Here is a 54487-nt window from a genome sequence, read left to right on the forward strand (position 1 = left end):
ACCGGTGATTGAGCCAGTAACTTTAGTATTCTGAACATGGATACTACCTTTGCCATTATTAATAACCGTACCAGTAAGATTTTTGTTATTGGTAATATCAATATTATTAGCAGCAGTAGTGCTCGCATCACCAGAATTCGTAATGGTGCCGCCCAGAACATTATCATTAACAATCTTAATGGCACCGGCGGCAGAGTTGCTAATCGCACTATCAATCTCACCCGTACCATTGTTATTAATATTAATCAAACCATTTCCGGTATTGTTGATTTTATTAGATGATGATTTGCCATTGTTGTTGAGAGTAACTGTACCATTTTGTGCATTGTTAATATTATGAAAAATATTACCAGATTCACTATTATTAATTTCAATATTACCGCTATTATTATTGTTAATAGATCCATTTTTAGTATTATTTGTATTAGTAATAATAATAGCACCGGTACTATCATTATTTATATTACCGTTTAAATCTCCGGAATTATTAACGTTTAGTGTGCCACTAGATTTATTTCTTATAACAGATCCCGCATTACTATTTTCTGAAGATGGTGAACTAGATTCTAATACTCCTTTATTAGTTATATTTAATATTCCTTTTGAGTCGTGTAGAACTGTATCTGTATTACTAGTTGTATAACCATTCTCATTATTCTCAAAATTTGCTGTTTCTGTTTCTGAAAGTCTTGAGTCAGTAGCAATAACTGTATTCTGACCTTCATTTACTTTTAAGCTACCATTATTTATAAAATCTCCTTTATCACCTAATACAACACCTTTAATTTCAGTGTATAAATTATCTAGTTCATCTTTAATAGTAATATTAGCTCCTTTCGAAGCATTATATTTTCCATTGGATACAAAAATTGCAGAAAAATCTTGGCCAGGACGATCTTGCTTTTGTTCTTGAACTTGATCTCTATTTTTTATCATAGAAATAATTGTTTCACCACCAACATTTATTTGGCCAGATTCAACGCGGATAGCCTCATTTTCATCTAATATTTCACCAGCATTTATTTCAATATTATTATTCACATTTATTGATGGTGTTTTGGCGTTGTTATCAACAGATGTTTGTATAATCGCATTATTTCTATCTTTTTGATTAATAATGATATTATTTGCAGAAATTGTACCATTAACATTATTAATAGCTGTTGTGCCACCGGTGCTTCTTTGTGCATTAACAGTTATGTCACCTTGAGCAATAATTGTACTGTTATTATTTTCAATTCCATCAATAACAGTTCTGGCTGTATCAGTTACAGTTATATTTCCCCCTACATTTAATGTAGAACCGTTAGAATTTTTAATAACGGTTGTACTTGTGCCTGAAGAGTTTGCTTGCAAATTTTGCTCAATGTTAGCTACAGATTTATCCAGTGAAAGAGCGTTAGAGTCTGATGAACTTGATGCTTTGTTTACAGTTGTTACATTTTTTGCGGTTAATGATGATGAATTGTTTAATTCAATTGTTTTTTTAGATCCGGTAGCACGAGAAATTGTACCTGTAGCATTAATTGTCTCTCCTACTAGTTTTGCGCCATCAGTAGCAGAAATTGTATTATAACTACTCGCATCTAAATTACATTCACTTTCAGAACCCGAAGCTATTAAATTTGGATCGGCTCCGGTAGTTGGTACAGTGTCACAAGCCGCATAAGCACCGAAACTGGCTATGGATAATGCAACAGCCAAAATGATTTTAGTACAATTATTTTTTGTTTTGCCACGTGTCAGTTCCGAGCAGGCTACCCATGTATTGGTAGATTCACTCCATTTGGATTTGTAGATGATATTCATCAGTTTTCCTTGGTTTTGCAGATTCTATAAAATAAATCTTGACTCTTGATTAAAATTTAATTAATTAAGCTTATATATGTAATTGGATAATGAATTAATACTAAATAGTATTAATTCATTATAGAAGATATGTTATATCGTATCCAAATAAAGTTAACTTAATGCTAATTGTTTGTGTCAGTTAGTTTGTTAGCATTTTTTGTGTGAATCATTAAAAATTCTAATATATTCATATATATAATCATTTGACATACCTATGATGTTGAATAAAACATTCAAAATAAAAAAAGTGTGGTTAACTTTACTTTGTTATTTTAATACACCCTAAATGTTATGAACCTATTTATAAGTGTTAATAGAAAGTTTTGTTATTTATAGGGAATATTATTTTATGTTTTTTGAATGTGGTTGTTGCCAGAGCTTCTATTGGCGGGAAATTCAGGCTATAAAAAGAAAAATAAATAATATATAAATAAGTGTATGAATTTTGCAACTAATTTGTAGCAGAGAATGTTTTGCGTTAACTAAATTTGGATATCAAACTATATTAGTCATTATGTTCAGTTTTAATAATCAAAATATTATGGTTTAAAGATGGCTGAATTTAATCAAAAACATTCTTTTTATCGCTTAATTTTGTTTTTAAAAAGCAGTAAATGCTAAAGAGAGGAAAGGATATTTCAGAAAAATATAAAGTTAAATATCTATATTAAATATTCAATTTTAATTATTTTTGAATAACCTCGGTTGTGAAAAGTTGCATTTGTTTAAAAGCAGAATCGAAATAATTTTATTGTAGGTTTAAACCAAAAAGTGAAAAATTTTGATGTTGTTGAATTTATATCTTAGATTTTTTGGGTAAAAAAATCTCATGAGATGAAAATTCAAGCTTTGTGCTAATTTTTTATTGAGATTAAATAGTAATAGTAGATATAGATAAACTAAATCTCTGATAAATAGATAGCAGATAATTAAGAAATCAGCACTGTTAAATTAGATACCTAGCTGATACAAAATCATATGAGGTTTTTTGGTGGGTCCAGTGGGTTTCGAACCCACGACCAAGGGATTATGAGTCCCCTGCTCTAACCCCTGAGCTACAGACCCGAGAAAGGCGTATTTTAGCTAATACGTCAGACGATTGCAAGGTTTTACATAAAAAATCATCCGCAGAGTGCGGATGATTTTGGTTTTAAAAGTAAAAAATTTACTGTTTGTTTTCGTCACTGTCGAGAAAGCTCTTTAGCCGGTCAGAGCGGGTAGGGTGACGCAGTTTGCGTAATGCTTTGGCTTCAATTTGACGAATACGTTCGCGGGTAACATCAAACTGTTTGCCCACTTCTTCGAGTGTATGATCTGTATTCATGTCGATACCAAAGCGCATCCGCAAAACTTTGGCTTCGCGCGGTGTTAGGCTTTCGAGTACATCTTTGGTGACTTCCCGCAGACTGGAATACATGGCTGCGTCTGCCGGTGCAACGTTATTCGCATCTTCAATGAAATCGCCCAGATGTGAATCATCATCATCGCCAATTGGTGTTTCCATAGAAATCGGTTCTTTGGCAATTTTCATGATTTTTCGGATTTTATCTTCAGGCATTTCCATCAGTTCAGCCAGTTTGGCTGAGTCGGCCTCTTCTCCGTTTTCCTGCAAATACTGACGGGATATCCGATTCATTTTGTTGATGGTTTCAATCATATGTACCGGTATGCGAATAGTACGAGCCTGATCTGCAATTGAGCGGGTAATAGCCTGTCGTATCCACCAGGTGGCATAGGTGGAGAATTTATAGCCTCGACGATATTCAAATTTATCCACGGCTTTCATCAGGCCGATATTGCCTTCCTGAATTAAATCCAGAAATTGCAGACCACGATTGGTGTATTTTTTAGCAATAGAAATTACCAGACGCAAGTTGGCCTGAATCATTTCTTGCTTGGCAGCAGCGGTTTCCTGCTCACTTTTGACCATGTTTTTGTTAATCTGTTTCAGCTCATCCAGTGAAATCTGAGCGGCCTCTTCCAGATTAGCCAGTTCAGTTTGCTTTTCAATAATGGCATACTGGAAACGACGTAGTGCTTCTGTCCAGACGCGGTTTAGAGAAAGTTCTTCATCTACCCAGCCCAAATCGGTAGTGCGATTGGCAAAGCTTTTGATAAAGTAATCACGCTCCATATGCACACGATTCAGAGCTATATCGCGAATATCTCGTTCCAGCTGACGTACTTGATTGACGCGCATGCGCAGGTTTTCACATAGGCTTTCAATCTGGCGGGTAGCAAAGCGTACCTGTAATAATTGCTCTGCAATTTCCTCTTGTAGTTTGAGGTAGGTAGCGTCTTTGCTGCCTTTTTCCTGAAGTGCGGCAACCATGGCTTCATAGCGGCTCTGAATTCCATCGAAGTGTTCTAGCGTTTTTTGGCGCAGCTCTTCCAGATTAGCAGATGCTGCTAGCGCAGCGTTTTCTTCTTCGTTTTCTTCAGAATCATCGTCTACGTCAACACTCTCTTCATTGTCGTCCTCTACCTCAGTATCCTCATTTTTGCTGTCGATACCGATACCCAGTTCATCGAGAAGTTCTTCATGTGGGTCGACAATAGCCTCTACAACTTCATCAACTTTGATTTCTTCTTTGCGTACAGCATCAATCAAAGCCAGTATTTCAGCTACAGAACCTGGGCAGGCAGAGATGGCCTGAATCATGTTGCGCAGGGCATTCTCAATTTTTTTGGCAATGATGATTTCATCTTCACGCGTTAATAGGTCTACCTGACCCATTTCGCGCATGTACATACGTACGGGGTCGGTGGTTCGTCCAAATTCGTTATCTGCATTAGACAGAGCTGCTTCAGCTTCGGCTACCGCATCGTCGTCAGTCATGTTGGCGGTGTTATCGCCCATTAGCAGACTTTCGGCATCAGGTGCTTCTTCGGTAACCTGAATCCCAAGACCAGATATCATCGAAACAATGTTATCAATCTGGTCGGCATCCGACATTTCATCCGGCAAAGCATCATTTATTTCAGCATATGTAATGTAACCACGTTCCTTGCCCTGAATAATCAGCTGACGCAGTCGTGCACGTTGTTCCTCAGCGGTTAACGGACGGGTATCGTCTTGTTCCTTACTACTATCAATAGTGGTTTTTTTGGGTGTTGGATTTGCCATATTTTACTCAATATATTGCAGCAGCTATGGCGCTGCAAGGGGTTAAAATAGACGTCAGGCTAAGCTGACGGCATTTTGGGCGGGCTTAAGAGCAGCAGGAGTAACTGTTTTTCGTCGGCACTGAGACGTCCATGCTGGAGTTTGCGCTTCAACGCATCAATCTGCTGGGTCTTAAGACTATCCAGTAATTTTTGCATGCCCTGTTTGAACGTGGTGCAGTCATCTTCATTTCCTGGCTGCAAAATATCCGGTGAATCCAGATAATCATGGATAATCTGCCGAATGACGGGTTCAAATTCTGTATTACGCATCAGTTCCAACACAGCTCCGCTGTTTAACGGTGTTACGGAGGCTTGTATGCGTTCAGCCAGCGCAGCGAGGCATGCATAATCGCCGTGCAGGTCCAGATATTCTGGTAGTTCTATAAATGCGGCCCATTGCGGATTTATCAATAGTGCACGTATCTGTTTTTGTGCCAGTGACATGACAGGCGGTTGTCGGAAAGTGTTCTGTGGTAGACGGTAACTTTTCTGTCTGACAGGTGCTGATCTAGGTTGTTCTTGTCCCAATAGCTGAGCTAGATTATGTTCATCTATACCCACTTTCTGGCTGAGTTCTTGGCGCAGTAGGAAAGACAATGCTGGTGCCTTGATTTGAGCTAGCAAAGGGCTGGCAGTTTTAATCAATTCTGCTTTACCTTCCTGAGTGTTAAGGTCAATCTGTGCAGTTAGTGTTTGCCAGAAGTATGCTGAAAGTGGCAAGCTTTGGTTCAGTAGTGCATCTTCAAATGTGCTTATTCCATAGCTACGTACATAGCTGTCGGGGTCATGTTCAGCTGGTAAAAAAAGAAAGTGTAAAATTTTGTCATCTTTTAATTGTGGCAAAGCGTTTTCCAATGCTCGCCATGCAGCTTTTTTGCCGGCAGTGTCACCGTCAAAGCAGAAATAGATATGATCGCTTTGCCGCATCAGCAAATGTATGTGTTCTGCCGTGGTAGATGTGCCAAGTGCAGCTACAGCATATCCTAGACCATACTGTGCCAAGGCAACGACATCCATATAGCCTTCTACGACCAGTACTCGCTGTGCATCTTTGATTGCAGCGCGTGCTTCATATAGTCCGTACAGATTCCGCCCTTTATCAAATAGGGGCGTTTCAGGTGAGTTGAGATATTTAGGTTCACTTGCATCAATAACGCGAGCACCAAAACCGATAATTTGTCCACGGGTACTGCGTATGGGGAACATAATGCGATCGCGGAAGCGGTCATAATGGCGGCTGTCTTTTTCGATAACCATGCCACTGTTTACCAATGCATTGCTGGGATAGGGCTGAAAAACTTTGGCTAGAGCCTGCCAGTCGTCCGGTGCATAGCCAAGGCCATAATGGATGATGATTTCTTCACTGAGGCCGCGCTGCTGTAGATATTGCTGTGCACGCATTGAGGTTTTTAGCTGTTGTTGATAGTAGGTGGCAGCCGCAGCTGTAGTTTGCTCTAGTGTCTGCTGAATCTGTTTATGAACTTTCTGTACATGTGGATTGGGATTTCCAGACTGTTTTGGGACAGTCATGCCGATGCGGTCTGCCAGAAATTGTACGGCATCCTGAAAGCTCAATCCTTGATATTCCATGACGAAGCCAATGGCGGATCCATGTACACCACAACCAAAGCAATGATAAAACTGTTTGGCAGGACTAACTGAAAACGAGGGGGATTTTTCTTTGTGAAAGGGGCAGCAGGCCATGTAGTTGGCACCACTTTTTTTAAGTGGTACAAATTCTTCAATGACATCAACGATGTCTATTTTATTTAAAAGCTCGTCAATAAATTCGTTTGGAATCATGCCAACCATGCCCGTCAATTGCTGCACATAATTTCTAGACCTGATTATCCTGTCTCTTTTTTTTTGGATGTTGAATTAATTAGGCCAAAAGCTGTTTGATTTTCTTACTAACTTCACTCATATCGGCTTTGCCTGCCAGTGTTTTTTTCAATATGCCCATTACTTTTCCCATATCACTCGGTTGTGAAGCACCCACATTGGCAATAGCATCTTTAATGGCAGCTTCAATAGCGGTATCGTCTAGCATTTCGGGCAAGTAATTTTGGAGTAAGTTAATTTCTGCTTGCTCCTTTTCGGCAAGATCGTTTCTACCACCCTCGTTAAACATGCGTACCGATTCTTTCCGCTGTTTAACCATTTTGCTGATAACTGCAACGAAGCGGCTATCGTCTACCTCGATTCTTTCATCTACTTCAATCTGTTTGATAGCAGCTAATGCCATACGAATGGTAGACAGGGATGCTGCATCGTGATTGCGCATTGCTGATTTCATGTCTTCCTGTAATTTTTGTTTCAGGCTCATAATGGGGCTCGCAGTAAGTGAATTGGTTATTATAGAGATTTGCTGTAAAAATACGTTTTACTTCAGGTTTTACCTGTAAAAAGCAAATACCGCAAGCAATGCCTGCGGTATTCTGATTAATTGTAATTTCCCGGTTGTTAATGCAAAGCCGGAAATTCTAATTAATAATTTTTAGGTGGCAATTGCTGGCTGCGTAGGCGTTTCTGTAAGCGTTTAACGGCTGCTGCTTTTTTACGTTTACGCTCAGTTGTTGGTTTTTCATAAGCTTCGCGTGCGCGCAGTTCGGTCATCAAGCCTGTTTTTTCAACAGAGCGTTTGAAACGACGCATAGCAACTTCAAAAGGTTCATTTTCTTTTACACGAATAGAAGGCATGTTTTTTTCCTGAATAAATAATTATATTACTGATTGTATATCAGATAGATAAATACTAAATAAAGGCCACTAAAGGCAAAGGCGGTGTTTACGGTTCCGCATTACCGTTTACAACATCACCTCCCAAGGTGTAATTGAGGCTATATCTGTTAGAATTTAAAGTAAAACAGATATAGGGTTATTTTAAATAAATAAGGAGAAGATTATGGCTGATTAAATATGATTCGTCAAGCCAGCTGGAGAGGTACGTTTGTGACATCATTAAAGATGATGAGCGTTATATTCTGTTTACACGACGAATCTGAGGAACAGAATGTAAATCGCGGGTAATATGATTGAGCTGATTTAAATCTTTTACCTGTAACACAAAACGAAATTCAATAAATCCTTCCACACCTTCGAGTTTTTTTGAGGTGGTTTCTACAGATGTAATATCACCGCCATTTGAAGAAATAGCCTGAGCAATGGTGGCCAGTAATCCATGACTATCAATAGCATTGAGGCATAAAGTTGTCTGATAGTTATTTGCTTGTAGTAAATCCCAGTTTGCATCCAGCTGAAGTTCAGGGTCTGTTTTCAAAATCGTATTACAAGTATCACGATGAATAATAATGCCCTGATCTTTGATTAGCAAAGCTTTAATGGTGTCACCAGGAATAGGGTGGCAGCATTTGCCTAAATGAATATGAGTTGACTCATTGCCAGTCAAATTAATTGGTGCCAGTTTAATGGTGTCATTAAAATGCTCGCCAGCCAGTTCAGCTATATGCATGGCTACAGATACTGGCTGTAATAACCCCATACCTACTTCGCAGAGAACATTTTCAAAAGAAGTATTTTTTTGGCGTAAATCGGTCAGATATTTGTCTTTTAAAGAGTCTGACAGTAAAACGTTTTCTGGCAGTAGGCTGGATAAGGCTTTTTGTAATAATTTTTCGCCTAAACGTATGGCATCGGAACGATCCATTTTTTTTATTTGGCTGCGAATGGCACTACGGGCATGGCTTGAAACGGTAAAGCCGAGCCATGCCGGAGTAGGGTGGCCATTGCTGGAGGTAATTATTTCTACGGTATCACCTGTATGCAGACGGGTACGTAAGGGCATTAAATTGTGATTAATACGTGCAGAGACTGTTCGATTGCCGATATCGGTATGAACAGCATAGGCAAAATCTACAGGTGTGGCACCTTCTGGAAGAGTAATGATTTTACCTTTAGGGGTGAAGACATAAACTTCATTCGGAAATAAATCTGTTTTTACATGTTCCAGAAATTCAATGGCATTGGCACTATGTGCTTGAATGTCGAGAATACTTTGCAACCATTGATTGGTACGCATTTGTGCCTGATCAAAACTATTCTGCTCTCCATCTTTATGCATCCAGTAGCTAGCGATACCACGTTCGGCTATTGTATCCATTTCGTGTGTTCGTATCTGAACTTCAATAGGTAGCCCGTAGGGTCCAATTAAGATGGTATGCAGGCTCTGGTAACCATTGTTTTTGGGAATAGCAATGTAATCTTTAATTCGTCCAGGTTTGGGTTTGTACAAATTATGCAGAACACCCAGGGCGGTATAGCATGAAGGTATGTTATTTACAATAACCCTGAATGCATAAATATCCATTACATCGGCAAAATGGAGATTTTTACGACGCATTTTTTCATAAATGCTGTATAGGTTTTTTTCTCTACCTCTTACCTGTGCTTCAATATTGGCGCTCACAAGACGTTGACTGAAGGCTCGCAGTACTTTACCTACTATATCGCGCCTGTTTCGTCGTGAAGACTGAATGGCTTTGGCAAGTACTTCATAGCGGTGGGGGTACAGATGTCTAAATGCTAAGTCTTGCAATTCACGGTATACATGATTCAAACCAATACGATTGGCCAGTTGCGCATAGATTTCCATGGTTTCTTGTGCGATACGCCTGCGACTGGCCGGTTTTTTAGCAGACAGTGTGCGCATGTTGTGCAGCCTGTCTGAAAGTTTGACAATTATGACACGAACATCTTGTGTCATTGCCATAATTAATTTACGGAAGCTTTCTGCCTGTGCTTCCTGCTGGTTGTTATATTCAAGTTTTTCCAGTTTGGATAGCCCGTCAACCATGTTGGCAATGGTTTCACCGAATTCGGCAATAATTTCTTCTTTGGTAGTACCAGTGTCCTCTAGTACATCATGTAATACACCGGCACATAAAGCCTGAATGTCTACATGCCATTCTGCTAATTGAGTCGCCACGGCTAGAGGATGGGTGATATAAGGTAAGCCGCTGTTACGGAATTGTCCATGATGTGCATGGGCACCGAATTTGCAAGCTCGGGACAGCATTTGTAAATCTTCTTTGCTGAGGTAAGAGGCAGTGTGTAGAAGTTTATTTTCTGCTTCGTTAATAATGTCCTGATAGCTCGTTTCTATCTGTTGTTGACAGCATTGTAGCTGGTTGTTTGTGCCGGTGCATGATGAAGTATTAATTGCATCAAATATTTTCATTCCCACCGGGCCTATAGCTGAGCTGGGTAAATCACTGTCTGAAGAAGATAAATCTTCAAAGGCTATTTTGATCAGCACGGCTGCCAGTGCTTGTACTCGTTGCTGATTTTGTGCCAAAGATGTAGTAATGGCAAAACTGCGTTTAAGTAGAGCAGTTTTGCCATCTTTTTCGGCCAGAGTGTATATATAGGCACACGCTTGTTCCAGTAATTCCCAGCGTTCCTGTTTATTTAAATACTCTGTTTGTGCAAAAAGAGTGTTACGCCATTGTTTAACAGGTGGTTTGTAGGTCTGGCTGGGAGGGTACATGGCTATTTGCCTTATTATTTTTGTTGGTTGAGTAACTCTGCACCAATTTGTCCACTGGCTATCTCGCGCAAAGCAATGACTGTGGGTTTGTCATGATCTTCTTCTACCAGTGATGTTGCGCCATTAGCCAGCTGGCGTGCTCGCAGGGCAGCAATCATGGTCAGGTCAAAGTGATTAGGGATGCGTCCGATACAGTCTTCTACAGTAATGCGTGCCATAATATAAATTCCAATAGAAATAATTGTTTAACATTAAACTTGAAATATTTATTTTCCAGATAAAATCCGGGTAATGGTTTGTTGCTGCGCCTTCGCGCATAACCTAACCGAACGGATAATTGCTAATAAATCCTGCTCTGCCTGATTAAGATCTTGATTAACAATAACATAATCAAACAAAAGACTTTGTTCAATTTCTTCACGGGATTTTGCTAAACGATAGGCTATCACGTCTTCGCTATCAGTGCCTCTATTTTTAAGACGTTCAGTGAGTTCTGTCATCGAAGGAGGTAGTATGAAAATACTGGTAGCATTAGGCAGTAAACGGCGAATCTGTTCCGCACCCTGAACATCAATTTCTAAAATTACGTTGTAACCTTGCTGGGTTAATGATTCTACAGCCTGTAAACTGGTGCCATAATAATTGCCATAAACATTGGCATGCTCAATAAAAGCATTGCTGGCAATCATATCCTCAAATTCACTACGGCTGACAAAATGATAATGTACACCATTTTGTTCACCCTCACGCGGCATTCTGGTTGTATGGGAAATAGATATGCGAATATTCGGCTGACGCGCACTCAGGCGCGAAACAAGTGTGGTTTTGCCAGTACCTGAAGCAGCAGAAACAATGAAAATATGTCCAGATTGCAACATAATATAAATTTAAGGATTACGGTGACTAATTATGCCACAACCGTGATTATTACGCCAATCCGAGCAAGCAGATTATTGCATATACTTGCAGAGTTTGAAAAAGGGAATGTCTTTCTTTTGGTGTTATTTTCAGCTAAAATGCTAAATTCAATTTCCTGCTGATTGTCATGACCAAGTTTATTTTTGTAACTGGCGGTGTGGTCTCTTCACTGGGTAAAGGCATTGCCGCTGCGTCTACTGCTGCTATTTTGGAATCTCGTGGTCTGAAAGTGACCATGCTTAAACTGGATCCTTATATTAATGTGGATCCGGGTACAATGAGCCCTTTTCAGCACGGTGAAGTATTTGTCACTGATGACGGTGCTGAAACTGATCTAGATCTGGGTCATTATGAACGCTTTATTGATGCTACCATGCAGAAGCGTAATAACTTCACTTCTGGTCAGGTTTATGAAAGCGTAATTCATAAAGAGCGGCGTGGTGATTATCTAGGCGGTACTGTTCAGGTAATACCGCATATTACAGATGAAATTAAACGTAAAATACATGAAGGTGCTGCCGGCTATGATGTAGCAATTGTCGAAATCGGTGGAACTGTAGGTGATATTGAATCTTTGCCGTTTTTGGAAGCCATTCGGCAAATGCGTAGCCAGCAGGGCAGAGTAAATACTTTATTTGTTCATCTATCTTATGTTCCTTATATTGCTGCTGCTGGTGAAATCAAAACCAAGCCAACCCAGCATTCAGTCAAAGAATTACGTGAAATTGGTATCCAGCCGGATGTGCTTATTTGTCGTATGGACCGGCCGATGCCTGAAGAAGAAAAACGTAAAATTGCACTATTCTGCAATGTAGAAGAGCGTGCCGTTATAAGCTGCTATGATGCTGATAGTATTTATGAAGTACCAAGAATGCTGCATGATCAGGGTATTGACAATATCATCTGTGAACAATTGCAATTAAACGTTCAGCAGGCTGATCTGACTGCATGGAATAAAATTGTTTATTTGGTACAACATCCGAAACATAAAGTCAAAATCGCCATGGTTGGTAAATATGTGGATTTGACTGAGTCGTACAAATCTTTATCTGAAGCATTAAAACATGCAGGTATTCAAACCGAAACAGAGGTAGACATTCATTATATTGATAGTGAAATACTGGAAACAGATGGCACTGCATGTTTGCAAAATATGGATGCTATTTTGGTTCCGGGCGGTTTTGGTACTCGTGGTGTTGAAGGTAAAATTGCAGCTGTACGCTATGCACGTGAACACAAAATTCCCTACTTGGGTATTTGTCTGGGTATGCAGATTGCACTGATTGAATACGCACGTGACGTTGCCAATCTGGTTGGTGCTAATTCTACCGAATTTGATTTAAAAACACCGCATCCAGTTGTTGCTTTAATTAGTGAATGGCAAGACCGCGATGGACAGATTGAAAAACGTGATATCAATACTAACCTTGGCGGTACCATGCGTTTGGGTGCTCAGGAAGTTAAATTGGCTGATGGATCACTTGCCAAAACCATATATGGCAATGAGTTTATCCGTGAGCGCCATCGTCATCGTTATGAAGTGAATAATTATTATCTGCCACAGTTACAGCAGGCTGGCTTAGTAATTGGAGGTGTATCTACTGGACATGAACAACTTGTAGAGGCCATTGAACTACCTGAACATCCATGGTTTTTTGCTTGTCAGTTCCATCCGGAATTTACTTCAACGCCTAAAAATGGACATCCATTATTTACTGCTTTTATCAAAGCTGCATTAGCTCATAAAAAATAGTTTACTATTTTATTCAAATTAGTATCTCAGGCTGCTGGTGTTATCCGGTAGCCTTTTTTTTAAGATTAAACTATTAATATTTTGCTATCTTTGATTACATTTTGTATGATGGTTTCAGTGCTGATTCTGTAGATAGATTAATTACCTATTATGAAAAATATTATTTTTCTGGTTATCGTAGCACTGGGTTTCTGGTGGTGGCAGCATAGCTCTGTTGATGACCAGCAAAAAAGTCAGGCACATGAACAAATAATTGATTCATTTAAATCAATTCGCAGTAATTTTTCTAAAGAACCTTTGTCTGTATCTCAAATACGAGAAGCTATATCTTTACATCAGGCTCAGAATGAGAATTTAGACAAAGTGCAGGTTTACGGTGATGGCTATGTTATCAAAACCTTACCAGATGATAATAAAGGTAGCCGTCATCAGAGGTTTATTTTAAGCACAGGTAGTAGTACGGTTTTAGTGGTACATAATATAGATATCGCTCCGCGGTTAGAAAATTTACAGCGTGGTGACAAAGTAGCTTTTACTGGTGAATATATCAGTAATGAAAGGGGGGGGATGATACACTGGACACATCATGATCCTAGACACCACCATCCTGATGGCTGGCTGATGTATAAGAAGAAGCGATACCAATAGTTTGCTGAAATGGCATGTGTAATATTTATTATTTGCAGTTTACATTTATCTAAAGGAAATAATGTGAATACTCTTTCTTTTCGTAGACCATTAGCTGATTTGTTGTCTGAAAATTGGTGGATAGTATTAGTTCGTGGATTTGCAGCTTTAATTTTTGGTTTATTAACTTGGTTTTATCCATTTATTTCGATACTGGTTATGGTGATGTTTTTTGGCTTTTATGCGTTGGTTGATGGTGTAATGGGTATTGTTCTTTCCATCAATGGACGAAAAACACATCAGGATTGGTGGCTGATGCTAATTTGGGGCTTTATAAGTGTACTTGCCGGTTTCCTAACATTTTTTGTGCCAGGAATTACTTGGCTGGTACTGATTACTTTTATTGCGATTTGGGCGTTAGTAAGTGGTATTCTGCAAATTGTAGCAGCTATTCGTCTGCATAAATCTGTTGGTGGCGAAGGATGGATGATCACAGCGGGTGTATTATCCATGTTAGTTGGTATTATTTTGCTGGTAAATCCTATTCAGGGCGGAATAGCGCTGACTTGGGTAATAGGCATTTATGCTGCTTTGTTTGGTGTAGTTAATATCGCTTTGGCATTCCGTATGCGTAGACTGGGTAGGGAAAATGCTAATTGAGCTCTAATTATTGAGAAATAATAATTAATAGAATAAATGATAAAAACTGGTTGGCTAAATCTTGGCCAACCAGTTTTATTTTTAATTAGTCATATTTCTTATTTCAAGACCTCAGCCATGGCATTGGCAACATATTCTATATTGCTACTGTTTAAACCGGCCATGCACATCCTTCCATTTTCAACCATATATACACCATATTCACTTTTTAAACGGGCTACTTGCTGTGGATCTAAGCCTGTAAAACTGAACATGCCACGTTGTTTAATAAAATAGCTGAAATCACGATCAGGAATTTTCGTCTGCAATACTTCATACAATCGAGAACGCATTTTCCGAATGCGATCGCGCATGATATATACTTCTTGCTGCCAGTGTTCATAAGATTTAGTGTTGCTAAGTACTCGGCTTACGACGTGACCACCGTAGGCAGGTGGACTAGAATATAGACGCCGTACGGTGAATTTGAGCTGACTCTGAACTAATCGAGCTTCTTCGGAAGTTGGACATACAATACTCAGACCCCCTACACGTTCACCATAGAGCGACATGTTTTTGGAAAAAGAGTTACTGATATAAACACATAACCCAATTTCTACTGCTTTGCGGATAGCATAAGTATCGGTTTCTAAATCGTCCCCAAAACCTTGATAGGCTATATCCATAAATGGTATTAGCTGTTTATTTTTAATAATATCTAAAAGCTGATCCCACTGCTCATGACTGGGATCAACGCCAGTGGGATTGTGACAGCACGGATGTAGTAAAATAATACTGCCTACATCGAGTTGTGTCAGAAATTGTTTTAATTCTGTAAATTTAATTCCGATAGTTTTAGGGTCATAATAAGGATATTTATGAACCTCGATTCCAGCACCCTCAAATATGCTGATATGATTTCCCCATGTAGGATTGCTTACATAAGCTTTTGCCTGTGGAAACCATTGGTGAATAAATTCTGCTCCTATACGCAGCGCACCTGATCCGCCCAGACTAGCTATGGTAGCAACACGACCAGATGTAATGGCTTCATGGTTTTTACCTAATAACAATTTCTGGCATGCCTGCCGATAAGCAGGCAGACCATCCATAGGTAAATAGTCGTGTGGCTGATTTTCTTCTACTAATTGTGACTCTACTGTTTTAATACATTCGAGCACAGGTACATGGCCGTTATCATCATAATACACACCTACACCAAGATTTACTTTTGAGCTGCGTGCATCCTGTTTATATTCATCCATCAGACTCAGAATAGGGTCACCTGGATAGTATTTGACATTCTGAAACATTTCAGTTCCTTAGAAAACAGCAATATTATTTGACAGAAAATGATTGCTGTAATGCAATCTAAGGTGATTGTACTCTAAATGTCTTTACTTTTTATTAATTTGGTCTGTTATTTTTTTACAAAAACTAAATCCCATACACCATGACCTAATTTTTTGCCGCGTGCCTCAAATTTGGTTTCGGGACGGTAGTCAGGGACAGCTGCATAAGTTTCAGCAGTGTTGTGCAACTCAGTAAACCCGTTTAAAACTTCAAGCATTTGTTCTGCATATTCTTGCCAGTCAGTTGCAAGATGAACGTAGCCATTTGATTGAAGTTTTGGAAGTAGTCGTGCAATAAAAGATGCTTGAATCAGGCGCCGTTTATGATGTCGTTTTTTGTGCCAAGGATCAGGAAAAAAGACATGAATACCTTGCAGGCAATTATCTTCAAGCATGTGATCAACCACTTCAACTGCATCATGTCGCATCACTCTAATATTTTGTATATTCTGTTCTTGAATCAGCTTTAATAGATTTCCTACCCCAGGCCCATGAACATCAATAGCTAGAAAGTCGCAATCAGGAAGGTTTTGTGCAATTGCTGCTGTTGCAACGCCCATACCAAAACCAATTTCAAGTATCTTGGGTGCTGTTCGATTGAATATGGCATTTAAATCAATTTTATTGTTGACGAAATCAATGCCAAAATTTGGCCATTGGTTATCTATAGCACGTTGCTGGGCTTGTGTCATATGGCCTTGACGTAAAACAAAACTACGTATGCTACGCGGGTGATCTTTATTAATGTCCGATTTTGAATCAGAATATTGGGTCATGCTGTTCTGTGTTAACTTAAAGTTGATAAATTTTCTAACGTCAATTCTAACATGCTTCAACTTATATATTGGTTCAATGTTGCTGCTAGGTTTTGAGTTGTTACATTGTCAGTGATTGTTGCTTCACCCAATTGTTTCAACACCACAAAACGCATGTTACCATCGATAACCTTTTTATCATGGCTCATATGCATCAGCCAAGCTTCTAAAGACATTTTAGGCGGCGTAACAGGCAGGTTAACTTGTGATAATAATTTGATTAGACGCTGAGTATCATCCTGATGCAAATAACCAAGTTGTTCAGATAAACGGCAAGCAAGTACAGTACCTGCAGCAACAGCCTCACCATGAAGCCAGTTACCATAACCCATTTCAGCTTCAATGGCGTGGCCGAATGTATGGCCTAGATTCAAAAGAGCCCTGACACCACTTTCTTTTTCATCGGCCGCAACAATATCTGCTTTCATCTGACAGCAACGATGAACCGCATGTGCCAATACTTCAGGGTCTTGATTAATCAATGCTTCGATGTTGATTTCTAGCCATTCCAGAAATTCTATATCCCCCAGCACTGCGTATTTTATGACTTCTGCCATACCTGCTGAAAATTCACGTGGTGGCAAAGTATGTAAGCTATTTAAATCAATAAACACAGCCTGAGGTTGATAAAATGCACCAATCATATTTTTACCCAAAGGGTGGTTAATTCCTGTTTTTCCACCTACGGAGGAATCCACCTGGCTAAGTAGTGTTGTAGGAATCTGTATAAATGGAGCACCACGCTGATAAGTTGCAGCAGCAAACCCTGCCATATCCCCAATTACTCCGCCACCTAAAGCCATAATGGTGGTTTTGCGTTCGGCGCGATTGTGCATTAGACCATCGTAAATCAGATTAAGTGTTTGCCAGTTCTTATATTTTTCTCCATCAGGCAAAATAATATTGAAATATTCGCGTCCTGAATGATTTAGTATTTTTTCCCATTGCTGCAGGTATAAAGGCGCTACGGTTTCATTGCTGATAAGTGCAATTTTGTTTGTAAAATAGGGTGCCAAAAGATGATTTGCGGATTCAAGCAGGTTGCTTCCAATAAATATAGGATACTGATGTGATGTGGTAGCAACGTTAAGTGTGTACATGATGATTTAAAGTTGAGGTATTTGTTTAGAATGTTGACGTAGTAAACGAATTAAACGATTTAGTGAGTGGAAGCTGTAGGGGCTATTCACATCTAAAACAGTATGTGCCGTAGCTCGATAGATGGGATCACGCAAGCTATATAATTCCTGCAATTTTGCTAAAGGGTCTGAGACTTGCAAAAGAGGGCGATTTTTATCGTGCCGTATCCTGTTTAATAGAACTTCAGGTTGCGCATGAAGATAAATCACATGTCCATTCTGCTGCAAATTAAGCCGATTTTCAATTTGCAATATAGCACCACCACCTGTTGCTATAACAACATCTTTTTGTTGTGTCAGCTCACTAATAACAGCTGTTTCTCGACTGCGAAAACCTGCTTCTCCTTCGAGCTCAAAAATAGTAGGTATTGATACTCCGGTACGTTCACAAATTACCTGGTCACTATCATAAAAAATGCGTTTCAGTTTATTGGCAAGTTGTTTTCCAAGAGTAGTTTTACCTGCCCCCATTAGACCTATTAAAATCAGATTGCCTGCGATGTTATCCATGTTTGTAATTGTAACTTAGTATAAGAATTTACGCATTAATTGGCAGAAAAACCATTATCTGGAATTGCTTTGATTGAAACAGAAACGTTGGGTGTGAAAATTTTTTTAGCTATAGTTATAAAGTCACTATAGATATTATTTTAAGTCATTAGTAATTGTATTTCTCAAATAATTTTATTTTTAAGTATGTTTGAAAATTTCTGACTCTATAAATTGAAAAAAGTCAGCCTGTTATAAACAGGCTGACGAAGTTAAAAATGCTTACTTAATATTTTAATGGGGCACTGCTTGAATCGACTACACGAGGTGTGATAAATACGAGTAATTCATTACGTTGTTGGGTATTTTTTCTGTGTTTGAAAAGATTGCCAATACCTGGGATGTCGCCAAGTAAAGGTACTTTATCTATACTGTTTTCATTATTTTCATTGTAAATACCACCAATAATTAAAGTACCACCATTCTCAATCATTGTCTGAGTCACTACATTACGCTTTTGCATACAAATGTCGCCAGAACGGAGAACATCAGGTGCAACATTTGAGCATGCTATGGGCCTGTCATTCTGTACGTTCAATGTCATAATAATATTACCGTCAGGTGTAACCTGTGGGGTAACTTTTAAGCCAAGAACGGCATCTTTGAAACTGGTAGAAGTTGCACCGCTGGAAGTTGATTCCTGATAAGGTACTTCATAACCAGATTCAATTTTTGCTTCTTTTCTATCTTGTGTTAATACTCGTGGAGAAGAGATAATTTTGGTTTTGCCTTGAGCTTGTGAGGCTGAAAGCTCTAAAGCGAGAGCCCCAGATGCAAATTTATGCACCCATGATACTACTGATGTTGGATTGGATACGCCAAGGTTGACATTAGGAAAACCTAGTTCAAAATTAGGGTCACGTGTTGTACCTCGATCTTCATCTTTAAGGGATACACTACCACCAATACCATTTCGATAAGTTCCTCTATAGTAGCCAAATTTAGTTCCCAATTCACGGGCAAAACTGTCTGTAGTTTCAACGATTCGTGCTTCGATTAAAACTTGTTGAGATGAAACATCAATTTGAGCAACCAGTTTTTCAAATTTCTTAATTACACTACTAATATCGGTAATGATTAAAGTATTTGTTGCGGGATCCAATAATGCGCTGCCGCGTGGACTCAAAATACTTTTATCTGATGAACTGTTACCATCATCGGATAAATGCAAAATCTTTTTAAAATCTTCAACATTACGGTACTTAAGTTGGAAAGTCTGAGAAATCAGGGGACCTAAGTCATCTAATTTTTTTTGTTGTTCTAATGATGCTGTATCCCTGTTCATCAGTTCGTCACGTGGAGCAACATTGATAACATTTCCTTCGCGACGCATATCAAGATTTCGAGTTTCCATAACCAAATTTAAAGCTTGATCCCAAGGAACATCTTTTAATGATATTGTCATTTTGCCCTGTACACTGTCGCTCGCTATTATATTCATTCCTGATTCTTTAGCCAGAATCTGTAGGATTGTGCGAACATCAATGTCTTGAAAATCAAGTGAAACCCGTTTTCCTTTGAAGGATTTATTATTTGATTGTAAGCCTTTAGAGTCTAAATCAAATTTGCGGGTAACCTGAAGAACCAGATTAGTCCCACTTTTAATTTGGGAATAATCCCAGTCACCCTGCATCTGAATATTCACTTCGGTATCATTGCCAATCCTGCGCAGGCGAATAGTCCGTACAGGAGTGCTGAAATCGGTTACATCAAGATTACGTTGTTGTTCTGTTAACAAAGGTACATTTTTATAGGTTAAAACCAAATTAGATGCATTGCGTCTAATTGTTGGCTCTCCTTTGTCACTCAAACCACTAATGGAAATTACACCATTACCATTTTTCCCTTTTTGAAAATCTATATTTATTGGTACAGAAGCTGATTGATCAAATGCGTTACTATTTGAACTGGCAGGCTGACGGCTGACAACTTGTTCTGTAATGTTATTTGTTGCTGTATATGGTGTGTTGACTGTTGCCGGAGAAGTAGTAATTTTTTCTGATTTATTTTTTACTTTATTTTTGGACGGAATAGATTCCTGTACATATACCCAGACTTCATTGCCTTTAATTACAGCATTGTACTGGCCAGTTTTGGCTAAGGATAGCATTACACGAGATTTGTCTGTAGTTTGACCAGCTTCAATTTGCTGTAAAACTGTATCATCAAATTTGAGTAAATTCTGTGGTAAGGTTATTCCTGTCCCAGCAAAGTCCAGTGCAATTCGTGCAGGATTTTCGGTTGTGAAACCTTTAGGTAACGCGGGGTCTTTATCAAACTGAATTTTAATCAGACGTTGCTGGTTTGGTAACGCACCGACATTGATGGCTGTTATGTTGCCGGCAAAAAGACTCTGACTCAGTAAACCCAGACCCAGAGTGGACAAAATAGATATGGTTTTAATTTTCATATTGGTACCTTCTTAATTTTAAATGGGTTACTTTTTTCAGTTCTGACCGGATGTCTCTGAAGATGCTGCGTCAGCAGCCTGCAAGGGTAAACTAGCCTTTCTGCTAGTCCAATTGCCATATGAGTCTTCAACTAATTCTGATATAACAATTTCATCAGGTGTTATTGCAGTAATTCGTCCATAGCTCTGACCCAGATAATTACCCAGATTAACAGTGTATACATGTCCATTTACTGAAATGAATGCAGATGGTGCTTTTCCCGCTCCTTTAATTAAACCAACATAATGCAATTCATCTAATGAATAATTTTCCAAGATTTGTTTAGGTCGGTTTAGATCAGGTGCATTAGCACCTTGTAAACCTGCTTTGAGACGCGCAGGTTCAAATATATTCATTTGAGGCTGTGGAGGAGGGGTGTAAGAAGGCTGAATATTTATTGTAGTTTGCTTCTGTTTCATGGGTTTGATTTTTGCCTGTTGGCTGGTATTCCGCATCCATTCATGTAAATCTTCATTTGCTGCCGAACAGGCACTCAGTGTAAAAATACACAGGCAGATTAGATATTTATTCATATTTTTTCCGTTGCTTATATATTAAATTACCCTAGTTACAGCTATAGGCAGCCTATTTTTGGTCGTTTTTATTTTTATTTTGAGCTTTAATTTCTGCATCTGTTAAAGCTTTATATGTATTGGCAACTGCGTTTAAGGTAAGCGTATTATCTTTCTCATTTCGTTTTAGTACGATTGAGTTTAATGTGACTATTCGCGATAGCTTCCCTACATCACGAAGAAACTGACTTATCTGATTATAATTACCTGTCAATGTGATGTTGTAAGGTAAGGTTTGAATAACTTGTTGATCTGATTTATTTTGTGGCTGATCATCTGAGTTTGAATTAAGAACTTGTGCTGGAGTGATACTATCCATATTTAAACCATTTTTAGTAGCACATTCATGTAGTTCTTGAATAAGATTAGGGATTTCTGCTTGTGTTGGGAGCTGTTTTAATAATAAATGAAATGAACCATTAATATTATTAAGTTCTGCTTTCAATACATCAAGATTAGCTGCCTGTTTACTTTTTTCAGAATAGGTTTGCTTTAGAGATTCTTCTTCTTCCTTCAATCCACTAAGCCGTTCATTTAATCCGCTGTAAACAAAGAAATAGGCAATAAGAAGTACCAATACAATGATACCACCGGCTATGCCTAGCTGTACAGGTTTAGCTTGTTGGGAGAGGAAATTTAGATTTATTGATTTAAGATCTATATTTTTGGCCATTGTCAGTACTCCTTCAATTTGTTGGTTCAGATGCACTAGACTCATTTTCTTGATGAGGTGCTTCTGTATCCTGATTTAGTTCAGTTGATGAAGAGTTTGGGTTAATAGCCTGATTGGTTTCTCTCATATCTTCTTGCTGGCCAATAAGATTATTTAAACGTATACGAATACTGAATTCCTGAGTATTATTAACTCGTTTGATATTTAATAATTCAGGTGTTGTAAATAGTTGTCCTGGTAAAGCATTCATGAAAGCTGCAGTTTTAGCATCACTAAAAGCTTTACCATTAATGACATATGTATTGGCATCTTGAGCTTCTATACTGGTTATATACAATCCTAAAGGTGCTAATGTATTCAACGTATCCAGTATACGAGCTGCTTCAAAACGTTTATTTGATAACTCTTCTACTTTTTCTTGTCTGGCTGTGAAATTTTTGCGCTCATCTTGTAATTGAGCGATCTGTTTAATTTCTCCATCCAGTTTGTCTATTCCATCTTTTAATACTTGATTACGGGCTTCTTGACTGCTAACCCGACTATCTATAGCTAAGTAGCCTAATACTGCCAGACCTACACCGATTAAAGCAGCAACGGCCAGTAGAGTCTGAAATTGTTTCTTTTGTTTGGTTTGTAAGGCTTCTCGATAGGGCAGCAGATTAATTTTTAATAAAGGTAACATCTTATAATCCTCTTACGGCCAGGCCAAAGGCTACGGTTAATAAACTACTGTCCTGTTGCAATTTTGCCTGTTGAATTGCATCACCGGGCTGTGCTAACAGTATAGGGTTAATCTGTTGCGCAGGAATACTGGTTTGCTGGCTGATGCTGTCAGCAAGGCTATTGGCTGCCTGATTATTGCTGTAACCAAAAACAAGGATTTCTTCAATTTCATTTTCTTGACTAGCCGAAGTAAAATAAAATTGTAAAACTCTCTGTATTTCCTGAATAAATTGTTGCTGGAATGGCTGCGCTACAGTCTGATTGTAATCTTCTGGCTTGGTTTGACTATAGAGCATTTCCCACGCTTCTTCATCAGTCAGCTGGTAGTTTCGCCGCAAGGATTGCATCAGATGATCATAGCCAAGATTAATTTCTTGTTTATAAAGTAATTTGCCATGACGCATGATAATTGCTTGTGTTTCACCGTAATCAATATTGAAAACTGCGATACATTTTTCTGTTAATTCAGGCTGTCTGATATTTATCCATGTGATGGCGCTATTCATTATTGCCAGTATATCGACATCCATTTGTGTGGGTGTGATACCTGCATCGGTAAAAGCATCCATCAGAATATTGACGTCATCCCGTTTGCTGTTGACCAGTAGCAAACTTTCTTTTCCATTCTCATTGATACTGACATTCTGATAGTCGTAACTTACATCATCCATTGAGTCATATTGACTCAATTCAGCCATGATTTGTTCTTCTTCGGTATACTCTGTATCTTCATCTCTATCTAGAAACTGGATGGAGGTTTGCTTTTGTGAAATGGCTACGGTAATGTTGCGACAATTGCTTTGGAGCATTTGTTTAGCCTGTTGTAGATGAACAACAAGTTCATCATGATTTTCGATGTTGCCGTTACCAATAATATTTTTTGGCAAAGGCACAACAACGTATTTTTCGAGACGAAATTGATTTAAACTGCGTGCATTCAGGAGCACCATGTTAATGCTTTTATCAGTAAGACTGATACCAAGACACTGTCTCGATGAAGTTGTGGCCACCTTCTTATTCTTTGAATTTATTTTGAAATTATTCAGTTTCATGAAAGGGCTTTCTGTCTGTTTATCAAACGGGTGATGAAGTGCTTAAAACTCAAATTTGTATGTTGCTAACGAAATGAAGAACAAAGTTTACTTTATTTTGAATATGTTTCGCAGCCTTTAAATGAAAATTAGTTGATTATGATTAGAAAATTATTGCTATCTACCGTTGGTTTGTTTGTAGGACTGGCGCTATTTGCTGCTGGTCTGGTGGCGATTGCAATTATGGTAACTTATCCTAAATTGCCTTCTCTAGAAGCTGTAACTCATTATCAGCCGAAAATGCCACTTACCATTTATTCTGCTGATGGCAAGCTTATGGGGCAGTTTGGTGAAGAACGACGTGCTTTTACTCGTATCAATGATTTTCCACAAGTACTGAAAGATGCTGTTGTTGCAGCTGAGGATAAGCGGTTTTATGAACATGGTGGTGTTGACTTTATTGGCATTAGCCGTGCGCTTATTTCTAATCTAACTGGTGGTGTGCAATCTGGAGCCAGTACTATTACTCAGCAGGTGGCTCGCAATTTTTATCTTACTAATGAGCGTACCTATACGCGCAAGTTCAATGAGGCTTTGCTGGCCTATAAAATTGAACAAAAACTGACTAAAGATCAGATACTGGAACTTTACTTTAATCAGATTTATCTGGGGCAGCGTGCGTATGGTTTTGCAGCTGCTTCTTTGGTTTATTTTAATAAGCCTGTACAACAATTAGATTTGGCAGAGGCGACGATTCTGGCCGGTTTGCCTAAGGCTCCTTCTACTTTTAATCCTGTTGTAAATCCACAACGGGCTAAAATGCGTCAGCGATATATTCTGAATAATATGGTTGAACTGGGCAAAATTACTCAGGCTCAGGCTGATGCCGCTTATGCTGAACCATTAAAGTATGTGCATTATCAGCAGGCTATAGATCAGAATGCTCTTTATGTCGCTGAAATGGTACGTCAGCAGATGTATGAAAAATATGGTGACGCGGCGTATACCCAAGGATTCAAGGTTTATACCACAGTAAATTCTCAGGATCAGGCAGTAGCTACTCAGGCGCTGCGTAAGGTATTGAACAATTTTGATAGAGGTTCTGCTTATCGGGGTGCTGAAGGCTTTTTTGATTTAAGCAAAATTCCAGATGATATTCGCGATGAACAGATAGAGCAGTATTTGGCCAATCGCTCAGCGGTGGATGGGATGCTACCGGCTGTGGTGACAGCTCTGAATTCCAATTCAATAGTAGTTTATATCGCTGGTGTAGGGGAGATGCGCATTGGGGGTAATAGTTATAACTGGATAAAGCGTGCAATTAACAATGCTAAATTGGGTGAAGCATCTGTACGTGTTGGTTCGGTAGTGCATGTGCATAGAGAAGGTAATAGTTATCGTGTTGTGCAGCAGCCAGAACTTCAAGGTGCAATTGTTGCTTTAGATGCTCAGACAGGGGCAATTAAAGCACTTGTGGGTGGTTATGACTTTTACCGCCGCAGTTTTAATCGTGCCACTCAGGCAAAAAGGCAACCTGGGTCATCATTTAAACCGTTTATTTATTCTGCTGCTATTGCTAAAGGTTTTACGCCGGCTACGATGGTTAATGATGCGCCGATTGTTTTGCCAGGTATGGGTAATGGTGGACGTGCATGGGCACCAAAAAATTCGGATGGACGCTATGCTGGATTTATAACACTGCGACAAGCATTAACTGCCTCTAAAAATATGGTGTCTATTCGTATTTTGATGGCAATGGGAGTGGATTATGCCAGACAGTATGTGCAGCATTTCGGTTTTAGGCCAGACCAGATTCCCAACAGTTTGTCGATGGCATTGGGTAGTGGGCAGGTAACGCCAATGCAAATGGCTGAAGGCTATGCAATTTTCGCTAATGGGGGATACAAGGTTTCCAATTATGTGATTGACCGAATTTATGACAGTCGTGGTAATTTGCGCGCGCAGATGCAGCCGTTGGTGGCTAAACAGAATGCTCCCATGGCTATAGATCCGCGTAATGCATTTATTTTGTATCACATGATGATGGACGTGGTTAATCATGGGACTGCTTATAGTGCTCATGCATTGGGACGCAGTGATATTGCGGGTAAAACAGGTACGACTAATGATAATAAGGATGCTTGGTTTGTAGGTTTCAATCCGAATATAGTTAGTGCGGTATTTATTGGTTATGACCGTCCACGCAGTATGGGACGTTCTGCTTTTGGTGGTACGATTGCAGTGCCAGTATGGCTTGATTACATGCGCTATGCGTTAAAAGATAAACCGGTTGTAAATACACCAGTACCTGCCGGAATTGTTCAGAAATCCGGTGAATTTTATCTGAAGGAATATCAGACAACTAATCCTGATCTACCACTGGATAATCGAGCTGACGGGCCGATTACGCCAAAGCAGGGAAATAGTAATAATGATGGAGATGATGATGGTGCTGAAATTCCAGTTGTTCCGCAGTCAGGTAATAATGGCCAATTAGATTCTCTTTTCTAAACGATATTAGATAAAGATATTTATTAATAAAAACGGGTAATCTGTACAGATACCCGTTTTTATTGAATATATTTTTGAAAAGAAAACTTAAATTTAAAAATTTATTTGTTATCTGGTTGAATTAGATTTTTTTATTATGGAAATGAATATTTGAAAATTAGAATTTTTGAAATTACAGTGGTTTTTAGTTGTCATAGTTGTAATAGACTAAGGTTTTATTAATCTATGACATTTTGTTTGGTAAGCAGAGTGTACATTGAGTTACAATACTTATACAGATTATCACATTTCTTAAAATGAAAATTTGGCTTACTCTGAGCCATATAGGAAAGGAAGAATATGAGTGAGCAGATACTAAAGCCTGAACAATCCTCTGAAGTGAACAATCAGGATAAAGACACTAAATTAAATGTTTTTGAAAAAAGTGTGCTGGAGTATCGAGGAAAACATTCCGATGAAGATTCGTCTTCAGCACCTTTGCCGGCTAGTTATCCATACCGCACTCGGATGCGGCGGGCTACTTATGAGCGTGAGAAAGCCAGATTGCAAATTGAGCTGTTGAAAGTGCAAAACTGGGTTAAGGAATCTGGTCAGAAAATTGTCTCTTTATTTGAAGGTCGGGATGCTGCCGGTAAAGGGGGGACAATCAAGCGATTTATGGAACATCTCAATCCGCGCGGTGCCCGAGTTGTAGCGCTGGAAAAACCGACTGAAACTGAAAAAGGGCAGTGGTATTTTCAACGCTATATTGAGCGTTTGCCGACAAGTGGTGAGATGGTTTTTTTCGATCGATCTTGGTATAACCGTGCTGGTGTGGAAAGAGTAATGGGTTTTTGCCAGCCACATGAATATTTGCAGTTTATGCGTCAAACACCAGAATTGGAACGTATGTTAGTCAACAGCGGGATTTATCTGTTTAAGTTTTGGTTTTCTGTTTCTAGAGAAGAGCAGTTGCGTAGGTTTATTTCTCGTCGTGACGACCCGTTGAAACACTGGAAACTTTCGCCTGTTGATATTCAGTCTCTGGATCGCTGGGATGATTATACGGCAGCTAAGAATGATATGTTTTTTCATACGCATACCGGTGATGCACCCTGGACGGTTATTAAATCCGATGATAAAAAACGAGCCCGTCTGAATTGTATTCGCCATTTTTTGACTGAACTTGATTATCCAGGTAAGGATACCAATGCCATTGGTGCTGTTGACCACTTACTAGTGTTGAGGCCACAAACCAATTTTAAGGATTCTACCGATACACATATTGATTAGTTCTATTATGTGTGCAGGGTTCTATTAGCCTGATAATTTTTACCTATCATGTGGATTTCAGGGTATATGCAAGGGTAGTTGTAATTGGGTAAATGTATTCTTTGTGATTTTATATGAGAATAAGAATGATTTTAGTGTTTTTTTCTGGAAAGTAAATTCACGTGGAATTGACCGAATATATTACTGAAACGGCTAAAGCAGCTAAAGAGGCTTTTTATTCTCTGACTAGAGTTTCTGCTGCACAGAAAAATCAGGCTTTAATGCTGATTGCTAATAATCTAGCTGCACAACAGCACCTGATTCTTGCAGCCAATGAAGCGGATATGAAGGCAGCACGTTTGCAGGGATTGGATGCTGCTTTACTTGATCGCCTGCATCTGAGCAATCGTAGTATTGATGCGATGATTGAAGGTGTTCATAAGGTTGCTGCACTGCCTGATCCAGTAGGTGAAATGGATGATTTTAGAACTCTGCAAAGTGGTATCACGGTTGGTAAAATGCGTGTTCCGCTTGGTGTAATTGGCATGATTTATGAATCACGCCCGAATGTGACGCTGGATGCGGCGATTTTATGTCTGAAAGCAGGTAATAGTTGTTTATTACGCGGCGGGAGTGAAGCCATTAATAGCAATAAAGCTATTGCTGCTGTCATCAATTCTGCTTTGATTGAAACTGGAATACCCCAAGCAGCTGTTAATCTGATTACTGAGACTGATCGGGCAGGTGTTGATGTGCTGCTTAATCTGCCGGAATATATTGATGTGATTATTCCACGTGGCGGTAAAGGACTGGTGCAAAGAGTGAAGGAAAAATCGCGGATACCGGTAATCAAACATCTTGATGGTATTTGTCATGTCTATATTGATGCTTCCGCTTCTGCAGAAATGGCAATTGATATAGCTGTAAACGCGAAGACTTCGCGCTATGGTACTTGCAATACTATGGAAACCTTATTGATTCATACTAGCCAAGCAAAAAAGTTATTGCCTTTACTACAGCAAAAGTATGCTGAGAAAAATGTTGAATTACGTGGTTGTGCGCAAACTGTGCAGATTTTGAAGGATGATGTTTTACCGGCTACTGAGGAAGATTGGTCTACTGAATATTTGGCTCCAATTCTGTCTATAAAGGTAGTAGACAATATTGAAGACGCTATAGAGCATATAAATCATTTTGGCAGCCATCATACTGATAGTATTGTAACCAATGATTTACTACATGCTCAGCTTTTTCTGCGTGCTGTAGACTCTGCTAGCGTTATGCTGAATGCGTCTACTCGTTTTGCAGATGGCTACGAGTATGGTCTAGGGGCGGAAATTGGTATATCTACTGATAAAATCCATGTACGAGGTCCAGTAGGGTTGCAGGGGTTAACCAGCCAGAAGTGGATTGTTTTGGGACATGGAGAGGTACGTATTTAGGGATTAGTCTGTTTTAATCATCGCTATATTCTTTTGACTTGAATGTTTCTTTCTCTATACAGAATGTCGCTTTTCAAAGTTGAATTCGTGAATTAAATCATTTCTTTAATTTTATATGATAATTTTTGTTTGTGACTTCTGATTTATAAACTGTTTGTTTCAAGTTTGGTATTTAGATTTTTATATGTCAATATTATATTGTGCTGATTAAATTCTGCAGAAATTAAAAGGGCATAATGTGAAACGCATTTTATTGTTTATTGCTACAAATCTAGCCGTTATTATCGTTATTAATATTGTTCTGAACATCTTATGTGCATTTTTGGGTATTAGGCTTAACAGTAATACGACCAGCAGTTTGTTGTTAGTGGCAGCTGTAGTGGGTTTTACCGGTTCGTTTATCTCTTTGTTGATGTCAAAATCGCTAGCTCTTGCTTCGGTCGATGGTCAGATAATCGGTCAACCTCAAAGTGCTGCAGAGGCATGGCTACTAAACACTGTAGCCCGGCTGGCAAATCAGTGGAATATTACTATGCCGGAAGTGGCGATTTATGATTCTCCAGAGCCCAACGCTTTTGCGACTGGTGCTACTAAAAATAGCTCACTGGTCGCGGTGAGTACTGGTTTGTTACATGGTATGTCTCAGGATGAAGTAGAAGCTGTGCTGGCTCATGAAATGGCACATATTGGTAATGGTGATATGGTGACAATGACATTGTTACAGGGTGTGGTAAATACATTTGTGTTTTTCTGGGCACGCCGTATTGCAGATGTTATGTCCAGAGATGAAAATGGAGAAGTGTCTCAGGGAGCCTACTTTGCAATAAGTCTGATTTTGCAGATTATATTTGGTTTTTTGGCCAGTCTAGTTGTGATGTGGTTTAGCCGTCAGCGTGAGTATCGGGCAGATGCAGGTGCAGCACGTTTAGTGGGTGCACCAAAAATGATCGCTGCTTTGCAGCGGTTAAAAGGTGAAACCAGTCAGTTGCCGACTGGTATGTCTGCTCTGGGAATTGCCAGTGAATCGGATGACTCTTTGTTTAGCACCCATCCAACGTTGGATAATCGAATTAATCGTTTGCGCCAAATGTGAAATCTGTATTTTTATAAGTAGACTGCTTTAAATCAACCTCTTATATTTATTTTGTGCAAAATGCTAGTAATTATTTTGAAGCTAAATTGCTGAGTACTATTACAAATAAGGTTCATTAGAAATTAGTAATAGCCGATTTATACTGAAGCCATAGGTTAATTGAAAAAATAGTTTGTGGATTTATGATTTTTCGGCTTTTTATAAAAAGTATTTATAAGTTTCTGATCGAATATTTCCCTTATTTGTTCCAGTCTTAGATTTATAATCAAGGTAATTCTGAACACGGTAGTGATAAATAAACAATTTCTTCAGAATATTCTTTTAAAAATGCACTAGTTCAAACCTTTGTAATTGACTAATAAATCTGTTTTTAGTTTTAAGAATTTAGCTATAAGAGTTATTCTGGTTTTATGAATAACATATAAGAATTATGATTTATTTGGTACTTCAAATTTGATATTTATTTCAAATTTTAATGAGTTATGATTAATTTTTCTGTCTATTTTGATGAGGGTTTTTGTCTTGATAGATGTTATGGAAATTAGTTATCTAAATAGTTTTTTGCATAAAACTTATGATTAATGCTGAACATATAAGTTTAGGAATTTGAAAAATGTTCGCATTTTATCTCTTTGCTTTCTATAAGCTTATTCTCAAACTAATATTTTATTCAGGTTAATCTTTACTGAATCAGTTGTTGGTATGTTTTCTTATTTGTTCATCAGGTTTATGATACATTGAGATAGCAGAACTTGATGACTTCTGATTATGATAAATGTATATATTAATAGAGAGAAATATGCATAATTATTTAACACCGAATTTTAGTTTTGCACCTATGCTGCCTATTCGTGCTGAAGGTAGCCGTGTTTGGGATGATAATGGGCAGGAATACATAGATTTAGCAGGTGGGATTGCTGTAAATGCTTTGGGTCACTGCCATCCGCTTCTGATTAATGCGTTGATGGAACAGGCACATAAGTTATGGCACATTTCCAATATTTATACCACCCAACCGGCACAGAATTTGGCTGAGCGTCTGGTAAAACACACATTTGCTGAGCAAGTATTTTTTTGTAATTCTGGCGCAGAAGCCAATGAAGCTGCTTTTAAACTGGCCCGAAAATATGCGCGTGACCATTTTCCTGATACAGGAAAACACGAAATAATTGCTTGTATTAATGGATTTCATGGTCGAACGCTTTTTACTGTCTCTGTAGGCGGTCAACCCAAATACAGTAATGATTTTGCGCCCTTGCCTGCTGGTATCCGGCATATTCCGTTTAATGATGTTGCTGCTATTGATGCAGCGGTCAATGATAAAACCTGTGCGGTAGTTATTGAACCGATTCAAGGTGAAAGTGGTGTATTGCCTGTAACAGAAGCTTTTTTGCAGGCGGCTCGTCGTGCCTGTGATCGTCATCAAGCTTTGTTGATTCTCGATGAAGTGCAAACGGGGATGGGACGTACCGGTAAGTTGTTTGCACATCAGTATTATGATATCCGGCCGGATATTGTTTCAGCTGCTAAAGCACTGGGTTGTGGGATTCCTATAGGTGCTATGTTGACAACAGAAGCTGTTGGCCGCAGTTTTACGCCTGGTAGTCATGGCAGTACCTTTGGTGGTAATCCGCTAGCGTGTGCGGTGGGCTGTGCGGCATTTGATATTATAAATACGCCTGAGACCTTGCAGAATGTTTTGCGGCAAGGTGAAAAATTGAAGAAAGGTTTGCAGGAATTATCTGATGCATCTGGTGTGTTTGCTCAGGTAAGAGGACAGGGCTTATTGCTTGGTTGTGTGATGACTGATAAGTACAAAGGACGGGCTGCGCAATTAATGCAGTTGGCTTTGCAGCATGGCTTGCTGGTTTTGGTGGCAGGTAATAATGTCTTACGTTTTGCACCTAGTCTGCTATTGACTGATACTGATTTGCAGACTGGCTTGCAAAGACTAAAAGCTGCAATTAAAGCTTTTGTGCACATATGAGTAAGTTTTCATCTGTAGGCCGGCATAAAATTGTTGTGTTGACAGGTTCGGGCATCAGTGCAGAAAGTGGTTTGCAGACTTTTCGTAATCATGGTGGATTATGGGATGGTGAAAAAATTGATGATATTGCTACACCTGAGGCTTTTGAGCGCCATCCTGAACGAGTTTTAGAATTTTATAATCGTTTAAGGCGGAAGTTGCTAAGAGCTCAACCTAATACGGCTCATTTAGCACTAAAAAATCTGGAAACAAGATACGATGTTAATATTATCACGCAGAATGTAGATGATTTGCATGAGCGTGCTGGTAGTAGTCATGTACTACACTTACATGGTGAACTCTTAAAAGCAAGAAGTAGTGTTGATGAAAATTATATTGTCGATTGTTTTTCAGATCAGAAGCTGGAAGATAAAGATAATCACGGTTTCCAGATGCGGCCGCATATTGTGTGGTTTGGAGAGACTGTGCCGATGATTGACTCTGCCATTCAACTAATGCGTTGTGCTGATATAGTTATCATTGTTGGCACATCTTTGCAAGTATATCCGGCTGCAGGTCTGTTTCACTATGCGGCACGATCTGCAGAAATTTTTCTGGTTGATCCTCAACCACTTGAAGGGTTGCAGAATATACAAATCATTCGTGCATCTGCTCAAGCTGGTGTAAGTGGTCTGGTTGATGAGTTATTGTTACGAACTGAAGCTTGACTTTGAATACATATTGGGTTGTGTAAGTAAATGCAGCTTAATTTACAGTTAATGCTAAAATTTATGCTTTAATTTTTGGTTTTATGTGTCTTGGTATGAAAAAAAATAATTTGGTCATTGCTAGTCGTGAAAGCGCACTGGCTATGTGGCAAGCACGACACATACAGCAGTGTTTGCAGGTGCTTTATCCTAATATATCTATCACTATTCAAGGTATGACGACAAAGGGTGACCAGATACTAAGCCAGTCTTTGTCTAAAATAGGTGGTAAAGGACTGTTTATCAAAGAGCTGGAATGGGCATTGCAAGCAGGAACCGCCGATATTGCGGTTCATTCACTTAAGGATGTACCTATGGAGTTGCCAGAAGGTTTTGTTCTGGCTGCTATAACTGAGCGGGCTAATCCTTTTGATGCTTTTGTTTCACAACAGTATGCCCATCTGTCGGAATTGCCAGAAGGAACCATTGTTGGCACATCTAGTCTGCGCCGCGAAGCTCAGCTTCGATTGCACTATCCGAATTTACACATAAAACCTTTGCGCGGTAATGTGCAGACCCGCCTCAGTAAATTAGATAAACAAGAATATGCAGCTATTATTCTTGCTGCTGCTGGTTTGGAACGTTTGGGTTTAGATCATCGTATCCGTAGCATTTTGCCGGTTGAAATTTCCATACCTGCGGCTGGTCAAGGTGCACTGGCAATTGAGGTGGCTTCTCACCGGACTGATTTATTACACTTATTGCAGCCTCTTCATCATGCAGTTACAGCGGCTTGTGTGACGGCAGAACGAACCATGGCAAAGTTTTTGGGTGGTAGCTGTCAAGTCCCTCTGGCTGCTTATTGTGTTGAAAGCTCTGGTACGCTTGAATTGTTTGGTTTGGTTGCTTCTGTTGATGGAAAAACGGTGCTGCGTGCCAGTGCGCAGGCTTCTATGAGTGATGCGGAACAACTGGGTTTAAACGTGGCACAAAAATTAGCCAGTTTGGGCGCCAGAGACTTGATTAATGAAGTGCTGTCCGGTCAATGATTACTACTCATCCCAGCATTGTATTGATGCGTCCGCGACAGGCTGCGGCTGCTGATATAGAAAGCTCTATTCGTGCTGGATGGCAGCCATTATTAATGGAGTATCAGCAGTTGCTACCTTTTGATGATATCTTGCAGCAGCTGGCTGAGCGCAGCTTGAAACAAGATGTTATTGTGTGGGTCAGCCCTAGCGCAGTGCACATTGCTGCCAAATATCTTGTTCAGTCTGATAATGTAATGCATGTGGCTGTAGGCGCGGCTACAGCAAAAGTGTTAGTTGCTTACGGTTTTAAACAGGTAGTTTATCCGCTTGATGGCAATGATAGTGAAGCAGTTTTACGTTTAGCTATATGGCATCAGAAAAATGGAAGGATGATGCTGATTAGGGGTGTTGGCGGTCGTGAATTGCTGGTTGACAAGCTAGGTCAGCAAGGATGGCAGGTTGAGCTGGCTGAAGTGTATGAGCGTCAGCCACAGCTGCTTAATTGGTCAGTATTGACGCAGCCACTTAAAGAAAAGCGTTTGAAGGCTGTTTATATGACGACAAGTGCTGCTGTAAATGCGTGGTTTTCGCAGATGCCGCCAGATTTGTACGCAATTGGCAAAAGCTTGTTATACTTAGTTCACCATCCACGTGTGGAAGCAGCGCTGTCGAGTTATGATGTAGCTACGATGCTGGTATCGGATTTACAGCGTGGATTGGAAATTTTGCATTCAGACAGTACAGTGTGATAGTTGTTCTGCTGAGCTGTTGTCCCAATTATCGTGCAGGGAGTATACCGAATGAGTGAACAACAAGATACGCAGTCTGGTCAGTCTCCGGAACAAGGTAAGCAGCCATTGCTGGTGAATACACAAGGTGAAGTGCGTGTACCTCCTGAATCGACTACATCCGCGGCAGCTGAACCTTCAGATAAACAAAAAGCCGGCACCCATCAAACTAAAGATTTTCAAAAAAACAACACAGGATCAGGAATGTCTGTACCTCAAGAAACCAGCCGGCCAGCTTCAGTAAAACAAGTATCTGGTACGGGTAAGGGAATAGCACTGGGTGCTTTGGTACTGTCAATACTGGCATTAGGTGCCAGTGGATTTTTATTTGTCGAGGGACAGAATCTGCTGAAAAATCAGCAACTGCAATTTGATCAGAAAATCGAAAATGCAGGTATTGGAGCCAGTAAAACCGCGGCTACGGTGGAAACAAGTTTGGCACGGGTTGATGAATTAAGTAAGCAATTGCAAGATTTGCAAACGCAGCAGAAAACGCAGGGTGAAAATGTTGACCGTCTGACTCGTGCATATCAGGAGCTGGTAAAAAGCCGTACTGATTGGCTGGTTGATGAGATTGAGGCTACACTAAATCTGGCTGCGCAGCAGTTGCTGATATCGGGTAATGTTCCGGTGGCCGTAAATGTGCTGGAAAATCTGGATAGTCGTTTGGCACGTTTTGACCAACCTCAGTTACTGCCAATTAAAAAAGCCATCAGCAGTGATCTCGAAAACTTAAAAGGTCGTCCATATCTTGATGTGGCCAGTGCCTCTCTCCGTCTAAATCGTCTGGAATCTGGCGTTGCAGGCTTACCTTTAGTGGTTGATAATCAGTTGCAGCCTAATGTTTCTTCTGGTACGGCAACTATCAATCCAAATGCATCATGGTGGCAGCGTACGTGGCAAGCTACACTGCATTCGCTAAGTAGTATGGTAGAAGTTCGGCATATTAATCATAATGATTCGATGTTAATGTCGCCGGAACAAATTTATTTTGTACGAGAAAATCTACGTCTGCGTTTGTTGGATGCGCGTATTGCGCTGATTCAGCGTCGTAGTGAGGTTTATGCCGCTGATTTGAACACAGCCGAGGCCACGGTTAAACAGTATTTTGATGGTAGCTCTGCGGCGACACAATCTTGGCTTAAAGAGCTGTCTCAACTGAAAATGTTGAATGTTCAGACCAATCAGGACAGTAATCTTTCTGCAAGTTTGGCAGCAGTGCGAGATTATCAGCATCAGGCTGGTATGGATATGTCAACTGCGTTGCCAGATTTAAGTGCTTCAAGTGCCAGCAGTGCTTCTGCTGTGGCCGAAACTCATTCAGCAAAAGCAGCCAGTGCGGAAAGCGCTAAAAATGCAACAGCAGCTTCTGCCGTGCAGGGAGAACATTCATTATGAGATCTTTGTTATGGTTGATTATACTATTTATAGTGGCTGTAGCTGTGGTACTGGGTGCCAAGTATTACAGTGGTGATGTTTATATTGTCGTAGAACAGACGTTGATACGTATTAATCTGCAGCTCTTTATCGGTATGGTGCTTTTGACGGTGGTAATGCTGTATATTTTGCTGCGCATTGTTATGGGTTTTGTGCATCTCCCCGGCCATTGGCAACATTGGCGCATAAATCATCAGCGCCATCAGGTTGAAACGGCCTTGAATCATGCTGGTTTGGCTTATTTTGAAGGACGCTATCAGTTTGCTGCCCGAGAGGCTGAACGAGTGCTGCGCAATAAACAGGGTCAGCATAGCCGATCACTGGCTTTATTGCTGGCTGCTCACAGTGCAGACCAAATGGATGATATGAGTACTCGAGACCGCTATTTAAACGAGGTGGCCAAGCTGCCCGAAAAACAGCAACTCTCACGTTATCTGCTGCTTAGTCAATCGGCTCTGGTTCAGCACAATGAGCAGCAGGCTAAGAATGCATTGGATGCTGCGGCCAAAATCAATCCGAATTTAACTCAGCTTGTGAAACTACAACTACGCTATGACTGGGATCAGCATAATGCACGAGGAGTATTGCAGCAAGTGGATAAGCTGAGCCGTGCAAGTGCATTAAGTGATAGTGAACAACAGCAATATAGATATTGGGCTTACCGGCAATTACTGGCTGAAGCCAATAATCCTGTTGAACTGAAAAATAGTCTTAAATCAATACCAGTGGACGAACAAGAAAGCTTGTTGAGTGCAGATATTGCAGAAAAGTATTTACAGCTAGGGATGTACACACAGGCTGTGAAATGGGTAAAGAAATATTATCCACGTAATCATGATGCTGCATTGTTACCTGCTTTTAATCACGCTAATCAGTATTTGAGCAGTAAAGAACAGCAAAAAAATATGATAGCAGCGGATAAATGGTTACAACAGGAGCCACAGAATGCGGATTTGTTATTGCTGATGGGTGAGATGAGCTACCAGCAGCAATTATGGGGTAAGGCGAAAAATTATTTAGAAGCGAGCTTGCAAGCGAAAAACAATAATGTGACCAGATTATTGCTGGCAAAAGTGCTGGAGCAATCGGGAGAAAATGAGGCCGCAGAAGAGCAGCGTACTCAGATTCTGTCCAGTATCAGTAATGATGATGAGTTGTAATTTTTTATTTTGATTTTAACAGGCAGTCAGTACATTTTTTGCTGACTGCCTGAGGTAGATTATGGCAGTTTTACATAACGATACTTTTTTACGAGCTTTATTGAAACAGCCAGTCGAGTACACGCCAGTATGGCTGATGCGTCAGGCTGGACGTTACTTGCCTGAATACCGCGCTACTCGCGCCAAGGCTGGTAGTTTTCTGGCGTTATGCCATAATACCGAGCTGGCTACAGAAGTCACATTGCAACCACTGGAACGCTTTGCACTGGATGCGGCGATACTTTTTTCAGATATTCTGACTGTACCTGATGCCATGGGTCTGGGCTTGCACTTTGTGGAAGGTGAGGGGCCTAAGTTTATGAATCCGCTTCGGCAGGAGCAAGATGTACAGCGGTTGCATGTACCGGATATGCAGCGGTTGCGCTATGTGTTTGATGCTGTAAACAGTATTCGGCGGGCTTTAAACGGACGTGTGCCATTGATTGGTTTCAGTGGTAGCCCGTTTACATTGGCCTGCTACATGGTTGAAGGTAGCGGTAGCCGAGATTTTCGTTTATTAAAAACTATGATGTACCAGCGGCCGCAGTTATTGCATCATATTCTGGACATCAATGCACAATCGGTTAGTCTTTATTTGAATGAGCAAATCAGAGCGGGCGCTCAGGCTGTGCAGATTTTTGATACTTGGGGCGGTATTCTCAGTGATGCAGCCTTTCAGGAGTTTGATTTACGCTATCTGCAACAGGTGATTTCTGGCTTGCATAGAGAAGTAGATGGCCGGCAAGTACCAGTAATTGTGTTTACTAAGGGCGGTGGGCAGTGGCTTGACCAGCTGGCTGATTTGGAAATCGAAGCTCTGGGGGTGGATTGGACTGTAAATTTACATCGGGCACGTGAGTTAGCTGGTGATCGAGTAGCTTTGCAGGGAAATCTTGACCCGTTGGCATTATTTGGTAATTCTGAAAGTGTTGAATGTGAAGTGCGTCGTTTACTGACCGATTATGGTAAAGGTAGCGGTCATGTGTTTAATTTAGGACATGGAATTAATCAATATACTGATCCAGAAATGGTAAAGTTTGCTGTAGAAGCAGTACATAATTTGTCAGCTCCATATCATCAGATTTAGTCATCACTAGATACTGACAACTACGGGGCTCATACAGTTTTCAGCTAAATTACCTTAATGTATAGGCAGGCACAGGAAGTGATGATTCCGGTACCTGCCAGATTTTTGTCTGGCTGTTATTTTATTTGCGTATTCATTCTTTGTTGCTTTATTTTTATAATTAATCTTTTTTTGTGTTTAAGAACAACAGGTCAGCTTTTATGTTACACAATATTCCTTGGGCAGAAATTTTTGTTGTTTTACACGTGGTGGTGGTGACTGTTCTGATGGTACGAGTGTTGTATCACCAGCGGAATACAGGTGTTTCTGTTGCTTGGATATTAATGCTGATGGCGTTTCCTCTTGTTGGTGCTGTGGCCTATTTGCTGATTGGTGAACCCAGACTAGGTTCGCGCCGATTGCGGCGCCAGCGGGAACTGGTGAAGTTTTATCATAAATTCAGTGATACCTATCTGCATGATTTCAATCAGCATGCTTGTAGTGGTCTGAATGAGCGTTATCATGGAATCAGCCTGATTGCAGCAGACAAAACTGGTTTTGAGGCTACTGAGTACAATCATCTAACTTTGCTGACACATGATGAGGAAATTATTTCTGCTATCCGCCACGATATTCAGCAGGCCAAAACGAGCTGCCTGCTGGCTTTTTATATTGTTGATCCTCAGGGTGTAATTGTCGATTTGCTGAATGATGCTATGGCGGCTGCTCAACGAGGTGTAGTGACCAGTATGCTGGTGGACAGTATTGGCAGCGCTAGATTCTGGCGTAGTGACTGGCCGCGGCGATTACGCAGTGCTGGTATTACTTTGACAGAAGCGTTACCTATACAGCTGTGGCGTACATTTTTTGTCCGTGCTGATTTGCGTAATCACCGCAAGATTGCAGTAATCGACCAGAAAATTGGCTATACCGGTAGTTTTAATCTGGTGGATCCTCGGTTTTTTAAAAAGAATGCTGGTGTCGGGCAGTGGGTGGATGTGATGATGCGCTGTAAAGGCAGTTTGGTTCAGCCACTAGCTGCTGTGTTTGCCGGTGATATGGCTGTAGAGACCGAATCTAATTTGATGCAGGTACAGCAATGGGTAGACAGCTATGGCAAACAAGCTCTAATGCAAAATTTGCAGGTTGCACAAAAAGAAAAGACCGGAGTGGTAGTACAGGTAATTCCATCAGCACCTGAACAGGGAAGTCCGGTCATTTATGACACGATTGTGAACGCTATTCATGCCGCGACACGCCGGATTATGATTACAACCCCATATTTTGTACCGGATGATGCTTTGCTACTGGCACTGACTACAGCAGCTACTCGAGGGGTGGAAGTAACCCTGATTGTACCTGAGGCTGTAGATTCGAAACTGGTTAAATATGCTTCTCGAGCTTATTATCCGATGTTGCTTCAGGCCGGTGTTAAAATTGCTTTGTTTAAAGGTGGTTTGTTGCATGCTAAAACACTAACTGTTGACAGTGATTACACGCTTTTTGGAACGGTTAATATGGATATGCGCAGTTTTTATCTGAATATGGAAATTAGTCTGGCCATTTATGATGAAGGTATGACGGAAACGATTGTTGCTTTACAAAACGGCTATCTACGTGATTGTGAGTATATTGAACTTAAAGCATGGCAGGCGCGTTCCAAATGGTGGGGACTAGTTGAAAATTCTGTGCGTCTCGTCGGCCCATTATTGTAGCGGTTTGTGAATGTATACAAAGCTGTCTGGTACAAACCGGCAGCTTTTTTTATTAGCTGATATTGTAGATGCAGTCTGTGCAGAAAAAACTTCAGGTGTGAGTGAGAACAGTTAGTAGCTTGAGTAATCAATGTTTACTGATAAGCTGCTGTTATTAATATTTTTTAAATATTTTTTTGCTTTGATTATTATTTTTGTCAATATTTACAGATAAATAGCTGCTTATTTTATGTCTATTTCAGAATGTATAAATATTTCTGTTATATTTATGTATCTTTGATTTAGGAAGTAAATATTTACAAATAATATTTGTTTGAAAAATTTGCTTTTTATATATATTACTTATTCCAACATTTGATAATTATGTCTTACACACACTTGAAGAAATTGGTTTTGTCCCTGTCTATGTTGCCTGCTGTTGTTTATGCAGAAGATAAAGATAATGCGCAGTTGCCAGATATAGAAGTAACTGCTTTACGCACGCATGCATCGTGGCTGGATACAGCAGCATCTGTGCATACCGTTAATGCCAGAGCGCTAACTGATACACCTAAAACGAATATTTCCGATGCCCTAAAAGGGATTCCGGGTTTACAAGCTCTGGAACGGGAAAATTATGCTCAGGATATGCAAATTTCGATGCGTGGTTTTGGCGCGCGTTCAACATTTGGGGTGCGTGGTATTCGCATATACGTTGATGGTATTCCAGCTTCTATGCCAGATGGGCAAGGGCAGACTTCTAATATAGATTTGAACTCTTTAGATAAAATAGAAGTGCTTGGTGGTCCTTTTTCATCTCTGTATGGGAACTCCTCAGGAGGAACAATACTGGCAACTACCCGTGAAGGCGAAGGTAAGCCCAGTGTTAGTCTTGGATTCAATACCAGTCGTTTTGCTAAGCAGCAAACTTCATTTCAGTTGCAGAGTGGGAGTGAATCAGCGTACCTACCAGCCTATAATATCAGCTCTAATTATTTTGATACCAATGGATATCGCGAGCACAGCGATGCACGGAAGGTACTGAATAATGCTAAATTTACATGGAATCTGAATGATGGCAGTACGCTGAATTGGGTGCTGAATCAGGTACGCATCAGAGCGGCTGATCCCGGCGGACTGACACGTGAACAATGGCAGGAGAATCCGCGCCAGATTGCTCAAAATGTCAGGGATTACAACATGCGTAAGGAAATTGACCAAAGCCAGACTGGTTTAACTTGGGATAAACCCATTAATGAGCATAATAGTCTATATGCAATGGTTTATGCCGGCCGTCGTCATGTAGTGCAATATCAGTCGATTCCGGCCAAGGCGCAAACCGCTCCTAAGCACGCAGGAGGCGTGATTGATTTTACCCGACATTATTATGGAGCCGATTTGCGTTGGCTAAACAAAAACACTTTGCCCAATCTCACTCTTATTGGGGGAGTGGCATTTGACCGTGAGAATGAAGACCGGCAAGGATACAATAATTTTAACGGCAGCCATCTGGGGGTGAAGGGTAAATTGCGTCGGGATGAGTACAATACTTTATGGAATCTCGACCCATATATGCAGTTTTCGTGGCGTTTTGTGCCGAAATGGCATGTGGATGGAGGCTTGCGTTATAGTAACGTACATTTTAAAACGCAGGATCATTATCTAGCTAATGGCGATGATAGTGGAGCACTGCGTTACCATAAATTATTGCCCAGTATTTCGCTAGGCTGGGATTTCCGGGATGATGCGGCTGCTTATATTGCCTATGGCAAAGGTTTTGAAACGCCTACTTTTACTGAAATGGCTTATCGGCCAGATGGTATGGCCGGTTTTAATTTCAATCTTAAGCCTTCTACCAGCGATACTATTGAAGCAGGACTGAAATTTGACCAGCAATGGGGAATATTTTCTGCAACAGCATTTCACACTGAGTCACATAACGATATAGTCTCAGCTGTATCAGCCGGAGGCCGTAGTACATTTCGTAATGCTGACCGTACCAAAAGATATGGCGCAGAGTTAGGCTGGCAGAAAACACTGTGGCAAAATTTGGAGGCGCGGGCTAGCTACTCATATATTGATGCCAAATTTGATAGTGATATACCGGCGCTAGGAAAAGCAGTTGCTGTGCGTAAGGGAAATAAAATACCGGGAGTAGCACAGAATCAATTGTATTTTGGTTTGCAATGGCAACCGAAGCAAGGATGGCAAGGCGGTATGGATGTTCGTTATATGGATAAAATATACGTTAATGACAGCAATACGGATCATGCCCCTGGTTATGCGCTGGCATCTGCCAATATTGGTTATGAATGGGCTTATCGAGGCTGGACATTAAGCAGCTACGCACGTGTTGATAATCTGTTTAATCGACGTTACGCTGGTTCGGTGATTGTCAATGATAGTAATGGCCGTTATTTCGAACCCTCTCCTAAACGGACTTTCAGTACTGGTCTTAATATTCGCAAAGCTTTATGATAAAAAAGCACTGATTTAATCAGTGCTTTTTTCTTAAACGGCGTAATTTATCTTACGCAATGTTCTCAATTAATCCTGCTGAATTCCGGCTATTAACCATTCTTGCTGATTACTAAGCGGTTTGACAAAATGCCAGACTTCGCTGAACGGTTGCTGAGGGCTGCCCAGATTTTCACTGACTAGTCCACTGAAGCGTACGCTGGCAATGTACTGACCATTTTCCTGTGTGCTGTCTACCAGTTCGGCATTGAGGTCGCTGAATTCGGCCGTATCCTGATTCTGGATAATATCGTCGCGGATGGCGGCAAACATTTCAGGTGTAAAGTAGCGTCTAATTTCTTCCAGATTCGAGGCATTATTCATGGATTGCACATGATTAAAACGTTGCCGTGCAAAGCGAAGAAATGCTTCAGTATTGCTGCCATCAGCCATACCCGAAAAATTGTTTGGCATGACAGAGCTATTGTTGCTTAGATTTTGACCAAATATGTTGGTACGGGCACTATTACTGCTATTGTTCTGAGTGCCGAAATGGTTGCTGTTTTGCTGAGTATTGTAAGGTATATTGCCCTGATTATTTTTTTTTGCTGCAAAACGGCGATACAAATAGACTCCGCCAATCACAATAATGAGAAGCCATAGCCAGCTAAACCCGCTTTTTTTCTCTGGCTGCGCCATTTGTGTCTGCTGATTAGCCTCAGGGATGGTCTGATTATCAACATTATTAGCCGCATTATTGTAATCACTTGCAGGGGTAGCGTTGGTGGTAGCAGGTTGCTGCTGGTTGTGGTTTGCCATAGCATGGCCGGCTAATGCACCAATTGCTGCTCCAGCAACACCGGCACCAATGACTCGTGCAGTACTGTTTCCACGAGGCTGAGCTTGATTGGCGTAACCATTCTGATTATTACCGTATCGGTAATCATTGCGTCCAGAATTTGAATAAGAGCGTGACATACCTGCATTATTACCTCCTCCTAGACGGCTAGACGAAGAATTTGCATAATTGCTGCGGTTGTACTGGTAGGAAGGGCTGCTATACGTGCTGGAATAGCTGGATCGTGACATACCACGGTTTCCTCCGCCTCCAATGCGTTTGGCTTCTGCTAAAGGGCTCAAGGTAAGGCTGAGGATGACAGCTGAAGCAATGTATCGTAGTTTTCGATTGTCCATTATTTGGATACTTTCATATCTTGAATATTAAATTTAACTTTACTGTACATAGCGTTGAAAAATAAGATTTCAAGCAAAAAAAACAGCAATATTTAAACTATTTTACGGTTTAATGGTAGCTTTTGCGAATTGCACTCGGCATTTTAGCGAAAAATAACTAGCATGGTATGATGAACTTAGGCGTTAAAGAGGTTTGGATTGAGTTTGTTAAACAGCGCTCACCTGTGAAGAGTTTTGCAGCTTGCTGTTATTTATTTGATAAAAATGGGGATATCTTGATTAGAAGGATTGCTGGTAGATGAATTAAATACACTCCAGATAAAAAGAACCCTCTGTGCCAAGGGGAGAAGCAGCAGAGGGCCAAAATAATGTTTCGACAAGAGAATACTAAAAAGCATTTGAAATCTTGAGGTTATACGCTTGTTGCTGCGTATGGATATCATCTTAATGACTTAGACTGTTTTTTGCAGAGAAAGTTCATGTATTTTTGTTATATTTTGTAATTTTTCTTTTTTTGAAATCCGGGCAAGGTGATGTTGTAGCGATAAACGATTAAACGGCTGATGACACCACTGATAAACAACACATTAATGCTCAGTGGTGTAACCATATTCCAATGATTCAATATGCATAATAGCAGCCCGAGTAATATTGCTATAGTTCCATAGATGTCACTACGCAAAATGATCGGGACTTCATTGACTAAAATATCACGCAGAATCCCGCCACCCACTGCAGTAACAAAGGCTAAGGTGACTACGCCAAACCAGTTTAATTTCAATGCTAAGCCGACTTCGGCACCAGTCAGGCTGAATGCAGCCAGCCCGAGCGCATCTGCTACCACAAACCATACTGCAAGAACTCGGTGACGCTGATACTGAATATGAAACAACCACGATAATAAAAGCGTAATAAAAATAGTCCACAATGAGGTATTGCTTTTAAATATCATCGGAATATGTCCGATAAGGGCATCGCGCATCATGCCGCCGCCCACTGCAGTGAGTAAAGCAACGATTATTACACCGAGAATGTCTAGCCTTTTACGAAATCCGACCAAATAGCCAGACACAGCAAATGCTACAGTACCTATGATGTTAATCAGCTGAAAAATAAGATCAGTATTGAGCATATTGCAGTTTATCGAAATCGGGTTGAAAAAAACGCCAGCCACCTACCGGTAAATCTTCGGCTTGCCAGGGACCAAATGCGCTACGGTGTAAAGCAACTACCCGATTACCCGCAGCTGCAACCATGCGTTTTACCTGATGATACTTTCCAGAAGTAATGGTAAGCAGCAGGGTATGGGAGTCGGTCAGTTCAGCCTTTTCTGCTTGTACAGTTTCATTGTCATCATGTAACAATACCCCTTGCTGTAACTTCATACACAAAGTTTCATCAGCAGCATGTTTCAGGCTAACTTGGTAAATTTTAGGTAGTTTGTGTTTAGGCGAGGTACAGCGATGATTAAACTGGCCATCGTTGGTCAAAATCAGAACACCGGTGGTATCTGCATCTAGCCGGCCAACAGCTTGCATATTTAGATGGCGCAGTGGTTCGGGTAATATGCTGAATACACTAGGATAAAACTGAGGTTTGTGTGAAGTTTCGTAGTCGGCAGGTTTGTTTAGCAGAATATAAAAATAGGGCAATGGCACAGGTGGGAGATTCACTTCGTCAATTTGCAGACTGCTGACATTCGATGGTTCTATCTCCATGCGTGCATCGGTACAAAGCTGCCCATTAATGAGTACAGCGGCATCTTTAATCAGCACCTGACATTGCTTACGGCTGCCCAGACCCTGCGCTTGCAGGTATTTCAATAAATGCATAACAAATTAACCTTACAGGCCGTTATTTTCTCGATAAATTAAAAAAATAAAAGCGTATCTACAATAAACAATGGAATAAGTATAGTTAAAGACCAACCCATGTAGCCAAAAAAACTGGGCATGGCGATATGCTGCTGCTCAGCGATTGATTTAATCATCAGATTAGGTGCATTGCCAATATAACTGAGTGCTCCCATAAATACTGAGCCCATGGAAATAGCCAGCAGTGTTTTAGAAAATTGCAGCATCAGTAATTGTGCTTCACCACCGGCAAGATTAAAAAATACCAGATAGGTTGGCGCATTATCCAGAAAACCGGATAAAACACCACTCATCCAGAAATACAGCGTATTAACAGGCGCTCCATTGTGGTGAATGAAATTGACTAGTGGCTTAAATTGACCATCTGATCCTAATTGCAATATTGCCATCACTGGTGCAATGGTAATAAAAATGCCGATAAACAGCTTTCCGACTTCTTGCATTGGTGCCCAGTTGAATTCATTCTGCTGACGCAGTGCGGATGGAGTGTACTTCAGTCCGAATAAGGTAATCAGTAGTAGTAAACCATCACGAATACAGGCTATTAAGCTAATTTCTATGCCAAAAAACTGCCAGATTGGAAAATTTTTACATAAACCAGACAATAGTATGATAACTATTACTGCCAGCAAAAACAGTAAGTTGATTTTACCCTCAATTGTCCATGTAGACTTGTGTGGTTGTGATAGAGGCTCAATTCTGGCTTCTCGTCGCCATAACCAATTATCTATACAGCTAAACAAGACTAGTAAAAGCACTGTATTCAGCAATACTGGTAAAATCATATGACTAAATGTCCACTGGAATCCTACGCCTTTTAGAAAGCCCAGAAACAAGGGTGGATCACCAAGCGGTGTTAAACCTCCACCGATATTAGCCACCAAAAAAATGAAAAATACTACTATATGAACACGATACCGTCTCTGTGCATTGGCACGCAGTATTGGCCGAATGAGTAGCATGGAAGCTCCTGTCGTTCCCATCAGTCCAGCCAGAACGGTACCGCTTGCTAAAAGTAAAACATTTAATTTAACACTGCCAATACCATTATTCCGAATTACTATACCCCCAGAAAGAGTATAGAGCGCCAGTAACAGTAGCATAAATGGCAGATATTCCTGCAGTAGAGTATGCAGAACAAGTGAAACACATGTCATGATACTGAATTGCCAGCATAGTGGTAGCAGGAAGATACAGCACCATATAGCAATAATTTTGCCACTATGGTGATGCCAAAGATGTGGTATCAGTAAAGGACTAACAGCAATGGAAAGAAGTACGCCAATAAAGGGAAGACACCACCACAGACTTAGTTCATCAGCTGGTAAGCCAGCAGCCAGCACTGTAGCAGGTATAAAGAAGCCGATAAATGCGCTGATATAGCGCAATATGTGACTTTTTTGGCACAAAATGGCTAAAGCGGACAGAGAAGAGAAATGGGATACCGGAAGCATTACAAAGGTGGTTTATTTTAACAATCGCGATTTTAACAACAAAAATAAAAAATGGTTGAAGAAAAGTTTTTTCTGCTTTAAAAGTGAGTAGAGAAAAGGAATTTAAATCAAAGATATTTAAGATGTGTTGTCTATAGATTGTAACCGACGCGCTTTAGTTAACCTATATTCTTCTGGCCTATATAAATGTAATCTCTGTTCAGTGCATTTTTTGTAGCTGATACTTTATGCCGAGGCTAGACCATCCTTCCGTACCCATCGTGCGCAATAATGTTTTGTTGCGTTCATAAATGGATCCTGCATCAGGAAAGGCGGCCACAGCTTGATCTATACTGCTCTCTCTAATCAGATGCAGTATTGGATATGGGCTTCGATTTGTATAATTGGTAATGTCTTCAGCTTGTTCATCAGCAAACTGAAAATTTGGATGGAATGGTGCTATCTGAATGGTGCCTGTGGCATCAATATCTTCTAAAACTTGTTCGGCAAGAGCCACTACGTCGAGGAAAACCTCAAAATCAGCGAATAATTTTGGTTCAATAACTAATGTGGTTTCAATTTCAGTGGCTGGTGTCTGTAATAAAAGGCGTAATTCGTTTTCTAGCAAATCAAGAAATGCATCAGTATGTCTAGCATGGCTGATACTGAAGCGCAGTCTGTGTAGCTGGTATGGTCTGCGAGCAAAAGGGCAAAGATTCAGGCCGATTACTGCCCGTTCTAGCCATTGCTGGCAAATGGCGGAGATATCATCATCAGAATAGACATTGGCAGACATAAATCTCGATATTGCCTTTATATTAACTGTTTTAACATTTAGAAATAATTGATTAATCAGATTGTGCCTGGCTCATCGTTTTTTTCATATACTAACTGATATTCAGGTGTTCCAGTGGTAAAGAAGTCGTTGCCTTGATTTCTCTCAGAACGAAACTAGATTTGGCATCTTCCACCCCTGGTGTGGCCAGCAATGTTTCCAACACAAAATGTGAGAAAGCATTCATATCGGAAAAAAAAGCTTGAAGAATATAATCTGATTCGCCGGTTAAGGCAAAACAGTTTAGAACGTGCGGCCAATTTTGCACTGCTTGAGTAAATTCATCTCGTTTTTGTTTATTCTTGTTTACACTAACATGAATAAAAGCCTGTAATCCAAGTGCAACGTGGTTTGGGTCTAGTAGCGCAGCATAGCGACGGATGATTCCTGATTCTTCAAGCTGCTTTAGCCGGCGCAGGCAAGGTGAGGGCGATAGTGCCACACGCTCGGACAGCTCTACATTGGTAAGACGACCGTTGTCTTGTAAAACTTGCAGGATTTTTAGGTCGGTTTTATCTAAAAAACTTATTGCCATAATGCAAGGATCCTGAGGATTACTGCCGCATTGATGCAACAGGCAGCGAAACATAGATTAAAGTTAAAGTTTATGAGTGATGCAAAATTGCATTTTATTACATAAAAAAGTTTATTTTGACATTAATTTAATTTTAATACTAGTTATTCTGAATGATTTTTGTTTATCTATCTACTTTAATAATATAAAAAAATGTAGTCAGCTATTTGTGATAACTGAAAATGAATATTTTAGTGTAAAGTTTCAAAGTTAAGTTATATACATCAAGGTTTGATTAATATTTCGTTCTATTTTTACAAGTAATACAAGTGCAACTCATAATTATAATAAATGAATTTAAAATTACCATACCTGTGCATTTGAAAAACATCTATTTGTCTTACGACACCAATATAAGCAATATCTTTTTAAAGTTGTTGAAGTGATTTAGTCTAAATGTAATGAAAAAAAATATTTATTGAATGAAAATTTATTTACTATCATGCGTGAAATTATTACTGCTAAAAATCCAAAGTTGTTCTCAAACCTATTGAAAAGCAGAAAAGCAATATTTCATATAAAGGGTATAATTACCATTCCACAAAATTTAACTCAGGTTAAAAAACATTATTCATAACCCTTTGCTTCACCTATCTTGATGATTTCACATGATTGATAAGTGAAGTTGAATAGTTTTAATCGATTATGTCTGACTTATCTGCGGCTTTAGCCAAACCTAAACTAAATCTTGCTCTCATATTTACCGTATTACTCATCGGGGCCCTGGCTTTTGTGCAAGTCTATTCTGTGCAGTCCATATTGCCTGTGCTAATGCAGGAGTTTCATGCCAGTGCTGCTACTGTAGGCTCAACCGTAGGCGCTACTATACTGGCAGTCGCATTGATGTCTCCATTTCTGGGTATGATTTCAGATGCTTTCGGACGCAAGATGTTTATTGTTGGTTCAATCATATTTATCGCTATCCCAACACTGGCGCTGTCTTTTGTGCATAGCATCAGCTGGCTTTGGTGGCTGCGATTTGTACAAGGGTTGGCTGTTCCCGGTATCACTGTAGTATTGCTGGCTTATATAGGCGAAGAATTCAGTGGCAATCCGCGCATCAGGCTAATGAGTTTCTTTGTTTCCGGTACAGTGCTTGGTGGCTTTCTTGGCCGGTTTTTGATGGGTTATCTCACTGAATTTATCGGCTGGCGACATGCATTTATGATAATGGGTATCATCAGTTTGCTGGGGGGCATACTGGTTTGGCGCAACTTGCCAGCATCCAAAAAGTTTGAAGCTAAGCCACAGGTTTCAACCGCAATGAAGACTCTCTGGCATCATCTGCACAATCGTTACGTTCTTGCAGCGTGTGCACTAGGTTTTTGTGTACTGTTTTCATTGGTTGGATGTTTCACTTATATTAATCTGTATTTGGATCAGCCACCTTATAATCTTTCAAGCTCGCAACTGGCCAATATATTTGCGGTGTATTTAATAGGTATGATTATTACGCCGTTGTCAGCTCGTCTGATTATCAAATTTGGAACTAATCTAACTGTATTAATGGCCATGAGTTTGTCGATTTTCGGCGTATTATTAACATTATTGCATCCATTGTGGATGATTGTTTTGGCACTTGCCGTGATGAGTAGTGGTATTTTTATTACTCAGTCTTCCACCATCACTTATATATCTGCTAATGTCACAGAAGGCCGCTCATTGGCTTCTGGGTTATATTACATGTGTTACTATGCTGGTGGTTTTACGGGTTCACTGCTTTGTGGCCATGCTTTTGAAAGTGGTGGCTGGTTTATGACAGCAGTCACATTGATTAGCGCTCAACTGCTGGCTATGCTGATAGGTGGTGTACTGATGCGAAAAAAGGCTAAACCTAATTAGCCTTGAGCACATGTGCAAAGCGAGTAGACAATAATCATTTCCTAATAATAAAGAAAAAACCAGACCATAACTTCAATTTATCAATAAGATAATTAGCTTTATCTGCCATAGAAAACACATGTGTAATGAGCAGAAAAAATCTGCTGCACTAAAATCTATGCCAAGTACAGATAGGGATAATGCTTATATGGCTGTTTTTACTTTATCGAGTGGTAAATTACGTTAGAATCTGTTTTTCTGATTGTAAAAGGGTGCATCATGCAACCATTGTCACATTATCCGATTGTGATTATCGGTGCTGGTCCGGTGGGTATGCTTGCAGCCCTGATGTTGCAGCAACAGGGAAAATCTGTATTATTGCTTGAGGCTCGTGCCGCTGGCAGCAGATTGACCGATCAGCGTACACTGGCTTTGTCGTATCACAGTATTCAAATATTTCGTCATGCTGGAGTAGAACTCCCAGACGATGTTTTTACTTTCATTCAGAAGGTGCACGTCTCGCGGCAGCATCATTTTGGTCGAGTACTGTTGTCAGCACAGGATATAAATCTGCCTTATCTCGGTGCCACCATTGATTATGTGAAATTGGTTCAGGCCTGTGAACAAGCACTGACTAAACTTCGGGTTCCCGTACAATGGCAGACTAAGGTAGAAAAAATACATACAACGCCACATTGGGCTTCTATCCAGTGCCAGAGCCAGTTTCAGACACGCATATTTACTGCGCAATGGCTAATTCTCGCTGAGGGCGGTAATTTGGCCGCAGACTTACCTGATATTCAGATACGCAGCTACGATTATCAGCAACAGGCCTTGGTCAGTACTCTTAAATTTGAATTACCCAATCAATCTGTTGCTTATGAACGTTTCACCCTTAACGGTCCATTGGCATTATTGCCGTATGCAAATGATTTTCGTTTGGTATGGACATGTACGCCGCAGGAAGCAAAACAACGCCAGCAGATGGATTTGGATACGATGAATCAGCAGTTACAAACGGTGCTGGGAAACCGTCTTGGCCGGCTTTGTCAGATAGGCAATGTGGCAACTTTTCCACTACAATTGCGGCAGCTTAGCCGTGTTTACAGCCAGCGGGTAATCTGTATCGGTAATGCAGCTCAGACCATGCATCCCGTGGCTGCTCAGGGGCTGAATTTGGGTGTACGTGATGCAGAAACACTAAGTGTAGTATTTGGCTCATTTGATATTGCAAGACTGGATAATGATATTTTGGCACGAAACTATGCACAAGCACGTGCTTATGATGCGAATGCGGTTGTAGGTTTCACACATGCTTTGGTTCAACTGTTTGATCACGCCCATAGTGGTCTGGCTTACGGCCAGAGTTTAGGGATGAGTATTCTGGGTGCTATACCAGCGTTCAGACAGTCATTTACCAAACAATTGGTTTATGGTCTGAATTCATCCTTCACAGATTTTGCTGAATAAGAATATTGGCATGCTAAGGACGTAAAATGCAGCATAAGCAGCAAACAGATTTTGACATCATTGTTCTCGGTGGTGGGCTAATTGGAGCAACATTGGCACTCATATTGCAGCAGCAGGGCAAAAGTGTATTACTAGTAGAAAAAGCACCACCAACAACCAACCTGACCAGTCTGACTCAATCATGGGATGCGCGTATCTATGCAATTAGCCCAGCCAACCAACAGCTTTTAAATAAATTAGGTGTATGGCCTGCCGAGAGGGTACAGCCAGTAAGCCGTATGGAAGTATATGGCGACACCAACGGGCATATCAGTTTTGATGCAGCCAGCGTAAAAGTACCTTATCTGAATTACATGCTGGAAAACCGCTATTTGCTAGCCAGAATATGGCTTGCTTTGGTAGAGACTGATGTAACCATTGTGCAAAGTAAGCCCAAAATGATAAGCACTGACGTCTGGTCTGCACAGCTTACATTGGGAAATGGCTCTTCTTATCTCAGTCAGTTAATCATAGGTGCTGATGGTGCTCAATCGTGGCTCCGGCAGCAGGCAGGTATTACAGTAAACGTTTCACCGTACCAGCAGCAAGGTTTGGTAGCTAATTTCAACACAGAAAAATATCATCACGGCTGCGCTTACCAGTGGTTTAGTCATGGCGATATTCTTGCTTATCTGCCTTTACCAGGGCATCAAATTTCTATTGTTTGGTCTACAGCTTCCGCAGACAGGCTTTCACACCTGAATGGTGAAGATTTTGCTTGTAAAGTAGCTGAAGCAGGCAATTATCAGTTGGGTGAATTATGCCCGATCACTCCGGTATTTGCTTTCGACCTTATTAAGCGCCAGCCGCAGACTATCATCAGTCAGCGTATAGCTTTGATTGGTGATGCAGCACATACCGTTCATCCTTTGGCTGGACAAGGTGTTAATCTGGGTTTCGCAGATGTAGAATATCTCAGTCAGTTGCTGGCACATGCCGATGATTTAGGTAGCTGGTCTTTGCTCAGACAATATCAGCGTTCCCGCTTACTAGCAGTGCGCACAATGCAGCAGGGGTGTGATGGATTGTTCAGACTGTTTGCCAATAATTACTTACCCGGAATAAGCTGGTTGCGCAATCAGGGAATGAATATGGTGAATAATTTAGATTCGCTTAAAAATCAGCTAATTCGTCAAGCTATGGGTCTGTAATAATCTAAAGCCTAACTACTGTAAAATAGATTTTAACTAATGAGAAAAAATTCAGATTTCTGTATTGAAATATTTATAAAAATCTATGAATTTTGCAAATTTCAATAAAAAATTGATATAAATATAAATTAATAGGCACTCAGATAAAAGCGCTATATTATCAATCATCAAAATGTATTAATTTGGTACACCAGCTTATTTTGATCAATAACGTTTTTCTTATCACATCATAATATCAAGGCTGAATTAAGACTTAATTGCTGCATATTTTGCATGGGTAGCTCTTTAAGTTATTTCTTTCTCTCAGTAGTGACTTTTGTGACATAAAAAGCTCTAAAATTAGCTGCTAGACTCAAAAATGATTGAATTATTAAATATTAATCCAGATGATATAGGGACAAAATACGCATAAACAGAATAAAATTTTTTTAATATTATTGATTATGTATTTTTATATTGATGAATTTATTTAATTTTTATCAAGTTATTATACTGTCTGTAACTAGCTTGATGTCGAAAGCTTATCTGTTTATTACTATTTTCAGGTTAGAATGTTTGGAATAAATATTTTAACTTTCACAACGCATGTGTTTTTGACTAATTTGTGATTGATAAGCTTCGGATATTCTTAGAAATACGTGTTATTTGTATTATTTATTATTTTTTGGTTTTTTAGCCTGAGGAATTAATAGAGCATAATGTAATGATTTGGCTTTTTCTTAAGCTCACACATCGGCTTATTAAAATTTAAAATAAAGTAAGTTAATACGTATATTAAGATTGATATTTGTAATGCCTAAAACTCAAGTTTTAGTTCGAGTACTTTGATTGAGCAACATCAGAAAAAAAACTCAAGCTATATCTGAACTGATTAAAGGCTTACACCATTGGATGCAATATTATTTGGATTAATTATCACAGTTAAGTACTGGTTTGTTTTCTCAAGTTTGCATAGAAAACTGCTGATATCACACTCAAATCTGTAACTGAATAGACTGTACGAAGATAATCAAAAAATTTGCTGTGTACCAATTCTTTGTGGAGATGTTATATTCTGCTATAAATGGGATTAAAAATTTGAACAGTTTTAAACATTTAAGGTCTGAACTCATTTGTACAAATTTGTGTATTTATGAGTATAGGCGAGTATAGAATGGTGCCCGGAGCCGGAATCGAACCGGCACGGCCGTTTTAAGAGCCGACGGATTTTAAGTCCGTTGTGTCTACCTATTTCACCACCCGGGCGGATGGAAATTAATACAAAAGATGTATTAATTTTTATGTTGGAGGCGGGGGCACGGATTTAAACCGGCCTACACAGCTTTGCACACTGTGGCATAGTCACTCTGCCACCCCGCCATAAAACTATTCAAATTATCTGGAGGCGGGAGTCGGAATCGAACCGGCGTACACGGATTTGCAGTCCGCTGCATGACCACTCTGCCATCCCGCCTTAAATCTTAAATATTTACTCAATCGGGTAGAGCAACTACTAAATCAAAATCTGGAGCGGGAAACGAGTCTCGAACTCGCGACCTCAACCTTGGCAAGGTTGCGCTCTACCAACTGAGCTATTCCCGCATTTTCACTTTATACATGTGAGCATGTTTTTTGGAGCGGGAAACGAGTCTCGAACTCGCGACCTCAACCTTGGCAAGGTTGCGCTCTACCAACTGAGCTATTCCCGC

Annotated in this window: 42 protein-coding genes and 6 tRNA genes; 19 read left to right on the forward strand and 29 right to left on the reverse strand. The window is 40.1% G+C overall.

Features of this window, described 5'->3' with window-relative positions; all coding sequences use genetic code 11:
• The 9 genes from J3U67_RS08910 to gmk form a co-directional block, all read right to left on the reverse strand.
• On the reverse strand, positions 1 to 1809 hold a 1809-nt coding region (locus J3U67_RS08910), incomplete at its 3' end, for an ESPR domain-containing protein (protein ID WP_267404815.1).
• Positions 1810 to 2840: 1031 nt separating this feature from the next.
• A tRNA-Ile gene (locus J3U67_RS08915) sits at positions 2841 to 2916 on the reverse strand.
• A gap of 100 nt (positions 2917 to 3016) precedes the next feature.
• Positions 3017 to 4978, reverse strand: a complete 1962-nt coding sequence (gene rpoD / locus J3U67_RS08920) for an RNA polymerase sigma factor RpoD (RefSeq protein ID WP_267404816.1) — start codon at positions 4976 to 4978, stop codon at positions 3017 to 3019.
• Positions 4979 to 5037: 59 nt separating this feature from the next.
• On the reverse strand, positions 5038 to 6822 hold the full coding sequence (gene dnaG / locus J3U67_RS08925; RefSeq protein ID WP_267404858.1) for a DNA primase: 1785 nt from the start codon (positions 6820 to 6822) through the stop codon (positions 5038 to 5040).
• Between the two features lie 79 nt (positions 6823 to 6901).
• The gene (locus tag J3U67_RS08930) at positions 6902 to 7345 is read right to left on the reverse strand and encodes a GatB/YqeY domain-containing protein (RefSeq protein ID WP_100141359.1); all 444 of its coding nucleotides are present in this window, start codon (positions 7343 to 7345) and stop codon (positions 6902 to 6904) included.
• Between the two features lie 161 nt (positions 7346 to 7506).
• Positions 7507 to 7719 (reverse strand): 30S ribosomal protein S21, encoded by a 213-nt coding sequence (gene rpsU, locus J3U67_RS08935; protein WP_100141358.1) that lies wholly within the window; start codon positions 7717 to 7719, stop codon positions 7507 to 7509.
• Between the two features lie 277 nt (positions 7720 to 7996).
• Positions 7997 to 10525, reverse strand: coding sequence for a RelA/SpoT family protein (locus J3U67_RS08940; protein ID WP_267404817.1), 2529 nt, complete (start codon positions 10523 to 10525; stop codon positions 7997 to 7999).
• 14 nt (positions 10526 to 10539) lie between these two features.
• Positions 10540 to 10743, reverse strand: a complete 204-nt coding sequence (rpoZ, locus tag J3U67_RS08945; RefSeq protein ID WP_100141356.1) for a DNA-directed RNA polymerase subunit omega — start codon at positions 10741 to 10743, stop codon at positions 10540 to 10542.
• A 48-nt stretch (positions 10744 to 10791) separates the two neighbouring features.
• Positions 10792 to 11403: a guanylate kinase gene (gene gmk / locus J3U67_RS08950; RefSeq protein ID WP_267404818.1), complete on the reverse strand. Its 612-nt coding sequence runs from the start codon at positions 11401 to 11403 to the stop codon at positions 10792 to 10794.
• A gap of 167 nt (positions 11404 to 11570) precedes the next feature.
• Between gmk and J3U67_RS08955 the strand changes: the two genes are divergently transcribed.
• The 3 genes from J3U67_RS08955 (at position 11571) to J3U67_RS08965 (ending at position 14483) form a co-directional block, all read left to right on the forward strand.
• Positions 11571 to 13196, forward strand: coding sequence for a CTP synthase (locus J3U67_RS08955; protein ID WP_267404819.1), 1626 nt, complete (start codon positions 11571 to 11573; stop codon positions 13194 to 13196).
• A 150-nt stretch (positions 13197 to 13346) separates the two neighbouring features.
• The gene (locus J3U67_RS08960; protein ID WP_267391047.1) at positions 13347 to 13844 is read left to right on the forward strand and encodes a DUF3465 domain-containing protein; all 498 of its coding nucleotides are present in this window, start codon (positions 13347 to 13349) and stop codon (positions 13842 to 13844) included.
• Positions 13845 to 13907: 63 nt separating this feature from the next.
• A complete protein-coding gene (locus J3U67_RS08965) occupies positions 13908 to 14483 on the forward strand; it encodes an HdeD family acid-resistance protein (protein WP_267404820.1) in 576 nt (191 codons plus the stop codon).
• A 98-nt stretch (positions 14484 to 14581) separates the two neighbouring features.
• On the opposite strand, the gene J3U67_RS08970 is transcribed toward J3U67_RS08965, so the two are convergent.
• The 9 genes from J3U67_RS08970 to pilM form a co-directional block, all read right to left on the reverse strand.
• Positions 14582 to 15775 carry an aromatic amino acid transaminase gene (locus J3U67_RS08970; protein WP_267404821.1) on the reverse strand — a complete coding sequence of 398 codons (1194 nt, stop codon included), beginning with the start codon at positions 15773 to 15775 and terminating at the stop codon, positions 14582 to 14584.
• 107 nt (positions 15776 to 15882) lie between these two features.
• Complete coding sequence (gene trmB / locus J3U67_RS08975) at positions 15883 to 16590, reverse strand: tRNA (guanosine(46)-N7)-methyltransferase TrmB (RefSeq protein WP_267404822.1); 708 nt, start codon at positions 16588 to 16590, stop codon at positions 15883 to 15885.
• A 56-nt stretch (positions 16591 to 16646) separates the two neighbouring features.
• Positions 16647 to 17729, reverse strand: a complete 1083-nt coding sequence (gene aroB / locus J3U67_RS08980; RefSeq protein ID WP_267404824.1) for a 3-dehydroquinate synthase — start codon at positions 17727 to 17729, stop codon at positions 16647 to 16649.
• Between the two features lie 6 nt (positions 17730 to 17735).
• Positions 17736 to 18278 carry a shikimate kinase gene (locus J3U67_RS08985; protein WP_370386956.1) on the reverse strand — a complete coding sequence of 181 codons (543 nt, stop codon included), beginning with the start codon at positions 18276 to 18278 and terminating at the stop codon, positions 17736 to 17738.
• A gap of 265 nt (positions 18279 to 18543) precedes the next feature.
• Positions 18544 to 20727 carry a type IV pilus secretin PilQ gene (gene pilQ / locus J3U67_RS08990; RefSeq protein ID WP_267391052.1) on the reverse strand — a complete coding sequence of 728 codons (2184 nt, stop codon included), beginning with the start codon at positions 20725 to 20727 and terminating at the stop codon, positions 18544 to 18546.
• A gap of 36 nt (positions 20728 to 20763) precedes the next feature.
• Positions 20764 to 21300, reverse strand: a complete 537-nt coding sequence (locus J3U67_RS08995; protein ID WP_267404826.1) for a pilus assembly protein PilP — start codon at positions 21298 to 21300, stop codon at positions 20764 to 20766.
• Positions 21301 to 21352: 52 nt separating this feature from the next.
• Positions 21353 to 22012 (reverse strand): type 4a pilus biogenesis protein PilO, encoded by a 660-nt coding sequence (locus J3U67_RS09000; protein WP_267404828.1) that lies wholly within the window; start codon positions 22010 to 22012, stop codon positions 21353 to 21355.
• A 13-nt stretch (positions 22013 to 22025) separates the two neighbouring features.
• Positions 22026 to 22694 (reverse strand): PilN domain-containing protein, encoded by a 669-nt coding sequence (locus J3U67_RS09005; RefSeq protein ID WP_267391055.1) that lies wholly within the window; start codon positions 22692 to 22694, stop codon positions 22026 to 22028.
• Between the two features lies 1 nt (position 22695).
• Positions 22696 to 23745, reverse strand: a complete 1050-nt coding sequence (gene pilM, locus J3U67_RS09010) for a type IV pilus biogenesis protein PilM (protein ID WP_267391056.1) — start codon at positions 23743 to 23745, stop codon at positions 22696 to 22698.
• Positions 23746 to 23925: 180 nt separating this feature from the next.
• Between pilM and J3U67_RS09015 the strand changes: the two genes are divergently transcribed.
• The 13 genes from J3U67_RS09015 to J3U67_RS09075 all read left to right on the forward strand — a co-directional run bounded on the left by J3U67_RS09015 (position 23926) and on the right by J3U67_RS09075 (position 42429).
• The gene (locus J3U67_RS09015; protein WP_267391057.1) at positions 23926 to 26277 is read left to right on the forward strand and encodes a penicillin-binding protein 1A; all 2352 of its coding nucleotides are present in this window, start codon (positions 23926 to 23928) and stop codon (positions 26275 to 26277) included.
• A 339-nt stretch (positions 26278 to 26616) separates the two neighbouring features.
• Positions 26617 to 27549 carry a polyphosphate kinase 2 gene (ppk2, locus tag J3U67_RS09020; protein ID WP_267404831.1) on the forward strand — a complete coding sequence of 311 codons (933 nt, stop codon included), beginning with the start codon at positions 26617 to 26619 and terminating at the stop codon, positions 27547 to 27549.
• Between the two features lie 167 nt (positions 27550 to 27716).
• Positions 27717 to 28970, forward strand: a complete 1254-nt coding sequence (locus J3U67_RS09025) for a glutamate-5-semialdehyde dehydrogenase (RefSeq protein WP_267391187.1) — start codon at positions 27717 to 27719, stop codon at positions 28968 to 28970.
• A 238-nt stretch (positions 28971 to 29208) separates the two neighbouring features.
• Positions 29209 to 30063, forward strand: coding sequence for a protease HtpX (gene htpX, locus J3U67_RS09030; protein WP_267391058.1), 855 nt, complete (start codon positions 29209 to 29211; stop codon positions 30061 to 30063).
• 799 nt (positions 30064 to 30862) lie between these two features.
• A complete protein-coding gene (locus J3U67_RS09035) occupies positions 30863 to 32050 on the forward strand; it encodes an acetylornithine/succinyldiaminopimelate transaminase (protein WP_267404834.1) in 1188 nt (395 codons plus the stop codon).
• Positions 32047 to 32757 (forward strand): Sir2 family NAD-dependent protein deacetylase, encoded by a 711-nt coding sequence (locus tag J3U67_RS09040; RefSeq protein WP_267404837.1) that lies wholly within the window; start codon positions 32047 to 32049, stop codon positions 32755 to 32757. Before J3U67_RS09035 ends, J3U67_RS09040 begins: the two co-directional genes overlap by 4 nt.
• Before the next feature lie 95 nt (positions 32758 to 32852).
• Positions 32853 to 33785, forward strand: coding sequence for a hydroxymethylbilane synthase (gene hemC / locus J3U67_RS09045; protein WP_267404840.1), 933 nt, complete (start codon positions 32853 to 32855; stop codon positions 33783 to 33785).
• Complete coding sequence (locus J3U67_RS09050) at positions 33782 to 34516, forward strand: uroporphyrinogen-III synthase (protein WP_267404842.1); 735 nt, start codon at positions 33782 to 33784, stop codon at positions 34514 to 34516. The genes hemC and J3U67_RS09050 overlap by 4 nt, the downstream gene beginning before the upstream one ends.
• Positions 34517 to 34567: 51 nt before the next feature.
• Positions 34568 to 35953, forward strand: a complete 1386-nt coding sequence (locus tag J3U67_RS09055; protein ID WP_267404844.1) for a uroporphyrinogen-III C-methyltransferase — start codon at positions 34568 to 34570, stop codon at positions 35951 to 35953.
• Positions 35950 to 37152, forward strand: a complete 1203-nt coding sequence (locus J3U67_RS09060) for a heme biosynthesis HemY N-terminal domain-containing protein (protein WP_267404846.1) — start codon at positions 35950 to 35952, stop codon at positions 37150 to 37152. The genes J3U67_RS09055 and J3U67_RS09060 overlap by 4 nt, the downstream gene beginning before the upstream one ends.
• Positions 37153 to 37213: 61 nt before the next feature.
• Entirely contained in the window at positions 37214 to 38278 is a 1065-nt protein-coding gene (gene hemE / locus J3U67_RS09065) for a uroporphyrinogen decarboxylase (RefSeq protein WP_267404848.1), read from the forward strand.
• Between the two features lie 200 nt (positions 38279 to 38478).
• A complete protein-coding gene (cls, locus tag J3U67_RS09070) occupies positions 38479 to 39972 on the forward strand; it encodes a cardiolipin synthase (protein WP_267391066.1) in 1494 nt (497 codons plus the stop codon).
• A 363-nt stretch (positions 39973 to 40335) separates the two neighbouring features.
• A complete protein-coding gene (locus tag J3U67_RS09075; protein ID WP_267404850.1) occupies positions 40336 to 42429 on the forward strand; it encodes a TonB-dependent receptor in 2094 nt (697 codons plus the stop codon).
• Between the two features lie 69 nt (positions 42430 to 42498).
• Here the strand turns inward: J3U67_RS09075 and J3U67_RS09080 are convergent, their stop codons facing one another.
• The 6 genes from J3U67_RS09080 to J3U67_RS09105 form a co-directional block, all read right to left on the reverse strand.
• Positions 42499 to 43602, reverse strand: a complete 1104-nt coding sequence (locus J3U67_RS09080) for a Tim44 domain-containing protein (protein WP_267404852.1) — start codon at positions 43600 to 43602, stop codon at positions 42499 to 42501.
• A gap of 490 nt (positions 43603 to 44092) precedes the next feature.
• Positions 44093 to 44734 carry a trimeric intracellular cation channel family protein gene (locus J3U67_RS09085; RefSeq protein WP_100141331.1) on the reverse strand — a complete coding sequence of 214 codons (642 nt, stop codon included), beginning with the start codon at positions 44732 to 44734 and terminating at the stop codon, positions 44093 to 44095.
• Positions 44721 to 45434 carry a 16S rRNA pseudouridine(516) synthase gene (locus tag J3U67_RS09090; RefSeq protein ID WP_267391069.1) on the reverse strand — a complete coding sequence of 238 codons (714 nt, stop codon included), beginning with the start codon at positions 45432 to 45434 and terminating at the stop codon, positions 44721 to 44723. Before J3U67_RS09090 ends, J3U67_RS09085 begins: the two co-directional genes overlap by 14 nt.
• Before the next feature lie 38 nt (positions 45435 to 45472).
• Positions 45473 to 46864, reverse strand: coding sequence for a sodium:proton antiporter (locus J3U67_RS09095; protein ID WP_267404854.1), 1392 nt, complete (start codon positions 46862 to 46864; stop codon positions 45473 to 45475).
• Between the two features lie 265 nt (positions 46865 to 47129).
• The gene (locus tag J3U67_RS09100; RefSeq protein WP_267404855.1) at positions 47130 to 47705 is read right to left on the reverse strand and encodes a DUF1415 domain-containing protein; all 576 of its coding nucleotides are present in this window, start codon (positions 47703 to 47705) and stop codon (positions 47130 to 47132) included.
• Between the two features lie 91 nt (positions 47706 to 47796).
• Positions 47797 to 48279 carry an Lrp/AsnC family transcriptional regulator gene (locus J3U67_RS09105; RefSeq protein WP_100141327.1) on the reverse strand — a complete coding sequence of 161 codons (483 nt, stop codon included), beginning with the start codon at positions 48277 to 48279 and terminating at the stop codon, positions 47797 to 47799.
• Positions 48280 to 48963: 684 nt separating this feature from the next.
• Here J3U67_RS09105 and J3U67_RS09110 point away from each other — a divergent pair.
• The 3 genes from J3U67_RS09110 (at position 48964) to J3U67_RS09120 (ending at position 52799) form a co-directional block, all read left to right on the forward strand.
• Positions 48964 to 50160: an MFS transporter gene (locus tag J3U67_RS09110; RefSeq protein ID WP_267404856.1), complete on the forward strand. Its 1197-nt coding sequence runs from the start codon at positions 48964 to 48966 to the stop codon at positions 50158 to 50160.
• Between the two features lie 258 nt (positions 50161 to 50418).
• Positions 50419 to 51609, forward strand: a complete 1191-nt coding sequence (locus J3U67_RS09115; protein ID WP_267391075.1) for an FAD-dependent monooxygenase — start codon at positions 50419 to 50421, stop codon at positions 51607 to 51609.
• 26 nt (positions 51610 to 51635) lie between these two features.
• Entirely contained in the window at positions 51636 to 52799 is a 1164-nt protein-coding gene (locus J3U67_RS09120; RefSeq protein ID WP_267391076.1) for an FAD-dependent monooxygenase, read from the forward strand.
• Positions 52800 to 53953: 1154 nt separating this feature from the next.
• Here J3U67_RS09120 and J3U67_RS09125 read toward each other — a convergent pair.
• The 5 genes from J3U67_RS09125 to J3U67_RS09145 form a co-directional block, all read right to left on the reverse strand.
• Positions 53954 to 54044, reverse strand: a tRNA-Leu gene (locus J3U67_RS09125).
• Between the two features lie 39 nt (positions 54045 to 54083).
• A tRNA-Cys gene (locus tag J3U67_RS09130) sits at positions 54084 to 54158 on the reverse strand.
• A 20-nt stretch (positions 54159 to 54178) separates the two neighbouring features.
• Positions 54179 to 54252, reverse strand: a tRNA-Cys gene (locus tag J3U67_RS09135).
• A 52-nt stretch (positions 54253 to 54304) separates the two neighbouring features.
• A tRNA-Gly gene (locus J3U67_RS09140) sits at positions 54305 to 54380 on the reverse strand.
• A 31-nt stretch (positions 54381 to 54411) separates the two neighbouring features.
• A tRNA-Gly gene (locus J3U67_RS09145) sits at positions 54412 to 54487 on the reverse strand.

This window comes from Snodgrassella sp. B3837 (assembly GCF_026535955.1).
Lineage (GTDB): Bacteria > Pseudomonadota > Gammaproteobacteria > Burkholderiales > Neisseriaceae > Snodgrassella > Snodgrassella alvi_E.

Bases quoted from the DNA above. Each gene is read 5' to 3' on its own strand.
- J3U67_RS09100 (WP_267404855.1), bottom strand. From the start codon at position 47,705: ATGTCTGCCAATGTCTATTCTGATGATGATATCTCCGCCATTTGCCAG.
- rpsU (WP_100141358.1), bottom strand. From the start codon at position 7,719: ATGCCTTCTATTCGTGTAAAAGAAAATGAACCTTTTGAAGTTGCTATG.
- J3U67_RS09120 (WP_267391076.1), top strand. From the start codon at position 51,636: ATGCAGCATAAGCAGCAAACAGATTTTGACATCATTGTTCTCGGTGGT.
- J3U67_RS08940 (WP_267404817.1), bottom strand. From the start codon at position 10,525: ATGTACCCTCCCAGCCAGACCTACAAACCACCTGTTAAACAATGGCGT.
- cls (WP_267391066.1), top strand. From the start codon at position 38,479: ATGTTACACAATATTCCTTGGGCAGAAATTTTTGTTGTTTTACACGTG.
- J3U67_RS09000 (WP_267404828.1), bottom strand. From the start codon at position 22,012: ATGGCCAAAAATATAGATCTTAAATCAATAAATCTAAATTTCCTCTCC.
- trmB (WP_267404822.1), bottom strand. From the start codon at position 16,590: ATGACCCAATATTCTGATTCAAAATCGGACATTAATAAAGATCACCCG.
- J3U67_RS09105 (WP_100141327.1), bottom strand. From the start codon at position 48,279: ATGGCAATAAGTTTTTTAGATAAAACCGACCTAAAAATCCTGCAAGTT.
- J3U67_RS08930 (WP_100141359.1), bottom strand. From the start codon at position 7,345: ATGAGCCTGAAACAAAAATTACAGGAAGACATGAAATCAGCAATGCGC.
- hemC (WP_267404840.1), top strand. From the start codon at position 32,853: ATGAAAAAAAATAATTTGGTCATTGCTAGTCGTGAAAGCGCACTGGCT.
- J3U67_RS09040 (WP_267404837.1), top strand. From the start codon at position 32,047: ATGAGTAAGTTTTCATCTGTAGGCCGGCATAAAATTGTTGTGTTGACA.
- hemE (WP_267404848.1), top strand. From the start codon at position 37,214: ATGGCAGTTTTACATAACGATACTTTTTTACGAGCTTTATTGAAACAG.
- J3U67_RS08970 (WP_267404821.1), bottom strand. From the start codon at position 15,775: ATGTTTCAGAATGTCAAATACTATCCAGGTGACCCTATTCTGAGTCTG.
- pilQ (WP_267391052.1), bottom strand. From the start codon at position 20,727: ATGAAAATTAAAACCATATCTATTTTGTCCACTCTGGGTCTGGGTTTA.
- J3U67_RS09005 (WP_267391055.1), bottom strand. From the start codon at position 22,694: ATGTTACCTTTATTAAAAATTAATCTGCTGCCCTATCGAGAAGCCTTA.
- dnaG (WP_267404858.1), bottom strand. From the start codon at position 6,822: ATGATTCCAAACGAATTTATTGACGAGCTTTTAAATAAAATAGACATC.
- J3U67_RS09085 (WP_100141331.1), bottom strand. From the start codon at position 44,734: ATGCTCAATACTGATCTTATTTTTCAGCTGATTAACATCATAGGTACT.
- aroB (WP_267404824.1), bottom strand. From the start codon at position 17,729: ATGTACACACTTAACGTTGCTACCACATCACATCAGTATCCTATATTT.
- J3U67_RS08995 (WP_267404826.1), bottom strand. From the start codon at position 21,300: ATGAATAAATATCTAATCTGCCTGTGTATTTTTACACTGAGTGCCTGT.
- J3U67_RS09115 (WP_267391075.1), top strand. From the start codon at position 50,419: ATGCAACCATTGTCACATTATCCGATTGTGATTATCGGTGCTGGTCCG.
- J3U67_RS09075 (WP_267404850.1), top strand. From the start codon at position 40,336: ATGTCTTACACACACTTGAAGAAATTGGTTTTGTCCCTGTCTATGTTG.
- J3U67_RS09015 (WP_267391057.1), top strand. From the start codon at position 23,926: ATGATTAGAAAATTATTGCTATCTACCGTTGGTTTGTTTGTAGGACTG.
- rpoD (WP_267404816.1), bottom strand. From the start codon at position 4,978: ATGGCAAATCCAACACCCAAAAAAACCACTATTGATAGTAGTAAGGAA.
- J3U67_RS08985 (WP_370386956.1), bottom strand. From the start codon at position 18,278: ATGGATAACATCGCAGGCAATCTGATTTTAATAGGTCTAATGGGGGCA.
- J3U67_RS09090 (WP_267391069.1), bottom strand. From the start codon at position 45,434: ATGCATTTATTGAAATACCTGCAAGCGCAGGGTCTGGGCAGCCGTAAG.
- J3U67_RS08960 (WP_267391047.1), top strand. From the start codon at position 13,347: ATGAAAAATATTATTTTTCTGGTTATCGTAGCACTGGGTTTCTGGTGG.
- J3U67_RS09080 (WP_267404852.1), bottom strand. From the start codon at position 43,602: ATGGACAATCGAAAACTACGATACATTGCTTCAGCTGTCATCCTCAGC.
- ppk2 (WP_267404831.1), top strand. From the start codon at position 26,617: ATGAGTGAGCAGATACTAAAGCCTGAACAATCCTCTGAAGTGAACAAT.
- J3U67_RS08955 (WP_267404819.1), top strand. From the start codon at position 11,571: ATGACCAAGTTTATTTTTGTAACTGGCGGTGTGGTCTCTTCACTGGGT.
- J3U67_RS09055 (WP_267404844.1), top strand. From the start codon at position 34,568: ATGAGTGAACAACAAGATACGCAGTCTGGTCAGTCTCCGGAACAAGGT.
- rpoZ (WP_100141356.1), bottom strand. From the start codon at position 10,743: ATGGCACGCATTACTGTAGAAGACTGTATCGGACGCATCCCTAATCAC.
- gmk (WP_267404818.1), bottom strand. From the start codon at position 11,403: ATGTTGCAATCTGGACATATTTTCATTGTTTCTGCTGCTTCAGGTACT.
- J3U67_RS09110 (WP_267404856.1), top strand. From the start codon at position 48,964: ATGTCTGACTTATCTGCGGCTTTAGCCAAACCTAAACTAAATCTTGCT.
- J3U67_RS09035 (WP_267404834.1), top strand. From the start codon at position 30,863: ATGCATAATTATTTAACACCGAATTTTAGTTTTGCACCTATGCTGCCT.
- J3U67_RS09050 (WP_267404842.1), top strand. From the start codon at position 33,782: ATGATTACTACTCATCCCAGCATTGTATTGATGCGTCCGCGACAGGCT.
- J3U67_RS09060 (WP_267404846.1), top strand. From the start codon at position 35,950: ATGAGATCTTTGTTATGGTTGATTATACTATTTATAGTGGCTGTAGCT.